Origin of the sequence: Methylobacterium sp. Leaf94, from assembly GCF_001426045.1 — a bacterium.
Taxonomy (GTDB): Bacteria; Pseudomonadota; Alphaproteobacteria; order Rhizobiales; family Beijerinckiaceae; genus Methylobacterium.
Genome location: NZ_LMRM01000034.1, coordinates 169848 through 224591, shown reverse-complemented (window position 1 = coordinate 224591; position 54744 = coordinate 169848). Strand labels below are relative to the sequence as shown.

General features: G+C 72.8%; 56 protein-coding genes (2 of these 56 running past the window's edge). 32 read left to right on the top strand and 24 right to left on the bottom strand.

Annotated features, from left to right (window positions below; translation table 11 throughout):
• Both ASG63_RS16550 and ASG63_RS16545 read left to right on the top strand, forming a co-directional pair.
• Positions 1 to 393 carry the 3' portion of a sulfate/molybdate ABC transporter ATP-binding protein gene (locus ASG63_RS16550; protein ID WP_056218641.1) on the top strand. It extends 654 nt beyond the left edge of the window, so the window shows 393 of its 1047 coding nt (coding positions 655-1047); the start codon falls outside the window, past its left edge; it ends in the stop codon at positions 391 to 393.
• 88 nt (positions 394 to 481) lie between these two features.
• Positions 482 to 1042: a DUF4337 domain-containing protein gene (locus ASG63_RS16545; RefSeq protein WP_056218638.1), complete on the top strand. Its 561-nt coding sequence runs from the start codon at positions 482 to 484 to the stop codon at positions 1040 to 1042.
• Positions 1043 to 1107: 65 nt separating this feature from the next.
• Here the strand turns inward: ASG63_RS16545 and ASG63_RS16540 are convergent, their stop codons facing one another.
• Both ASG63_RS16540 and ASG63_RS16535 read right to left on the bottom strand, forming a co-directional pair.
• Positions 1108 to 3444 (bottom strand): Tex family protein, encoded by a 2337-nt coding sequence (locus ASG63_RS16540; protein ID WP_056218634.1) that lies wholly within the window; start codon positions 3442 to 3444, stop codon positions 1108 to 1110.
• A gap of 92 nt (positions 3445 to 3536) precedes the next feature.
• Positions 3537 to 5168, bottom strand: coding sequence for a glucan biosynthesis protein (locus tag ASG63_RS16535; RefSeq protein WP_443189803.1), 1632 nt, complete (start codon positions 5166 to 5168; stop codon positions 3537 to 3539).
• A gap of 69 nt (positions 5169 to 5237) precedes the next feature.
• On the opposite strand from ASG63_RS16535, the gene mdoH reads away from it, so the two are divergent.
• Entirely contained in the window at positions 5238 to 7148 is a 1911-nt protein-coding gene (gene mdoH / locus ASG63_RS16530; RefSeq protein ID WP_082559350.1) for a glucans biosynthesis glucosyltransferase MdoH, read from the top strand.
• Positions 7149 to 7193: 45 nt separating this feature from the next.
• On the opposite strand, the gene ASG63_RS16525 is transcribed toward mdoH, so the two are convergent.
• Entirely contained in the window at positions 7194 to 7616 is a 423-nt protein-coding gene (locus ASG63_RS16525; RefSeq protein ID WP_056218631.1) for a hypothetical protein, read from the bottom strand.
• A gap of 70 nt (positions 7617 to 7686) precedes the next feature.
• A complete protein-coding gene (locus tag ASG63_RS16520) occupies positions 7687 to 8868 on the bottom strand; it encodes a trans-sulfuration enzyme family protein (protein WP_056218628.1) in 1182 nt (393 codons plus the stop codon).
• Positions 8869 to 8996: 128 nt separating this feature from the next.
• Between ASG63_RS16520 and ASG63_RS16515 the strand changes: the two genes are divergently transcribed.
• Complete coding sequence (locus ASG63_RS16515) at positions 8997 to 9530, top strand: TspO/MBR family protein (protein ID WP_056218624.1); 534 nt, start codon at positions 8997 to 8999, stop codon at positions 9528 to 9530.
• An 11-nt stretch (positions 9531 to 9541) separates the two neighbouring features.
• On the opposite strand, the gene hemA is transcribed toward ASG63_RS16515, so the two are convergent.
• The gene (gene hemA, locus ASG63_RS16510; protein WP_056218621.1) at positions 9542 to 10888 is read right to left on the bottom strand and encodes a 5-aminolevulinate synthase; all 1347 of its coding nucleotides are present in this window, start codon (positions 10886 to 10888) and stop codon (positions 9542 to 9544) included.
• A gap of 512 nt (positions 10889 to 11400) precedes the next feature.
• On the opposite strand from hemA, the gene ASG63_RS16505 reads away from it, so the two are divergent.
• Complete coding sequence (locus ASG63_RS16505) at positions 11401 to 11604, top strand: hypothetical protein (protein WP_056218618.1); 204 nt, start codon at positions 11401 to 11403, stop codon at positions 11602 to 11604.
• A gap of 159 nt (positions 11605 to 11763) precedes the next feature.
• Positions 11764 to 13053 carry a UDP-N-acetylglucosamine 1-carboxyvinyltransferase gene (murA, locus tag ASG63_RS16500; protein WP_056218613.1) on the top strand — a complete coding sequence of 430 codons (1290 nt, stop codon included), beginning with the start codon at positions 11764 to 11766 and terminating at the stop codon, positions 13051 to 13053.
• 43 nt (positions 13054 to 13096) lie between these two features.
• On the opposite strand, the gene ASG63_RS16495 is transcribed toward murA, so the two are convergent.
• The gene (locus ASG63_RS16495; RefSeq protein WP_056219465.1) at positions 13097 to 13429 is read right to left on the bottom strand and encodes a hypothetical protein; all 333 of its coding nucleotides are present in this window, start codon (positions 13427 to 13429) and stop codon (positions 13097 to 13099) included.
• Between the two features lie 102 nt (positions 13430 to 13531).
• On the bottom strand, positions 13532 to 14605 hold the full coding sequence (locus tag ASG63_RS16490; protein ID WP_056219462.1) for a glycosyltransferase: 1074 nt from the start codon (positions 14603 to 14605) through the stop codon (positions 13532 to 13534).
• A gap of 312 nt (positions 14606 to 14917) precedes the next feature.
• On the opposite strand from ASG63_RS16490, the gene ASG63_RS16485 reads away from it, so the two are divergent.
• From ASG63_RS16485 to ASG63_RS16470, 4 genes are read left to right on the top strand one after another with little or no spacing between them, the layout of a single operon-like run.
• Positions 14918 to 15397 carry a DUF2948 family protein gene (locus tag ASG63_RS16485; RefSeq protein WP_056218609.1) on the top strand — a complete coding sequence of 160 codons (480 nt, stop codon included), beginning with the start codon at positions 14918 to 14920 and terminating at the stop codon, positions 15395 to 15397.
• The gene (gene hisD, locus ASG63_RS16480) at positions 15397 to 16692 is read left to right on the top strand and encodes a histidinol dehydrogenase (protein WP_056218606.1); all 1296 of its coding nucleotides are present in this window, start codon (positions 15397 to 15399) and stop codon (positions 16690 to 16692) included. Before ASG63_RS16485 ends, hisD begins: the two co-directional genes overlap by 1 nt.
• Before the next feature lie 7 nt (positions 16693 to 16699).
• A complete protein-coding gene (locus ASG63_RS16475; RefSeq protein WP_082559349.1) occupies positions 16700 to 17272 on the top strand; it encodes a UPF0262 family protein in 573 nt (190 codons plus the stop codon).
• A gap of 42 nt (positions 17273 to 17314) precedes the next feature.
• The gene (locus ASG63_RS16470) at positions 17315 to 17776 is read left to right on the top strand and encodes an arsenate-mycothiol transferase ArsC (RefSeq protein ID WP_056218603.1); all 462 of its coding nucleotides are present in this window, start codon (positions 17315 to 17317) and stop codon (positions 17774 to 17776) included.
• Here the strand turns inward: ASG63_RS16470 and ASG63_RS16465 are convergent.
• A complete protein-coding gene (locus ASG63_RS16465; RefSeq protein WP_056219453.1) occupies positions 17754 to 18614 on the bottom strand; it encodes a C40 family peptidase in 861 nt (286 codons plus the stop codon). The two genes, ASG63_RS16470 and ASG63_RS16465, sit on opposite strands and share 23 nt — an antisense overlap.
• 295 nt (positions 18615 to 18909) lie before the next feature.
• Here ASG63_RS16465 and ASG63_RS16460 point away from each other — a divergent pair, with 295 nt between their 5' ends.
• Complete coding sequence (locus ASG63_RS16460) at positions 18910 to 19266, top strand: hypothetical protein (RefSeq protein ID WP_244472681.1); 357 nt, start codon at positions 18910 to 18912, stop codon at positions 19264 to 19266.
• Positions 19267 to 19327: 61 nt separating this feature from the next.
• Here ASG63_RS16460 and ASG63_RS16455 read toward each other — a convergent pair whose 3' ends face one another.
• The 5 genes from ASG63_RS16455 to ASG63_RS26565 all read right to left on the bottom strand — a co-directional run bounded on the left by ASG63_RS16455 (position 19328) and on the right by ASG63_RS26565 (position 24740).
• A complete protein-coding gene (locus ASG63_RS16455; protein ID WP_056218598.1) occupies positions 19328 to 20011 on the bottom strand; it encodes an SDR family oxidoreductase in 684 nt (227 codons plus the stop codon).
• 156 nt (positions 20012 to 20167) lie between these two features.
• Complete coding sequence (locus ASG63_RS16450) at positions 20168 to 20884, bottom strand: MgtC/SapB family protein (RefSeq protein WP_056218592.1); 717 nt, start codon at positions 20882 to 20884, stop codon at positions 20168 to 20170.
• Between the two features lie 51 nt (positions 20885 to 20935).
• The gene (locus ASG63_RS16445; RefSeq protein ID WP_056218588.1) at positions 20936 to 21637 is read right to left on the bottom strand and encodes an orotate phosphoribosyltransferase; all 702 of its coding nucleotides are present in this window, start codon (positions 21635 to 21637) and stop codon (positions 20936 to 20938) included.
• A gap of 157 nt (positions 21638 to 21794) precedes the next feature.
• On the bottom strand, positions 21795 to 23486 hold the full coding sequence (locus tag ASG63_RS16440; RefSeq protein ID WP_056218584.1) for a methyl-accepting chemotaxis protein: 1692 nt from the start codon (positions 23484 to 23486) through the stop codon (positions 21795 to 21797).
• Between the two features lie 354 nt (positions 23487 to 23840).
• Positions 23841 to 24740 (bottom strand): alpha/beta fold hydrolase, encoded by a 900-nt coding sequence (locus ASG63_RS26565; protein ID WP_056218580.1) that lies wholly within the window; start codon positions 24738 to 24740, stop codon positions 23841 to 23843.
• Between the two features lie 141 nt (positions 24741 to 24881).
• Between ASG63_RS26565 and ASG63_RS26560 the strand changes: the two genes are divergently transcribed.
• The 11 genes from ASG63_RS26560 (at position 24882) to panC (ending at position 34596) form a co-directional block, all read left to right on the top strand.
• Positions 24882 to 25109: a hypothetical protein gene (locus ASG63_RS26560; RefSeq protein WP_200917621.1), complete on the top strand. Its 228-nt coding sequence runs from the start codon at positions 24882 to 24884 to the stop codon at positions 25107 to 25109.
• Positions 25110 to 25481: 372 nt separating this feature from the next.
• Positions 25482 to 26492, top strand: a complete 1011-nt coding sequence (locus tag ASG63_RS16425) for an AAA family ATPase (RefSeq protein ID WP_056218574.1) — start codon at positions 25482 to 25484, stop codon at positions 26490 to 26492.
• Positions 26493 to 26563: 71 nt separating this feature from the next.
• Complete coding sequence (locus ASG63_RS16420) at positions 26564 to 27457, top strand: DUF58 domain-containing protein (protein ID WP_244472719.1); 894 nt, start codon at positions 26564 to 26566, stop codon at positions 27455 to 27457.
• Positions 27458 to 27499: 42 nt separating this feature from the next.
• Complete coding sequence (locus tag ASG63_RS16415) at positions 27500 to 27958, top strand: DUF4381 family protein (protein ID WP_056218569.1); 459 nt, start codon at positions 27500 to 27502, stop codon at positions 27956 to 27958.
• A 3-nt stretch (positions 27959 to 27961) separates the two neighbouring features.
• The gene (locus ASG63_RS16410) at positions 27962 to 28987 is read left to right on the top strand and encodes a VWA domain-containing protein (RefSeq protein WP_056218567.1); all 1026 of its coding nucleotides are present in this window, start codon (positions 27962 to 27964) and stop codon (positions 28985 to 28987) included.
• On the top strand, positions 28984 to 29913 hold the full coding sequence (locus tag ASG63_RS16405) for a vWA domain-containing protein (protein WP_056218564.1): 930 nt from the start codon (positions 28984 to 28986) through the stop codon (positions 29911 to 29913). The genes ASG63_RS16410 and ASG63_RS16405 overlap by 4 nt, the downstream gene beginning before the upstream one ends.
• Positions 29913 to 30821, top strand: a complete 909-nt coding sequence (locus ASG63_RS16400) for a tetratricopeptide repeat protein (RefSeq protein WP_056218562.1) — start codon at positions 29913 to 29915, stop codon at positions 30819 to 30821. The genes ASG63_RS16405 and ASG63_RS16400 overlap by 1 nt, the downstream gene beginning before the upstream one ends.
• An 83-nt stretch (positions 30822 to 30904) precedes the next feature.
• Positions 30905 to 32269, top strand: a complete 1365-nt coding sequence (locus tag ASG63_RS16395; protein WP_056218558.1) for a BatD family protein — start codon at positions 30905 to 30907, stop codon at positions 32267 to 32269.
• Entirely contained in the window at positions 32266 to 33192 is a 927-nt protein-coding gene (gene bla / locus ASG63_RS16390) for a class A beta-lactamase (protein ID WP_056218555.1), read from the top strand. The genes ASG63_RS16395 and bla overlap by 4 nt, the downstream gene beginning before the upstream one ends.
• A 50-nt stretch (positions 33193 to 33242) precedes the next feature.
• Complete coding sequence (locus ASG63_RS16385) at positions 33243 to 33638, top strand: hypothetical protein (protein WP_056218553.1); 396 nt, start codon at positions 33243 to 33245, stop codon at positions 33636 to 33638.
• A 100-nt stretch (positions 33639 to 33738) separates the two neighbouring features.
• Complete coding sequence (gene panC, locus ASG63_RS16380; protein ID WP_056218550.1) at positions 33739 to 34596, top strand: pantoate--beta-alanine ligase; 858 nt, start codon at positions 33739 to 33741, stop codon at positions 34594 to 34596.
• A gap of 12 nt (positions 34597 to 34608) precedes the next feature.
• Here panC and ASG63_RS16375 read toward each other — a convergent pair whose 3' ends face one another.
• The 8 genes from ASG63_RS16375 to ASG63_RS16340 all read right to left on the bottom strand — a co-directional run bounded on the left by ASG63_RS16375 (position 34609) and on the right by ASG63_RS16340 (position 41593).
• A complete protein-coding gene (locus ASG63_RS16375; protein WP_443189805.1) occupies positions 34609 to 35934 on the bottom strand; it encodes an extracellular catalytic domain type 1 short-chain-length polyhydroxyalkanoate depolymerase in 1326 nt (441 codons plus the stop codon).
• 89 nt (positions 35935 to 36023) lie between these two features.
• Positions 36024 to 36449: a hypothetical protein gene (locus tag ASG63_RS16370; protein ID WP_056218545.1), complete on the bottom strand. Its 426-nt coding sequence runs from the start codon at positions 36447 to 36449 to the stop codon at positions 36024 to 36026.
• Between the two features lie 144 nt (positions 36450 to 36593).
• Positions 36594 to 37319 carry a DNA polymerase III subunit epsilon gene (dnaQ, locus tag ASG63_RS16365; RefSeq protein WP_056218542.1) on the bottom strand — a complete coding sequence of 242 codons (726 nt, stop codon included), beginning with the start codon at positions 37317 to 37319 and terminating at the stop codon, positions 36594 to 36596.
• A gap of 72 nt (positions 37320 to 37391) precedes the next feature.
• Positions 37392 to 38006, bottom strand: coding sequence for a dephospho-CoA kinase (gene coaE / locus ASG63_RS16360; protein WP_056218539.1), 615 nt, complete (start codon positions 38004 to 38006; stop codon positions 37392 to 37394).
• Complete coding sequence (locus tag ASG63_RS16355; RefSeq protein WP_056218536.1) at positions 38003 to 38842, bottom strand: shikimate dehydrogenase; 840 nt, start codon at positions 38840 to 38842, stop codon at positions 38003 to 38005. The genes coaE and ASG63_RS16355 overlap by 4 nt, the downstream gene beginning before the upstream one ends.
• The gene (locus ASG63_RS16350; protein ID WP_082559347.1) at positions 38839 to 39849 is read right to left on the bottom strand and encodes a cation diffusion facilitator family transporter; all 1011 of its coding nucleotides are present in this window, start codon (positions 39847 to 39849) and stop codon (positions 38839 to 38841) included. The genes ASG63_RS16355 and ASG63_RS16350 overlap by 4 nt, the downstream gene beginning before the upstream one ends.
• A 126-nt stretch (positions 39850 to 39975) precedes the next feature.
• Positions 39976 to 40422, bottom strand: a complete 447-nt coding sequence (gene hemJ / locus ASG63_RS16345; protein ID WP_056218533.1) for a protoporphyrinogen oxidase HemJ — start codon at positions 40420 to 40422, stop codon at positions 39976 to 39978.
• Positions 40423 to 40429: 7 nt separating this feature from the next.
• Positions 40430 to 41593, bottom strand: a complete 1164-nt coding sequence (locus tag ASG63_RS16340) for a uroporphyrinogen decarboxylase (protein WP_056218530.1) — start codon at positions 41591 to 41593, stop codon at positions 40430 to 40432.
• A 568-nt stretch (positions 41594 to 42161) separates the two neighbouring features.
• On the opposite strand from ASG63_RS16340, the gene ASG63_RS16335 reads away from it, so the two are divergent.
• The 3 genes from ASG63_RS16335 to ASG63_RS16325 are packed head-to-tail and all read left to right on the top strand — an operon-like array spanning position 42162 to position 44010.
• Positions 42162 to 42992 carry a pyruvate, water dikinase regulatory protein gene (locus ASG63_RS16335; RefSeq protein WP_056218528.1) on the top strand — a complete coding sequence of 277 codons (831 nt, stop codon included), beginning with the start codon at positions 42162 to 42164 and terminating at the stop codon, positions 42990 to 42992.
• Complete coding sequence (locus ASG63_RS16330; RefSeq protein ID WP_056218527.1) at positions 42989 to 43627, top strand: Maf family protein; 639 nt, start codon at positions 42989 to 42991, stop codon at positions 43625 to 43627. Before ASG63_RS16335 ends, ASG63_RS16330 begins: the two co-directional genes overlap by 4 nt.
• Positions 43628 to 43659: 32 nt before the next feature.
• Positions 43660 to 44010: a lysozyme inhibitor LprI family protein gene (locus ASG63_RS16325; protein WP_056218525.1), complete on the top strand. Its 351-nt coding sequence runs from the start codon at positions 43660 to 43662 to the stop codon at positions 44008 to 44010.
• A gap of 22 nt (positions 44011 to 44032) precedes the next feature.
• Here ASG63_RS16325 and ASG63_RS16320 read toward each other — a convergent pair whose 3' ends face one another.
• The 3 genes from ASG63_RS16320 to ASG63_RS16310 all read right to left on the bottom strand — a co-directional run bounded on the left by ASG63_RS16320 (position 44033) and on the right by ASG63_RS16310 (position 47341).
• Positions 44033 to 44737, bottom strand: coding sequence for a uracil-DNA glycosylase (locus tag ASG63_RS16320; protein ID WP_056218521.1), 705 nt, complete (start codon positions 44735 to 44737; stop codon positions 44033 to 44035).
• Complete coding sequence (locus tag ASG63_RS16315; protein WP_056218519.1) at positions 44737 to 46275, bottom strand: bifunctional metallophosphatase/5'-nucleotidase; 1539 nt, start codon at positions 46273 to 46275, stop codon at positions 44737 to 44739. Before ASG63_RS16315 ends, ASG63_RS16320 begins: the two co-directional genes overlap by 1 nt.
• 109 nt (positions 46276 to 46384) lie before the next feature.
• A complete protein-coding gene (locus tag ASG63_RS16310) occupies positions 46385 to 47341 on the bottom strand; it encodes a class I SAM-dependent methyltransferase (protein WP_056218514.1) in 957 nt (318 codons plus the stop codon).
• Between the two features lie 125 nt (positions 47342 to 47466).
• Between ASG63_RS16310 and hemH the strand changes: the two genes are divergently transcribed.
• The 7 genes from hemH to ggt form a co-directional block, all read left to right on the top strand.
• Positions 47467 to 48603, top strand: a complete 1137-nt coding sequence (hemH, locus tag ASG63_RS16305) for a ferrochelatase (protein WP_244472679.1) — start codon at positions 47467 to 47469, stop codon at positions 48601 to 48603.
• A gap of 89 nt (positions 48604 to 48692) precedes the next feature.
• Positions 48693 to 49883, top strand: coding sequence for an ATP phosphoribosyltransferase regulatory subunit (locus tag ASG63_RS16300; protein WP_056218512.1), 1191 nt, complete (start codon positions 48693 to 48695; stop codon positions 49881 to 49883).
• Positions 49876 to 50856, top strand: coding sequence for an ATP phosphoribosyltransferase (gene hisG, locus ASG63_RS16295; RefSeq protein ID WP_056218509.1), 981 nt, complete (start codon positions 49876 to 49878; stop codon positions 50854 to 50856). Before ASG63_RS16300 ends, hisG begins: the two co-directional genes overlap by 8 nt.
• A gap of 97 nt (positions 50857 to 50953) precedes the next feature.
• A complete protein-coding gene (locus tag ASG63_RS16290) occupies positions 50954 to 51400 on the top strand; it encodes a hypothetical protein (RefSeq protein WP_056218505.1) in 447 nt (148 codons plus the stop codon).
• A 147-nt stretch (positions 51401 to 51547) separates the two neighbouring features.
• A complete protein-coding gene (gene rlmN, locus ASG63_RS16285; RefSeq protein ID WP_056218502.1) occupies positions 51548 to 52837 on the top strand; it encodes a 23S rRNA (adenine(2503)-C(2))-methyltransferase RlmN in 1290 nt (429 codons plus the stop codon).
• 3 nt (positions 52838 to 52840) lie between these two features.
• Positions 52841 to 53353, top strand: coding sequence for a hypothetical protein (locus ASG63_RS16280; RefSeq protein WP_056218499.1), 513 nt, complete (start codon positions 52841 to 52843; stop codon positions 53351 to 53353).
• Between the two features lies 1 nt (position 53354).
• A protein-coding gene (ggt, locus tag ASG63_RS16275; protein ID WP_056218494.1) for a gamma-glutamyltransferase crosses the window boundary here: on the top strand, positions 53355 to 54744 show its 5' portion. It continues 383 nt past the right edge of the window; the window shows 1390 of its 1773 coding nt (coding positions 1-1390); it begins with the start codon at positions 53355 to 53357; its stop codon lies off the right edge, out of view.

Genomic DNA, 54744 nt, shown 5'->3' with positions numbered 1-54744 from the left:
CTGGAGCAGGTCGGCACTCCGGACGAGGTCCAGGAGGCGCCGGTCTCCGCCACCGTGCTGAAGTTCCTCGGCGACACCATCGAGGTCGAGGCGATCGCGCAGGGCGGCGAGGTCCGCGTCGACGGCCGCCTGACGCCGGTGCGGGCCCCCGATGGCCTCGTCGGTCCGGTCAAGCTCTATGCCCGGCCCTGGCAGCTCCAGTTCGCCGAGGGCGATCAGGCCCATCTCCAGGGCGTCGTGCGCTCGTCCTACCGGACGCAGGGGCGTCAGCGCATCGAGGTCGACCGGCCCGAGGGCAAGACCGTGGTGGTGGAGGCCGCCGACACCAACCGCTTCGCCGCCGGCAGCCCCGTGGGCCTGCGGATCATCGGCGGCCACGTGTTTCCGAACTAGCGTGGGTTTCCGGACTGACGGGAAAGCGTCTTGCGCTCGCCGACGCGATCGGGTGTGACTGCCGCCGTCCAAATCAGGAGGAGGCAGCATGTCGGGTGGTCACGGGGCGGGCAGCGGTTCGAACAAGCGCGTCGCGCTGCTGATCTCGGTGCTGGCGCTGTTCCTGGCGCTGGCCGAGACCCTGGCCAAGGGCGCGCAGACCGACGCCCTCGGGGCCAATGTCGAGGCCTCCAACCAGTGGGCCTACTTCCAGGCCCGCACCATCCGGGGCACGGTCCTCAAGACCGCCGACGAGACCCTGGCGCTGCTGCCGCCGGAGGTGGCGAATGCCGAGGCCGTGAAGGCCAAGCGCGCCGAGTGGGCCAAGACCATGGCACGCTGGGACAGCGAGCCCGCCACCGGCGAGGGGCGCAAGGAACTGGCCGAGAAGGCGCGGCACTCGCAGGAGGTGCGCGACCTCGCCCTGCACCGCTACCACCATTACGAGATCGCCTCGGCCGCCTTCCAGATCGGCATCGTGCTCGCCTCGGCGGAGGTCATCACCGGCATCTTCGCCCTGGTGGTCGGCGGCGGACTCCTGGGCGTCGCCGGCCTGGCCTTGCTGGGCTTCGGCCTCTACGCGCCGCACGCGCTGCCGTTCTTCCACTGAACGTGTCCCCGTGAGCCCGTCCCCGGCGGCGCGCCATCGGCACCCGCCGGGCGAGGACGGGGCGCTCAGCGCTTCGGCATTCCCTTGGCGAGGGCCGCGCGCCGCAGAGCCTCGGCCAGGGCGCCGCCGGCCTCGGGCGCCGGCGCCGGATTGGCCCGCAGTGCCGGTCTCGCGGCCGGAGCCGGAGCGGGCGGCGCCTCGCGGCGGGCGGCGGGACGCGGCGCGCCGGCCTCGTCCGAGCGCATCGTGAGGGCGATGCGCTTGCGGTTGGGATCGACCTCGAGCACCCGGACCTGCACGACGTCGCCGGGCTTCACCACCTCGCGGGGGTCCTTCACGAACCGGTCGGCCAGCATCGAGATATGCACCAGGCCGTCCTGGTGAACCCCGACATCCACGAAGGCGCCGAAGGCCGCCACGTTGGTGACGACACCCTCCAGGCGCATGCCGGGCTTCAGGTCGGCGATCTTCTCGACCCCCTCCTGGAAGGTCGCGGTCCGGAAGGCCGGGCGCGGGTCGCGGCCCGGCTTCTCCAGTTCCGACAGGATGTCGGTGACGGTGGGCAGGCCGAAGGTCGCGTCGGTGAAGACCTTCGGGTCCAGGCTGCGCAGGGCGCCCGTGTTGCCGATCAACGCCTGGATCGGCTGGCCGGTGGCGGTAAGGATCCGGCGCACCACCGGGTAGGCCTCCGGGTGCACGCCCGAAGCGTCGAGGGGATCGGTCCCACCGCGGATGCGCAGGAAGCCGGCGGCGAGTTCGTAGGCCTTGGGCCCGAGCCCCGCCACCTTCTTCAGGCCGGCGCGGCTGCGGAACGGGCCGTGGGCGTCCCGGTGGCCGATGATGTTGGAGGCCACCCGCGCGGTGAGGCCCGAGACCCGGGCCAGCAGCGGCGCCGAGGCGGTGTTCACGTCGACCCCGACGCCGTTCACGCAATCCTCCACCACCGCGTCGAGGGAGCGCGCCAGCTTCTCCTCGGCCAGATCGTGCTGGTACTGGCCGACGCCGATCGCCTTCGGTTCGATCTTGACGAGCTCGGCCAGGGGGTCCTGCAGGCGCCGGGCGATGGAGACCGCGCCGCGGATCGAGACGTCGAGCTCGGGCAGCTCCGCGCTGGCATAGGCCGAGGCCGAGTAGACCGAGGCGCCGGCCTCCGAGACCATCACCTTGGTCAGTTTCAGCTCGGGCTGCTTGGCGATGAGTTCGGCGGCGAGCTTGTCGGTCTCCCGCGAGGCGGTCCCGTTGCCGATGGCGACGAGCTCCACCTTGTGCGTCCGGCAGAGCTTGGCAAGAGCGATCAGGGCGCCGTTCCAGTCGCGGCGCGGCTCGTGCGGGTAGATCGTGTCGGTGGCCACCACCTTGCCGGTGGCGTCGACCACCGCGACCTTCACGCCGGTGCGGAAGCCCGGGTCGAGCCCGAGGGTCGGGCGCGCCCCGGCCGGGGCCGCGAGCAGGAGGTCGCGCAGGTTGCCGGCGAAGACCGTGACCGCGCCGGCCTCCGCCACGGCCCAGAGCCGGGCGCGCAGGTCCGTGTCCGTGGCGGGCTTCAGGCGGGTGCGCCAGGTCCGCCGCACCGTCTCCATCAGGAAGGCGTCGCCGGGTCGGCCCTGGTCGCGGATGCCGAAGGTCTTGGCGATGCGCAGTTCCTGCGAACCGGGCTGGCCCTTGGCAGGCTCCTCGCCCACCGCGTCGGCGATGGCGAGGTCGAGCACCTCTTCCTTCTCGCCGCGGAACAGGGCGAGGATGCGGTGCGAGGGCAGCTTCGCGAGGGCTTCCGAGAAGTCGAAGTAATCCGAGAACTTCTCGCCGGACGCCGCCTTGCCGGGCTTCACCGTGGCGACCATCCGGCCCCGCTGCCAGCGGGTCTCGCGGAGCGAACCGACCAGCTCCGGGTCCTCGCCGAAGCGCTCGATCAGGATGGCGCGCGCACCCTCCAGGGCGGCCTCGACGTCGGCGACGCCCTTGCCCGCGTCCACGTAGGCCCGGGCAGCCGCCTCGGGAGACTGGTCGGGCCGGGCCAGCAGAGCCTCGGCGAGGGGGGCGAGCCCGGCTTCGCGGGCGATCTGCGCCTTCGTCCGCCGCTTCAGCTTGAAGGGCAGGTAGAGGTCCTCCAGCCGGGCCTTGGTGTCGGCCGCGAGGATCCGCGCCTTCAGCCCGGCCTCGAGCTTGCCCTGGGCCTCGATCGCCTCCAGCACCGCCGCCCGGCGGGCCTCCAGATCGCGCAGGTAGGCGAGGCGCTCCTCCAGGGTGCGCAGCTGCGCGTCGTCGAGAGTGCCGGTGACCTCCTTGCGGTAGCGCGCGATGAACGGCACCGTCGCACCGCCGTCGAGCAGGTCGACCGCGGCCTTCACCTGCCATTCCGCGACGCCGAGTTCGGCGGCGAGACTCGTGTTGATGGCGGCCATGAGGCGTCTCCGGGTGGGGCCGGGTGTCTACAGGGCCGGCCGCCGGGAGGTCAAACCCACCGCCGGCATGGCCAGATCGTATGGGCGGATCGTCAGGCGACCGCGTCCCAGGTCTCCGTTACGGCCCGGCCGTCCCGGACGAGGCGGGCGCGCAGGATCACGTCGCCCGCCGGCAGCGGCGTCGGCGGCCGCCACTCGACGTAGAGCCGCCAGCCGCCGGTCTGGGGCACGAACTCCACCACCGGGTCGACCATCGTGCCGGCGCTGGCGGACGCGTCGGCGGCCAGGTCCGCCCCGCGGTCGGCCGGCAGGCCCGGCCCCGCGAAATCGATGACGTAGAGGCGACGATCCGGGCTGGGCGGCGTGGTCGGGCGCAGGCGCTCGGCCGAACCCACCCGTGTGGAGACGACCCGACCGAGGGTGCCGGGCACGACCGTCGCCGGCTCCGCCCCGACCGTCGTGAGGGTGTAGGACACGGCTCGCTCGGTCCCGGCCGGCAGGGGCGCACCGGGCACGAAGGCCGCCACGATGTTGTCCATGTACTCCTCGCGCGACGGGATCTCGAAGAGCCGGACCGCGCCGGCCCCGAACCCCGCTTCCGGCGTGATCCAGAGTCCGGGCCGCGCCTCGTGCCGGGCCTGCACGTCGAGATAGGCGGGAAAGTCGCGGACGCGCTGGAGCAGGCCGAAGCCCTCCAGCGGGTCGACGCCGAAGGCCGAGATCTGCGGCTGCGCCCGGCCGTTGACCAGGGGCCGCCACAGCCGTTCGCCCCGGGTCACCACCGCCAGCCCGTCGGAATCATGCACCTGCGGACGGAAGTCGTCGAAGGGCGCGGCGCTCCGCGCGCCGGGCCCGTTCGCCCCGTGCAGGAACATGCTGGTGAGGGGGGCGAGCCCGAGATGCTCCAGGGCGGTGCGGGGATACAGGGACGCCTCGACATGCATCACCGAGGGGTCGCCCGGCGCCACGCGGAAGCGGTAGGCCCCGGCGAGGCTCGGGGAATCGAGCAGGGCCCAGATCTCGATGGTGCGGGCGTCGGCCTCCGGCTCGCAGATCCAGAAGGCGGTGAAGTCCGGGAATTCCTCCGCGCCCGGTCCCCCGGTGCGCAGGGCGGCGCCGCGGGCCGAGAGCCCGTACTCCTGGCCGAACCCGCGCAGCCGGAAGTAGGAGGCGCCGAGGAAGACGAGGAATTCCTCCTGGTCCGCCGGCCGGTCGACCTGGAAGGCATGATGCAGCCGGAAGCCCGCAAAGCCGAGGTCGGAGGGAAAGCTCTGCCCCTTCAGGTCCGGTCCGAGGTCGAACAGGTCGGGGGCGTAGGGGATCTGCTGGGCCGGACCGTTGCGCGGCTGCCGGTACAGGACGACGCGCTTGCGCTGCAGGAAGCCCCGATGGAACAGCTGGGCCGAGAAGCGGCGGCCCAGCGGCAGGCTCGCCTCCGGCCGGAAGGTGATGGCGCGGTAGCCATCGTAGGACAGGGCGGCGAGGGGCGGCGGCAGATCGTCCGGCTGAGCCTGGTAGGGGTGCGCCGCGAGCGCCCGCGCCTTCGCCTTCACGACCTCGAATGATAGGGGATCGGGAGCCGCCGCGCGCGTTCGGCCCGCATTCAGATCGTGTGCAGTAGGCAGGACCATCCCGACGGCCACGCTGAGCGTGGTCCGAAGGGTCTGCCGCCGCGAGAAGGACTCGGTCTGTCCGCGTCCCTCGAGACCCTCGCCATCGCGCATCTGTTCCCTTTCGCCGGCCCGCCCGGTCGAGGGATCACGGTGTCCCCTCCTTCGAGTTTCCCGCGCCCCATGTCCCACAGGTTGTCGCACGACGCCCCGGCGGCTGAAATCCCGGGTCCGCTGGAATTCTCACCCGAGGCGCGCGGTTCCTTCTCCGCCGCGGTCCTGGCCCGCCGGCTGCTGCTGGCTCTCCCGCCCCTCGCCCTGGGCGCTCTCGTCGCCGCCCTGGCGCTCGGCGCCTATGGAACGCCGTCCGGCCTCCTCGGCGGGGCGGTGCTCGGGCTGTTCGCCCTCGTGATGACCTGGCAGGCCTTCGTGGCCTGGCAATACGTCTACGGCCTCGTCGCCACGGCTTTCGGCGACCGGGCGAAATCCGCCCTGGAGCGACGCTCCCTCACCGTGCCGGCGGAGGCCTCGGGCCTGAGCCGGACGGCGGCCGTGGTGGCGATCCACGCGGAGGACGCCGTGGCGGTGTTCGCGGCGCTGCGCGTCATGGCGCGCTCGCTGCAGCGGGCCGGGGGCGACGGCGGCGACATCGACATCTTCGTTCTCTCCGACACGCGGGACGGGGCCATCGCGGCGATCGAGGAGCATGAATTCGCGCGGATCGAGGCCTGGACCCGCCAGCACGGCCCCGGCCTGCCGCGCATCCGCTACCGGCGCCGCCGGGACAATGCCGGCCGCAAGGCGGGCAACATCGCGGAGTTCTGCAAGACCTACGGGCCCGAATACGACTTCATGATCGTGCTCGACGCCGACAGCCTGATGACCGGCAGCGCCATGCGCCGCCTCGCCCGGCTGATGGAGGAGAACCCCCGGGTCGGGCTGATCCAGACCGTGTCCTACGCCACCGGGCGCGACACCCTGTTCGCCCGCATCCAGCAATTCGCCGTGCGGCTCTACGCGCCGCTGGCGATCCGCTGCCTGGAGACCTGGCAGGGGCCGGACGGCAGCTATTGGGGCCACAACGCCATCGTGCGCGTCGCGGCCTTCGCCAACAATGCCGCGTTGCCCGTGCTGCCCGGCAAGGCCCCCTTGGGCGGCGAGATCCTGTGCCACGACATCGTCGAGGGCGCGCTCCTGCGCCGGGCCGGCTGGGAGGTTCGCCTGCTGCCGGAGATGGGCGGCACCTGGGAAGAGATGCCGACGAACCTCGTCGACCTCCTCGGGCGCGAACGCCGCTGGTGCCAGGGCAACATGCAGCACCTGCGCGTCACCGCCATGCCGGGCCTGCGCCCCGCCAGCCGCTGGCACCTCGCCGTCGGCATCCTGTCCTACGTGGCCTGCCCGCTCTGGGTGCTGTTCCTCGCCCTCGGCACGCTCCAGGCGGCACGGACCGGCGATCTCGGCCTGCTCGGCTACGGCCTGACCGGCACGGGCGCCGCCGCCCACGCCCTCGCCACCCTGGTGGTCACGATCCTGGCCGTGCCGAAGCTCCTCAGCCTCGGCCACGTGCTGGCTTCGGCCGAACGCCGCGCGGCCTTCGGCGGCACCGCCGCGCTCCTGAAGAGCGCCGTCCTCGAACAGGCGATCTGGGTCCTGCTCTGGCCGGTGATGACGCTATTCGCGGCGGGCGCCGTCGCCACCACCTTCGTGGGGCGCGTCGTGCGCTGGGACACGCAGGTGCGCGACGACCGCCGCGTGCCGTGGGCCGAGGCCTGCCGGCTCCAGGTCGACACCCTCGTGGCGGGCGCCCTGCTGGCGGGCGGCCTCGCCTTCGCCGGCGATCCCTGGCTCGCCCTCTGGATGGCTCCGGTGGCGCTCGGCCTGCTGTCGAGCCCGGCCCAGAGCGTGCTGACGAGCAGCGCCCGCCTCGGCCGGATCTCGCAGACCCGGCGCCTGTTCCTGACCGTGGACGACACCGCCCGCGCGCCGGAGCTCACCGCCCTGGCGCAGAGCCGCGGCGGGGCAGCCGAGGCCGGCCGTGGTCGGGCCGAGCCGACCTGGCTCGCCGACGAGGTGCCGGCCTCCTCGAGCTGAACCGGGACGACGTCCGCCCCGCGAGTCGTCCGGCCCGGACCCGCGTCACTGCTTCTCGAGCACCTTGATCGGGTCGGTGCGCTGGGCCGGACTCGGCTCCTTGGTGGCGCTGCCGGTGCCCTTGCCGGCGCGGGAATCGTCGGCCTGCCTCGGCAGGCCGGTGCCGCTCGCCAGTTCGAGGCAGGTCACCATCTCGACGTAGGACGGGAAGCCGCCGGCCTCGAACTGCTTCTCGCACTGGCGCTTGGCGGCGGGGGTGAACTCGTTCCAGCGGCGCTTGACCTCGTCGTGCGAGGCACGCTCGGAGCGCAGGCAACCTTCCTGGCTGGCATTGTCGCTGACGCTCGCCGAGGCCGCCGACTGGCAGGTCTTCTCGATGTTCAGCTCGGGCGGCCCGCTGTCGGCACGGGCGGGCACGCCGAAGAGGAGGAGCGCGAGGGCTCCGGTGAGCAGGGCAGGCTTCGGCATGGTCGGGCGGTCTCTCGCGATGATCCTGCCCACCAACGCGCGAGGCCCCTTCCCCGCACCACGCGAAAATTCACGCGTCCCGCAGGGCGGCGTCGAGGTCGGCGAACAGGTCGTCCACCGCCTCGATCCCCGTGGACAGCCGCAGGAGATCCGGCGGGCACGGGGAATCCGGCCCCTCCACCGAGGCCCGGTGCTCGATCAGGCTCTCGACGCCGCCGAGCGACGTCGCCCGCTTCCACAGCCGAACCCGCGCCGCCGCGGCAATCGCCGCCGCCTCGCCGTCCCGCACCCGGATCGACAGCATGAAGCCGAAGCCGCCCTGCATCTGCCGGGCCGCCACCGCATGGCCGGGATCGTCCGGCAGGCCGGGATAGAGGACGCGCGAGACGTTCGGATGCGCCTGGAGGCGGCGGGCGAGTTCGGCCGCGCTGGCGGCCTGCGCCGCCGCCCGCAGCGGAAGGGTGCGCAGCGAGCGCATCAGCAGGTAGGCCTCGAACGGGCCGAGGATGGCCCCGCCGCCCGAGCGGATCGCCGCGAGGCGCTCCCAGAACGCGTCCGCCCGGGCCCCGGCGAGCACCCCCGCCACCACGTCGGAATGGCCGTTCAGGATCTTGGTGGCCGAGTGCATCACGATGTCGGCGCCGAGCGTCAGCGGCCGGGTGTGGATCGGGGAGGCGGCGGTGGAATCGACGGCGAGACGGGCGCCCGCCGCGTGCGCGAGGCGGGCGGCCTCGGCGATGTCGGTGACCGTCCAGAGCGGGTTGCCGGGGGTCTCGATCCAGACGAGCGTCGTGGTGCCGGGCCGGATCGCCCGTTCCAGGGCGGGCAGGTCGTCCATGTCGACGAAATCGACCGCGATCCGCCGGCGCGGCATCTCGGCGTTGAGCCAGCGCTTCAGGCCCCAGTACATCACCCGGGGCGCCACCACGTGGTCGCCGGGCTCCAGGGCCGTGAAGACGGCGGTGGCCGCCGCCATGCCGGAGCCGAAGAGCAGGGCGCCGGCCGCCGCGTCCTCCAGCATCGCCAGCACGGCCTCCGCCTCCCGCACGGTGGCGTTGTCGGGGCGCGCGTAGGAGAAGCCCGAGCTGTAGCCGTTGTCGGGATCGCGCAGGAAGGTGGTCGCCACGTGCAGGGGTGCCACCACGGCCCGCGTCATCGGGTCGACATGGCCCAGGGCCTGGGCGGCGAGACTGCGCTTCGCGAACGCGGGCGCAGCATCCGAAGGCGGCTTCGGTGCGTTCGGTTCCGACATGGGGCGTGTTCGTCCGTCAGGGTTCTGTTGACCGGCCCGCGCCGACCGGTGCACGGACCCGCAGGCGCGGCGTCCTCTCCCTCTAAAGGTGAGAGAAATCTCGCCCAAGGCAAGGAATCCCGTTCGTCATGTCCCGTGCGCCCGCCTCGTCGCCGATCCACATTCCCACCGCGCCCGCCCTGGCCCTGCCCGGGCGGCTGGCGGCGGCGATCCTGCCGGTGGTGCTGACGGCCGTGCTCGGCTCGTCCGCCACCGGCCCGAACATCGACGGATGGTATGCCGGGCTGACGAAACCGGCCTTCAACCCGCCGAACTGGGCGTTCCCCGTGGCCTGGACGATCCTCTACGGGATGATCGCGCTCTCGGCCTTCCGGCTCCTCGGGGTGAAGCCGCGCACGGGTCCGAGCCAGGGGGCGTGGAGGCTGGCACTGGTCGCCTTCGCGGTGCAGCTCGCCCTCAACGCCGCCTGGACCCCGACCTTCTTCGCCGCGCACGCCCTCGGGGCGGCCCTGGTGGTCTCGGCCGCGATGTGGGTGATGATCCTCTGGACGATCCGCCTGTCCTGGCGCTTCGACCGGGCGGCGGCGGGCTTGCTGGTGCCCTACGCCGCCTGGGTCGGCTTCGCGACCGTGCTCACCGGCGCGATCTGGCGCCTGAACTGAAGCGAGGCCGGCTACTCGGCCGCCTCGACGAACACCGTCCCGGCGCGCGGGAGATCGAGGGTGTCCCAGGTCTCGGCGAGCGCGGCCGTCAGCTTGGCGATGCGGACATCGTCGTGGAAGGGCGATGGCGTGATCCGCAGGCGCTCGGTGCCGCGCGGGACGGTGGGGTAGTTGATCGGCTGGATGTAGATGCCGTGATGCTCCAGCAGGTGGTCGGCCGCCGCCTTGCACAGCTCGGCGTCGCCCACCATCACGGGCACGATGTGGGTGTCGGTGTGCAGCACCGGCAGGCCGGCGGCCTCCAGGGCGGCCTTGGTGCGGGCGGCCTGGCGCTGGTGCGCCTCGCGCTCGGCGTTCGAGCGCTTGAGGTAGCGCACCGAAGCGATGGCGGCGGCGGCGATGGCCGGCGGCAGGGCGGTGGTGAAGATGAAGCCCGGGGCGTGGCTGCGGACCGCGTCGCACAGGACCGCGGACCCCGTGATGTAGCCGCCGACGCAGCCGAAGCCCTTGGCCAGCGTACCCTCGATCACGTCGACCCGGTGCATCACCCCGTCGCGCTCGGAGATGCCGCCGCCGCGCGGCCCGTAGAGGCCGACCGCGTGGACCTCGTCGAGGTAGGTCAGGGCGCCGTACCGGTCGGCGAGATCGCAGATCGCGCCGATGTCGGAGACGTCGCCGTCCATGGAATAGACGCTCTCGAAGGCGATCAGCTTCGGGCGGTCGCCCGCCGCGATCAGAAGCTCCTCGAGATGGGCCAGGTCGTTGTGGCGGAACACCCGCTTCTCGCAACCGGAATGGCGTACGCCCTCGATCATCGAGTTGTGGTTGAAGGCGTCCGATAGGATCAGGCAGTTCGGGATCAGCTTGGCGATCGTCGAGATGCCGGCTTGGTTCGAGACGTAGCCCGAGGTGAAGACGAGGCCGGCCTCCTTGCCGTGCAGGTCGGCGAGCTCCCGCTCCAGGTCGACCAGCGGCGAATTGTTGCCGGCGATGTTGCGGGTGCCGCCGGCGCCGACGCCGCAGCGGGCCGCCGTGCGGGTCATGGCGCCGACCACGTCCGGATGCTGGCCCATGCCGAGGTAGTCGTTCGAGCACCAGACGGTGATCTCGGAGGTGCCGCCGTCGGGCTTGCGCCAATGCGCGGTCGGGAAGCGGCCGGCGATGCGCTCGATATCGGCGAACACCCGGTAGCGACGTTCGCCGTGCAGGCGATCCAGGGCCGTGCGGAAATGCGCCTCGTAGTCGGTCCGGCCCTGACCGATGGATCCCACAGACTTGGCCTCGCAGCCCGCTCCCTGGCCCGTTCCCTGCTTGGTGTCGCTGATCTTGATCGTCGCGGGCATGCGGTTCACGGGCATCCGTCCTTCACGCTTGGGCTGAGGGGCCGGCGGTGGGATCGCGGCCTCTGGCGGGATCGTTTCCACGCGGACCCTCGTGCGGGGGGCCCTTGATGCAATCGGTCTCGTTGACGAGCGTGGCGCCGACTCCGTGAAGGAGTTGCTGACGATGCTCGTCCTGACGCGGGTTTCCCCGACGTTCGGGTTTCCCCGACGCGATGGCGACGATACAGGTGAACTTGGAATTGGTTCAAGTCGACATCCGCATTCCTGCTTTGCATCCATCGACCAGGGCCTGCAAAGCCGACACGGTGACGTGGCGACGATGGGTCGCGCGGGCCGTGCCGGCTCCGACCCTTCGTCAGATGAATCCGACGAGACCTTAGAACCCGACAAGATCTCGAACCCGACAAGATTTCGAACCCGATAAGACCCTGGAACCCGATTGAGACCATGGAACGCGCCGGGACCATGCGAGCCCTGAAACCGGATCGCCGCCGCAACCGATCCCAGCCTGACCCGATTTCCGCGCCATGACGGACGACGAGACCGGACCCCACGGGAAGGGGTCTCCCGAAACCTCCGCCAAGGCGCCGCCCAAGAGCGCCGCCGAGCAGCGGGCCGAGCGCCTGAAGGCTGCCCTGCGCGACAACCTGCGCCGTCGCAAGGCACAGGTGCGCGGGCGTTCGCTCGGCTCCGGACCCGACGAAACACCCGGATCCGGCGGCGAAGCCTAATCGGGCGCCCCGAACCTCCTTTTCGACAAAACTTGGCTATAACGGTGCTGTTTCCACGGGGGCGGCTCGCGTCCCGCCAGGTTTCACGTTCGATTTCTCCGGCCCGCGGCGCGGCCTGCGCCCCCGGCGGGCAAGATTTTAGGCAAGGTTGTAGAGACGATGGACCGCATCAACATCATCGGCGGCCGCCCGCTGCACGGCGTGATCCCGATTTCGGGCGCCAAGAACGCCGCGCTGCCCCTGATGATCGCCAGCCTGATGACCGGCGAGACCCTGGAACTCGGCAACGTGCCGCGGCTCGCCGACATCAACGCGCTGCTGCGCATCCTCGGCAATCACGGCGTCGACCACATGGTGGTGGGCAAGCGCCCGGGCCAGACCACCGAGACCGGCCAGACCATCCGCCTCACCGCCTCCAACGTCATCGACACCACGGCGCCCTACGAACTGGTCTCGACCATGCGGGCGAGCTTCTGGGTGATCGCGCCGCTGCTCGCCCGCTTCGGCGAGGCCCGGGTCTCGATGCCCGGCGGCTGCGCCATCGGGACGCGCCCGGTCGACCTGCTGCTGATGGCGCTGGAGCGCCTCGGCGCCACCGTCGAGGTCGATGGCGGCTACGTCGTCGCGAAGGCCAAGAACGGCCTGCGCGGGGGCGAGATCCACTTCCCCAAGGTGACGGTGGGGGGCACCCACGTGGCGCTGATGGGGGCGGCCCTGGCCAACGGCTCGACCCTGATCGAGAACGCCGCCCGCGAGCCCGAGGTCGTCGATCTCGCCGCCTGCCTCACCAAGATGGGCGCCCGCATCGAGGGGGCCGGTACGCCGCGCATCACCGTCGAGGGCGTCTCGCGCCTGCACGGCGCCCGCCACGACGTGCTGCCCGACCGCATCGAGACCGGCACCTACGCCATGGCGGTGGCCATGACCGGCGGCGACGTGACCCTGGAGAACACCCGCGCGGACCTGCTGCACGCGGCCCTCGACGTGCTGGCGACCACGGGCGCCGAGATCACCACGGGCACCGATACCATCCGCATCCGCCGCAACGGCGGGGGCATCGCCGCGGTCGACATCACCACCGACCCGTTCCCCGGCTTCCCCACCGACCTGCAGGCGCAGTTCATGGCGCTGATGACGCTGGCCAAGGGCCAGTCCAACATCCGCGAGACGATCTTCGAGAACCGCTTCATGCACGTGCAGGAGTTGGCCCGCCTCGGCGCCCGGATCCGGCTCGAGGGCGACCTCGCCATCGTCGAGGGCGTCGAGCGCCTGAAGGGCGCGCCCGTGATGGCCACGGACCTCCGCGCCTCCGTCTCCCTCGTCATCGCGGGCCTGGCGGCCGAGGGCGAGACCAGCATCAACCGGGTCTACCACCTCGACCGCGGCTTCGAGGCCCTGGAGGCCAAGCTTGCCCGCTGCGGCGCCGAGATCACCCGCGTCCGCAGTTGACGGGACCCGCCCGCCGCCCGCTCCGGGCGGCGGGCGGGTCGGATCAGCCGCCGATCTCGCCGTGCTTGCGACCGAAACCGGGAATGTCGCAGCCGCAGCGCGAGCCGTAGGGCTGCGGGCGGGTGATGCAGTTGCCACGCTGGGTCAGGCAGAGGCGTCCGAATCCGCCGCCGTAGCCATGGGGGCGCCGGTCGTACCGGTCCTCGTCGTAGCGCCGGCGCTCGTAGCGATCCTCGTCGTAGCGGCGCTCGAAGCGATGGGGACGATCGTCGTCGCCGTAATACTGCGCCCGCGCTTCGAAAGCACCGAGGCCGGTGCCGAGCGTCGCCGCGGTGGCGAGGGCGAGAATCGCGGTCCTGATGGTCTTTGACGTCATGGCCTTGTGTGTCATGGCTGCATCCCTTCGGAAGTGGCGCTCGATCTAGCGACCCCGGGCTGAACGCTCCCTGAGGGCATGCGCCGATCGGGGAGGCGCATCTCAGCCCAGGAACCGGGTGACCAGGCGCACCGCCGGGAGCACCGCCCGGGCCAGCCGGATCTGGCCGGGCAGCTGCCGAGGCCCGAGCGGCCGGTGGACGAGGCGCGGACTGGCGCGCTCGGCCTCGGCCACCGCGTGGCCCGCCAGGGGATGGGCCGCGACGCGGACGGCATCCGCCTCGGTGATCCGCAGGGCCCGGGCCCAGCCACGCTCGGTGCCGAGCCGGCCCGCCGCGTGCAGGCGGCGCAGGCGCCGCCGCCAGGCGTAGCGGAAGAGCGCCCGCGGCACCGGTTCGAGGCGGGCGTCGCACAGGCTGTCGGGCTTCTCGCAGCGCGCCCGGATGGTGTCGGCGACGCCGCCCGGGGCCCGGCCCACGAGGCGCCCCGAGACCGTGACCAGGATGGCCGGGTCGTGCCGGACATGCAGCCCCTGCGCGAGCAGCAGCGCCACGAACGCGCCGTCTTCGCCGAGCGCGATCGCCGGCATGCCCCCCACCGCCCGGTAGGCCGCGAGGCTGACGCTCAGGGTGGCGCCGATGGTGGTGCGGTGGCAGGGCCAGGGATCGTGCGGATCGGGGTCGATGCGCGCCTCCGCCTCGGTGAGGAGGTCGCTGTAGAGGTCCTCCCGCTCGCCGCGCCAGTGCAGGGAGGGCGGCAGCAGGGCGCGCTCGTCCGAATCGAGCGCGATGCGGCCGGCCACCGCGTCGGCGCCCCGGTCGAGGGCGGCCCGGTTGCGTGCGACCCAGTCCGACGGAACCCGGCTGTCGGCGTCGGTCGAGAGGATCATGCCGTCCCCGCCGAGCCAGTCGGCCGCCCGGTTCATCGCCTCGCGCCGGGCCCAGCCCGCATGGGCGCCGGCATACGTGACGTGGGTGACCCGGACCGGCACCGACATCCGCGGCGCGAGATCGGCCACGATCGCCTCGGTGGCGTCGGTGCAGTTGTTGAGAAACAGCACGACGCCGAGACTCCCCGGCGGGATCCCCGTCTGGGCGTCGATCGCGCGCAGGCAGGCCGCGATGCGCTCGGCCTCGTTGCGCACCGGGATGGCGACGACCGCGCCGGGCGCGGCCAGGGCGGGACCGGTGGATCTGGCCGAGGTCTCGGCTTGGCCCGGGGTCTCGGCTTGGCCCGGGGACTCGGCTTGGCCCGGGGAGCCGGCGGCTTCGGTGAGAGGGGGAAGAGACACGGTGCGAACTCCGTTCGCCGGTGCCGACACGGAGCCGGCGCAGCGACGCGTCCCTAGCAGGTCCGGCAAGCGGGACAATGGCGGAGTTCGCCCCCGCCTGTTGCCGTGGGCGGGTCCCCTCGCTACCTACGGCTCCCATACCGCGAACGGCCGAGCCCGCACCGGGCCGGCCCGCCGACAAGAGCGCGACATCCGATCATGGAGCTTCTCAGGCTCGCCGCCCTCGACGCCGAAGATCTGGGCGTCATCTCCGCCCACCTGCAGGACGCGATCCTGAAGGGGAGCGACCTCGCCTATCTGGGCGCGCAGCATCGGTTCGTCCTGGTGGCGCGCCGCTTCGACTGGTCGGCGGAGGACGGTGCGCCACCGCGCCGGCGCCTGACGGGCATCCATTTCGAACGGGTGCTGAAGGTGCGCACGCGCGGCATCACGCCCGGCGCGGATGCCGAGACGCCCCTCGAACTCCTCGCCGTCACCTTCGCGCCGACCGAGGCGCCGTCCGGCATCGCCACCCTGGTCTTCGCCGGCGGCGCGGCGATCCAGCTCGAACTCGAATGCATCGAGGTCCAGTTGAAGGATCTCGGCCCGGTCTGGGAGGTCGAGGGGCGCCCCGACCACGAGGCCGTGGTCGCCGGGCGCGCCGCCATCGCGGGCGACGCCCGAGAAGGAAACACCTGATGGTCCGCCTCGATTCCCGCGACGAAGACTTCGCCGAAGCCTTCGCGCGCCTGCTCAGCGTCAAGCGTGAGATCTCCGAGGATGTCGACGAGACCGTGCGCGGCATCATCGCGGGCGTGGTCGCGGGCGGCGACGCGGCGCTGGTCGACTACACCCGCCGCTTCGACCGGCTCGGCGAGGATTTCACCGTCGCGTCGCTGCGCGTCACCCCGGCCGAGATCGAGGCCGCCGTCGCGGCCTGCCCGCCCGACGCCCTGGAGGCCCTGCGCTTCGCCGCCGCCCGGATCGAGGCGTTCCACGCCGCCCAGGTGCCCGCCGACCACAGCGCCACCGACAGCCTGGGGGTCACCGCCGGCTGGCGCTGGACGGCGCTGGAATCGGTCGGCCTCTACGTACCCGGCGGCACCGCGAGCTATCCCTCCTCGGTGCTCATGAACGCCATTCCGGCCCGCGTCGCCGGGGTGCCGCGCGTCGTCATGGTGGTGCCGATGCCGGAGGGCACGATGAACCCGCTGGTGCTCGCCGCCGCGCAGCTCGCCGGCGTCGACGAGGTCTACCGGGTGGGCGGCGCCCAGGCGGTGGCGGCGCTGGCCTACGGCACCGAGACGATCGCACCGGTGGCCAAGATCGTCGGGCCCGGCAACGCCTGGGTGGCCGCGGCCAAGCGCCGGGTGTTCGGGCAGGTCGGCATCGACATGATCGCCGGCCCCTCCGAGGTGCTGATCCTGGCCGACGCCCATGCCAATCCCGACTGGGTGGCGGCGGACCTCCTGGCCCAGGCCGAGCACGACACGGCGGCCCAATCCATCCTGATCACGGATTCCGAAGCGCTGGCCGGCGACGTGGCCGAGGCGGTGGAACGGGCGCTCGGCACCCTGCCGCGGGCCGACATCGCCCGGGCGAGCTGGCGCGACTACGGCGCCATCGTGGTGGTGCGGGACTTCGACGAGGCGGTGCCGCTGGTGGATCGCCTCGCCCCCGAGCACCTGGAGATCGAGACGCGGGACGCCGAGGGGCTCGCCGCCAAGGTCCGCAACGCCGGCGCGATCTTCCTCGGCTCGCACACGCCGGAGGCCATCGGCGACTATGTCGGCGGCCCCAACCACGTCCTGCCCACCGCCCGCTCGGCGCGGTTCTCCTCCGGGCTCGGCGTGCTCGATTTCATGAAGCGCACCACGATCCTGCGCTGCGACCCGGCGGCCCTCCGGGCGCTGGGCCCCGCGGCCATCGCCCTCGGACGGTCGGAGGGCCTGGAGGGCCACGCCCGCTCGGTGGCGATCCGCCTGAACCTGTGAGGGCCTGATGTCCGGCGCGGCCAATTCGAGCGAAGCGAAATCCCGGGACGCCGAGGTGGCGGACGCCAAGGCGGCGGACGTGAAGGCGGCGGACGTGAAGGCGGGGGAGGCGAAGTCGCCGCATCGCCTCGCGGTGGTGACCCTCGACGAGGAGTCGATCGGGCGGGGCAACCCGGACCAGGAGCACGAGCGCGCCATCGCGATCTTCGACATCCTGGAGGACAACAGCTTCACGGTCCCCGGCCGCGAGGGGCCCTACGCCCTCACGCTCGGGCTCGTGGAAAGCAAGCTCGCCCTCGTCATCAAGCGCGCGGACGGCGACCCGGTGATGACCCACCTCCTGTCGCTGACCCCGTTCCGCCGGGTGATCCGCGACTACGAGATGATCTGCGAGAGCTACTACAACGCCATCCGCACCGCCTCGCCGACCCAGATCGAGGCGATCGACATGGGCCGGCGCGGCCTGCACAACGAGGCGTCCGACCTGCTGCGCCAGCGCCTCGAGGGCAAGGTCGACCTCGACCACGACACCGCGCGCCGCCTCTTCACTCTGGTCTTCGCCTTGCACTGGAAGGCCTGAGCCGCGACCCCACTCGAAGCGCGAGGCTGAGAAGAAGACCGGATGGCGGACGCGACCGGCCCGAAGAAGACGCGCGTGCAGTCGGCCCTGTTCATGTGCAACTTCAACGCCGTGCGCTCGCTCGCGGCGGAGGCCATCGCGCGCCACTACTTCGGCAAGTCGATCTACGTGCAGTCGGCCGGCGTCCGCTCCGGCGAGCCCGCCGACCCGTTCATGGTGGCGGCCCTCGACGAGATCGGCATCGACGCGACGCGCCACAAGCCGCGCACCCTGGCCCAGCTCGAGGAGTGGGAGGGCCTGAACTTCGACCTCATCGTCACCCTGGCGCCCGAAGCCCACCACGCCGCCCTGGAGCTGACCCGCACCAACGCGGTCGAGGTCGAGTACTGGCCGACCCCCGACCCGACCCACATCCAGGACGGCACCCGCGAGCAGCGCCTCGACGCCTACCGCGACGTCCGCGACGGTCTGGTCTACCGGATCAAGATGCGGCTGAAGGCGTAAGACGCCGGAGCGACGTCACCGGCCCGAAACTCTTCTCCCGGATGCGGGCGACGGCCTCGGCGAGGGGCTCCACCGCCACCGCCATGTGGTGGCCGTTGGCGTGGATGAGTCGGGCGGCGTCGAGCATCAGCCCGACATGGCCGCGCCAGAACACGAGATCGCCGCGCCGCAGACCCTCGAAGTCCGGGGGCAGGGCCTCGCCGAGCCCGCGCTCCTGCTGGTCGGCGTCCCGCGGCGCCAGGATCCCGGCCTGCGCGAGGCAGAGCTGGACGAGGCCCGAACAGTCGAGGCCGAGACTGGTGCGCCCACCCCAGAGATAGGGCGTGCCGACGAGGCGTTCGGCGGTGGCGGCGTAATCGGGTTCGACGGCGTCGAGGGGCGCGCAGTGGCCGGCAAAGACGTAGCCACTCGCGATCCGGAGATAGTCGCCCCGGGTCTCCGTCGGTCGGAGGCGGGCGCCCAGGGTCAGCCAGCCGCTGGCGGGCTGCTTCAGGTCGGGGCCCGGATAGAGGAAGCTGCGCAGGGCGGTGATGCGGTGCGTCGGCGCCTGCGCGGGCCCGAGGGCCGCTTCGGGGAGGTAGCCCACATAGCCGTCATGGGCGAACTGGACGAAGACGAAGCCCTCCTCGGCGCCGTAGGCGGTCACCGCGTCCCCCATCACCGCCTCGGTCTCGAGACCGGCATCGAAGCGGGGCATCCGGCGCAAGGGGGCCGAGGGTACGACCACCGCGCGGGTCTCGCCCACGACGTAGCGTTCGGCCGCCACATGGCCGCGCAGGCGCACATCGGCGATCTCGGGCCGGGCCGGAACGAGACGCGCGTCGGTGAGATCGAACAGAGAATCCGCCATAGCCCCCACTCTCATGGCCCCGACTATCGACGCTCGCCGACCGCATCGCAACAGCCCGGACGCGTCCCGAGGGCACGCGGCATTTCGACGCCTGGCCCTGCCCATTCGGCCGGCAGGGCGCTTCTCGTCCAGGCAGGTCCCTTCAAAGGCTCGCCGAAGGCGCTGATCGAAAATCCATCACGCCCCCGCGATGCATCGGACGCGCGGCTCGCCCCGCATGTGTGCACTGCACAAACGGCCGGATCGCGCGTATGGTCCGGTGATGCCCCAAGCGAGTCGCGCCGTGAAGAAGCCCTCGAAGTCCTTCCAGGATCTCCCGCCGATCCGCGTGCGGCGCGAGCCGCCGACCATCCCGGAGGCCGTCGCCGCGGCCCAGGACCTCGCCGACGACATCGAGCAGCAGGTGGAGATCGCCGCCGGCCTCATCGGCCTGCCGCCGGAGGCGGTGCGCGAGCACGTGGTCGCCGCCGCCAAGGTCCGGTCCGAGGCCAAGCCCGATCGGATCTCCGAGCGGATGCCGGAGCGCATCTTCACCGCCGCCAGCCCGAGCCGGGCACCGCGCACCGTCATCGTCGAGCGCCGGACCCGGCCGCCGGTGGTGGTCGAGCGGCGCGGGCGACCGCCGATCGGGCGCCCCTGACCGGAGGGCCGGCTTTCCGCCGGCCCCCGGGTCTTTCGCCGCTCGACCAGTCCAGGGGACCCTACCAGTCCAAAGTCTTGCCGGTGTAGTCGAGATAGGCCGTACCGCTCTGTCCGAGCCGGGCCGCGATCACGTCGGCCATGCCGGTGACGCTGGTGGCGACGTCGATGTCGGCATCGGCCCCGCCCATCTCGGTGCGGACCCAGCCCGGATGCAGCAGCAGCACGCCGAAGCCGGCCTCCCGGTGGCGGATCTCGAAGCTGCGCACCAGGGTGTTGAGGGCGGCCTTGCTCGCCCGGTAGTTCTCCCAGCCGCCGGATTCGTTGAGGCCGACGCTGCCGAGGATCGAGCTCATGAAGGCGACGAGGCCCTTCGGCGCCAGCCGGTCGAGGAAGGCCTCGGCGAAACGCACCGGGCTGATCGCATTGGTCAGGTAGACCTGGGCGGCGACGTCGCGTGGCACCAGGTGCAGCGGCTCGTGGGCCTGAGTCGCCACGCCCGCCACCACGAAGATCAGGTCGAAGCTCTGGCCCGCCAGGCGGTCGTGCAGGGTGGACACCGCGCGATCGTCGTCGATGTCGGCCGTCTCGACCGTGAGGGCCTCGGAGGCCAGCGCGGCGAGGCCTGGGGAGGCCGAGCGCTGCGTCGCGGTCACCCGCCACCCGCGTTGGAGGAAGGTCTCGACGAGGCCGAGCCCGAGGCCGCGCGAGGCCCCGACGATGAGCGCGTTCTTCTGGGATGCCATGGTGATCCGTGTCCTTGGTTCGCGGAAGGGGTTCGCGGAAGGGCCGGGCGCCCGGGGGCAGCGCCGCCCTCCCCTGTCCGGGGAGGTTGGACGAAGGCGTCGGTCCGGCAATCCGGGCCGCGGGCGCCGAGGTGCGCGGGCGCACCCGCGCGGGCCTCAATCCGCCGTCTGCACCGACCAGGTCGCGTGCTCGATCCCGGGCATCCGCGCGAGGCCCGCCACCACGGCGTCGAGCTCGGCGCCGGCCACCGCCGTCGCCACCAGGGTCGCCACCACCTCGACGGTGTCCTCGCCCCGCTCCACCACCTCGATCCCGCCGACGGGGTACTGCGCCGCCTCCAGGCGCTCGACCAGGAGGTCGCGGGCCGGGCCGGCGCCGTCCGCCTGCACCGTCACCTGCACCTCGTAGGTCGCCTCGGTCTGGCTCTCGTCGATGGGCGCGCGGTTGATGGCGTTGACGAGGGGCCGCAGCAGGGTGTTGCCGGCGAGCACCGCGGCGGTGACGAAGGCCGCCTCCAGGGGAAAGTCGGCGCCCGCGAAAGCGCCCACGGCGGCCGAGCACCAGAGGGTCGCGGCGGTGTTGAGGCCGCGGACGTTCATGCCCTCCTTCATGATCACGCCGGCGCCGAGGAAGCCGACGCCCGAGATCACGTAGGCCACCGTGCGGGTGCCGCCGGGCGCCCCTTCGAGGCGCATGCCGAGGTCGACGAAGGCGGCCGCCCCCACCGCCACCAGGACGTTGGTCCGCAGGCCGGCCGTGCGCTGTCGGTACTGGCGCTCGGCCCCGATCAGGGTGCCGAGCCCGAAGGCGACGAGGAGGCTGATCGCCGAATTGACGGCTTCGGGCATCGGCCCGGACAGGAAGGGGATCATCGTCCTGCCCTGACGCGGTCCCGTGACGGGACCATGACGGCGCGACCGGGATCAGGCCTGCGGGTAGTCGGAGATGCCGCCATGCGCCGCCGACCACTTGGCGGGCTCGTGCAGGAAGCTCTCCACCTCGGCGAGGATCTTCGGGTCGAAGTGGCCGCTCTCCTTGGCCACCGCCAGCACGTCCCACCAGGTGGTGAGGTAGTGCAGCTGGACGCCGAGGTCGGCCATGAGTTCGCGGCTGTTGGGGAAGATGTCGTAGAAGAACATCACGAAGCAGTGGTCGACCTGGGCGCCGGCATCGCGCAGGGCCTTGCAGAACAGCGCCTTGCTGCGCCCGTCGGTGGCGAGATCCTCCACCAGCAGGGTCCGGGCGCCCTCCACCACCTCGCCCTCGATCTGGGCGTTGCGGCCGAAGCCCTTGGGCTTCTTGCGCACGTACTGCATCGGCAGCATCAGCCGGTCGGAGATCCAGGCCGCGAAGGGGATGCCGGCCGTCTCGCCGCCGGCCACGTGGGTGATCGACTCGTAGCCGATGTCGCGCACGATGGTGGCGGCGGCGAAGTCGTTCAGGGTGGAGCGCAGGCGCGGATACGAGATGATCTTGCGGCAGTCGATGTAGACCGGGCTCGCCCAGCCCGAGGTGAAGGTGAAGGGCGTCTCCTGGTAGAAGTGCACCGCCTTGATCTCGAGGAGCATCTTGGCCGCCTCGCGGGCGATCACGGCGCGGTCGATCGGCAGGAAGGAGGTCGTCATGCGCGGGTTCGCTCTCGTGCGGGCGGCGGCCGCGGCCCCGTCCCGCCTCCGGGAGGGGCCGCGCATCCGTCTGAAGGGTTGCGTTCTCCTTCCCGCCAACCGCCAGGGGCGTCAACCCTGGAGATCGCCTGGAGATGGGCGCGCCCTCGCAGGCCCCTCAGGCCGCCTTCACGTCGGCGAGGAATCCGCCGACCGCGCGGGTCAGAGTCTCGGAGTGCCGGGCGAGCTCCTGGGCGGCGCTGAGCACCTGCGAGGCGGCCGCCCCCGTCTGGCCGGCGCCATCGCGCACGCCGGCGATGTTGGTGGTCACCTCCTCGGTGCCGCGCGCCGCCTCCTGCACGTTGCGGGTGATCTCCTGGGTCGCGGCCCCCTGCTCCTCCATGGCGGCGGCGATCGAGGCGGCGGTGCTCGACATCTCGCCGATGATCCGGCCGATGGTCTCGATGTCGGTGATGGCCTCCTGGGTCGCGGTGCGGATCTCGGTGATGCGCTCGCCGATCTCGCCCGTGGCCTTGGCGGTCTGCCCGGCCAGTTCCTTCACCTCGGAGGCGACGACGGCGAAGCCGCGGCCGGCCTCGCCGGCCCGCGCCGCCTCGATGGTGGCGTTGAGCGCCAGGAGATTGGTCTGCGCGGCGATGCTGGAGATCACCTCGACGAAGGCGCCGATGCGCTCGGTGGTGCCGGCGAGGCGGCGCACGGTGGCGTCGGTGCGCTGGGCGTTCTCCACCGCCTGGTCGGCGATGCGGGCCGACAGGCTGACCTGGCTCACGATCTCCTGCACCGAGGCCGACATCTCCTCGCTGGCCGCGGCCACCGTCTGGACGTTGGCGGAGGTCTCCTCGGCCGCCCCCGCGACGATCACGGTCTGCTGGTTGGTCTGGGCGGCGACGCTGCTCATCGACTGGGCCGTGGCCTCCATCTCGGTGGCGGCGCCCGCCAGCCCCTGGGTCAGGATCGAGACGTTGCCCTCGAAGGCCTGGGTCAGGGCATCGAGACGCTGGGCCCGGCGCATCTTGGCGGCGTCCTCGGCCGCCTGCGCCTCGGCGAGGCGCCGGGCCTCTAGGGCGTTGTCCTTGAAGACCTGGAGCGCGCGGGCCAGGAGACCGACCTCGTCCCGCCGCTCGGTGCCCGAGACCGTCACGGCGAGGTCGCCGGCCGCGAGCCGGCCCATCGCCGCCGTCATGGCGGCGAGCGGGCGGGTGACGCCGTAGAGGGTGATCAGCGCGAGCAGGCCGACCGCGACGCCGAGGCCCAGGGTGGCGGTGACGATGAGGGTGCGCGTGGCGCTCTCGGCCGTTTCGGCCGCCGCCTGCTTGGCGATCTCGAGGTCGCGCAGGTTCGCGGCGACGCGGGCCGCCACGCTCCGGGCGATCGTGAGCCGGGCCGGGCGGACCTCCTGCTTCGAGATCTGGGCGGCCGCCGCGTTCTCGTTGCGCAGGCCGAGGGCGATGGAGCGGTCGGCGGTGGCGAAGAACGCCTCCAGCTCGCTGCGGACGCCCTGCAGGATGCCGCGGCGCTCCGGCGTGTCGGCCAGGGCGAGCAGGCGGTCGCTGGCCTCGAGGGCGGCTTTCCGGCTCGCCTGGTAATGGGCGAGGTCCTGCTGCATCAGCGCGGCGTCGGTCTCGATGATGGTGTTCTTCTCGGCGATCACCGCCTCGTCCACGGCCAGGGCCAGTTGCTGGGCCAGGGAGAGCCGGGCGGCGCGGACATCGACGATCTGGGTCGTGTTCCGCCCGAGGGTGTCGAGGTTGGCCCGCGCCAGGACCACCAGTCCGACGGCCACGAGGATGAGGATCAGGCTCGGGACGGCGAGCTTTCCCAGAAGCTTGAGGTTGTTGAACGTGCGCATGAGGCCCCTGCGACCGGCGCCGGCGCAGGACCTTGATCGGTCTCTCAGGGACGCGGCGTCGTGCTCACGTTTCTGTGATACGGCGCTGAAACAATGATTAACGTATGCGAATTTTTCTGCAACTGATGGAAGTTTAGCGGCAACCTGGTTGTATTCCGAAGTTTTCCGATCCGGGCGATGATCCCTTATCCATCTCGCTCTGAGGCCTGCCGGAGCGTCGCGGCGAACCAAATGCTCGAAACCCTGCCCTCGGTCTTCGACAGCGACGGAAATACCGTCCGAACGCGCGCGAGGATCACACGCGTGAAGCTCCGGTGCGGGCGGATCTGACGCTCTGCCGGCCGCCTCGCCCACTCACCCCAGAAAGGATTGCAGGGCCGCCAGGGTCGCGGCGGGGTTCTCTTCGGCCAGGAAATGGCCGGACGTGACCTCGGCGGCGACGGCGCCCGGCGCGAAGGTGCGCTGCCAGGCGGCGAGCGGCGTCTCGGGCTCACGGTCGAGATAGCTGTCGCCGGTGAGGATCAGGGTCGGGCAGGCCAGCCGACGCCCGGCGGCGAGGTCCGCGAGATCGGCGTCCCGGTCGCGGGTGGCCCCCGCCCGGTAATCCTCGCAGAAGGCGTGGATGCGCTCGGGCACGCCCCAGGCCTGCCGGTAGAGATGCAGGGCGGCGGGGGCGAAGGCCTTGAGGGACTTGTCCCCGCTCCAGTCGCGCAGCAGCCCCTCGAAATAGGCGTCCGGGTCGCGACCGATGGCCTGCTCCGGCCCCGGGGCGGCCTCCGCCAGGAAGTGCCAGTGCGAGGGCTTGCGCGGGTTGGCCTCGATCCGCTCCCACTGGACCAGGGTCGGCAGGATGTCGAGGAGGGCCAGCCGGGCGATCCGCCCGGGCTCGTCGAGGGCGAGGCGGTAGCCGATGCGCGCACCCCGGTCGTGACCGACCAGGGCGAAGTGGACGTGGCCCAGGGATTCCATCACCGCCGCCACCTCGGCCGCGAGGGTCCGCTTGGCGTAGGCCTCGTGGCGCGGGTCGCCCTCCGGCGCGGCGGACCAGCCGTAGCCCTTGAGGTCGAGGCAGATCACCCGATGGCGCTCGGCGAGGGCCGGCGCGATCCGGTGCCAGCAGGCGTGGCTCTGCGGGAAGCCGTGGAGGAGCAGCACCGGCCTCCCGTCCTCCGGCCCGCCGATGCGGGCGAAGAAGCGGCCGGCCGGGATGTCGATCCAAGGGGCGGCGAAGCGGGGGAAGAGATCGGTGGTCACGGGCGGCGCCTCCGGCAGGGGCCGGGGGAACGCACGGGGCCGGGCGCCGGTTCGCAGTCGCGGACAGCGTCGCTTCGGCTGGAAGCGGGCGATTTTCCGACTAGATCCGCCCCATCCGCTCTCCTCAGCAGGATTTTCCCGATGCACACGTGTGTGACCGCCCTCGCCCTGGCCGCCGGCCTCGCCCTGGCCAGCCTCGTTCCCGCCCAGGCCGCCGGGTGCTGCGGAGGCGGCGCCGGCATGATGTGCGGCCAAGGCAAGATGGACATGCGGGCGGGCGCCATGAAGCCGTCCCGGACCAAGAAGGCCGCCTGCTGCTGCGCGGGCATGGCCGGACACGGCGCGGCCCCGATGTCGAAGAAGCTCTGAGCCGGACCGGACCACGTCTCCCGCCGAGGCCGTGGTCGAAGACGAGGCGGCACGCGAAAACGAGGCCGCGCCCGCAGAGTTGTGTCCGGACCGGGTGACCCGGCCCGTGCCCTGCGGCCTCGCGGATGCCGGGGCGGGATTGACGCCCGCCCCGCGCAGCGGGCACACCCGAAGGAGGCGGATCGCGCAAGAATCCGACCCAAAAAAGATCACCGAGGAGACGCGCATGGACCGGCCCACCGTTCCTGCTCCGCAGAGTCCTGTTCCGCAGAGTCCTGCCTTGCAGAGGCTTGCCCTGCAGAGACTTGCCCTGCAGAGACTTGCCCCATCGACGATCCGGGCGCTCCGGCCGGCCGGCGCGAGCCCCTCCGCATGAGCGGCGCGGCCCTCGCCGAACGGCCGGCGACCGGCGCTCCGCCCGTGGACGCCGCCCTGCGCGGCCGCATCCTCGCGCTCCGCGAGGGCCTCCTGCACGGGCTCATCGGCGCCGACGCGATGGTCGAGCGCCTCCTCATCGGCCTCCTCACCGGCGGCCATCTCCTCATCGAGGGCGCCCCCGGCCTCGCCAAGACCCGCGCGGTCAAGCGCCTGTCGGACGGGCTCGACGGCAGCTTCGCCCGCATCCAGTGCACCCCCGACCTGATGCCCGCCGACCTGACCGGCACCACCGTGTGGCGCCAGGATGCCGGCGACTTCGAGTTCCTGCCCGGCCCCCTGTTCCACTCCCTCGTCCTCGTCGACGAGGTGAACCGCGCGCCGCCGAAGGTGCAGTCGGCCCTGCTCGAGGCCATGGCCGAGGGTCAGATCACGGTCTCGGGCCACACCCATGCGCTGCCCGACCCGTTCATGGTGGTGGCGACCCAGAACCCGATCGAGCACGCGGGCACCTTCCCGCTGCCCGAGGCGCAGCTCGACCGCTTCCTCCTCCACGTCCTGGTGGAGATGCCGGACGAGGCCGCCGAGCGCCGCATCCTCGACCTCGTCGAGGGCGAATTGAACCACCACGCCGAGGCGATGCCGGTGCGGCTCTCCGTGGCGGAGATCCGGGCCGCCCGGGAAGCCGCCCTCAACGTCTACGTCTCCCCGGCCCTCAAGGACTACCTCGTGCGGCTGGTCGCCGGCACCCGCACCGACGCGGCGGCCCCCGACCTGCGCGCCGCCATCGAGCATCCGGCCTCCCCGCGCGGCACCCTGGCGCTGATGCTCGCCGGCAAGGCGCGGGCCTATCTTCACGGCCGCGACCACGTCATCCCGGAGGACGTGGCGGACCTCGCCGCCGACGCCCTCGCCCACCGCATCGGCCTGACCTGGCGCGCCGCCGCCGAGGGTCAGACGGCCCGGGGCATCATCCGCGGCCTCGTCCAGCGGGTGCGGGCCCTCTGAGCGCGACCATGACCGTGCCGAGCCCGGCCCAAGCCGCAGCAGCCGCAGCCCTGCCGGCCACCGACCCGCTGATGGCGCCGGGCATCCACCTCTCGGGCGAGGCGCTGATGGGCCTGCGCCACCTCGCCCGGCGCGGCTCCGGGCCGGCCACCCGGACGCTGGCGGGCCTGCCCGGCGGGATCGTGACCCGTCGGCGCGGGCGCGGCTCCGAGCCGGACGACGTGCGCCTCTGGTCCGAGGGTGATGACCGCCGGCACATCGACCGCAACGCCACCGCCCGCACCGGCATCCTGCACGTGCGCACCCATCACGACGAGCGCGACCGCGCCGTGGTGCTCCTCGTCGACGTCCGGCCCTCCATGCTCTTCGGCACCCGCCGCGCCCTGCGCTCGGTGGCGGCGGCCGAGGCCCTGGTCCTGCTCGGCTGGCGCATCGTCGGCGACGGCGGCCGCATCGGCCTCGTGGCGGCGGGGGCCGGCGAGCCCGTGGTGGTGCGCCCGGCCGGCGGCGAGCGGGCGATGACCGCCCTCACCGGCGCCCTGGCCCTGGCCCATGCCCGGGCCCTGGCCGACGGATCCGCCGCGGATCCGCCCCTCGCGCCGGCCCTGACCCTGGCCCAGAGCCTGCTGCCCTCGGGCGGTCACCTCGTCATCGGCAGCGCCCTCGACGCGCCGGGCCCGGATTTCGATCCCCTGCTGACGATCATGGCCGAGCGCCTGTCGATCCGCCTCGTCCTCGTGAGCGACGCTTTCGAGCGGGCCCGGCCGCCGGGCTTCTACCCCTTCGCCACGCCGGACGGCCGGCGCGGCACCGTGCAGGCGAGCCGGACCGACCGGGCCTCCCCGGGCACCGATGCCCGCCTCGTCGCCTACGCCCAGCGCGGCATCGAGGGCCTGCGCCTCGACGTCGAGGCCGGCCCGGAGGCCTACGCGCCGCTGATGGAGCGCCTCGATGCGATGCTGTAGGGCGCCAAGCTCTCGGGTACCAAGCCGACAGGGAGGGGCCCGGTGACGCCCGACGCTCCGCCCGGCCTCGACCAGCTGCGCGGCCTGCACCTGCCCGCCGAGACCGGCGGGGCGCAGGGGGCGGTGATGCTCGCCATCGCCCTGGGCTTCACGGCGGCCCTCGTCCTCGGCCTGCTGCGCCTGTTGCGGGCGCGCCGGCGCGGTTCGGTCCGGCGCGCGGCCCTGGCCGACCTCGCCGCCGCCAACGCCCTGCCGCCGGAGCGCCGCCGGGTGGCGCAGGCGCAGCTCCTGCGCCGCCTCGCCCGCACCCTCCAGGGCGACGCCGCGGCCGACGCGCAGGGCGACGCCTGGGCCGCCGCCCTCGACCGGCTCTTCGCTACGACCTTCTTCAGCGCCGGCGCGGGCCGGATCTTCGCCGAGGGGCTCTACCGGCGCGGCGCGTCCGAGCCCGGCCCGGTGGATGCCGAGCTGGCGCGGCTCTTCGCCCGGATCGGGGCCTGAGCCATGCTGACGGAGTTTTGGCCGCACTGGCTCACCGCCCTCGCCTCGGCCTTCGACCTCGCGAGCCCCTATGCCCTGCTGCTCCTGCCCCTGCCGCTCCTGGCGGCCCGGCTGATGCCGCCCGAGCGGGTCGGGGCGAGCGGCGCCCTGCGGGTCCCCCCCTCCCTGGTGGCCGAGGCCGCCCGGGGCGACAGCGTGGCGGCCCGCGGCCGCGGCCGCACCCTCCTGGTCTGGACCCTGTGGGCGGCCCTGGTGGTCGCCCTCGCCGGACCGCGCCTCGTCCTGCCGGCCACCGCCCTGCCGGCCTCGGGCCGCGAGATCATGCTGGTGATGGACCTCTCGGGTTCGATGGAGCGGCGCGACTTCGCCCTGGACGGGCAGACCGTGACCCGGCTCGCCGCGGTCAAGCGCGTCGGCACCGACTTCATCCGCCGCCGGGCCGGCGACCGCATCGGTCTCGTCATCTTCGCCAACGAATCCTACGTCGCCGCGAGCCCGAGCTTCGACACCGCCACCGTCGCCCGCGCCCTCGACGAGGCGACCATCGGCCTCGTCGGGCGCTCCACCGGCATCGGCGACGGCCTGGGCCTCGCCCTCAAGCGCCTGACCCCGGCGGGACCGGAGGCCGAGGGCGCGCCGGTGGCCACCGCCAAGGTGGTGATCCTGATGACGGACGGCGCCAACAATGCCGGCCAGACCACGCCCCGGGACGTGGCCGGCCTCGCCAAGGAGCTCGGCGTCCGGGTCCACACCATCGCGCTGGGCCCCCGCGACCTCTCCAACGCCGACGGCGAGCAGGACGTCGTCGACACCGAGACCCTGCGCGAGATCGCGGATCTCACCGGCGGCCGGATGTTCCGCGTGAAGACCACCGACGACCTCATCGCCATGGCGGACGCCATCGACGCGATCGAGGGCGGGCGCGCCAAGGCGCCGCCGGTGCCCCTGCGCAAGGACCTCTGGCCCTGGCCCGCCGCCCTCGCCTTCCTGGCGGCGGCCGCCCTCCTCGCGTCGCGGCGGATCGCATGAGTCTCCTCGACACCCTGGCGGTCCTGCGGCCCTGGTGGCTGGTGGCGATTCCCGTCGTGGCCGCCCTGGCGCTGCGCGCCGCCTGGCGCTCGGCGCCCCTCGGCGACTGGACCCGGGCCGTCGATCCCGGCCTGATGGCGCTGCTCGCCCGGCGCGGGGCGGTGCGCGGCGGACGCCGGCAGGCGAACCTCGCCGCGGCGCTCGCGGCCGGGCTCGTCGCCCTGGCCCTCACCGGCCCGGCGGTGGAGCGCCCGGACGCCGCCACCTTCCGCAACCTCGACGCGACCGTGGTGGTATGCGACCTGTCGCGCTCCATCGCGGAGGGCGGCCACCTCAAGGACGTGCGCCAGGTGGCGCAGGCGGTGGCCGAGGCCGCCGGCACCCGCAGCGTCGCCGTGGTGGTCTATGCGGGCGACGCCTATCTCGCCGCCCCGCCCACCACCGACCGGGACGCCCTGTCCTCCACCCTGTTCGCCCTGGACGGCGACACCGTGCCGGACCGGGGCACCCATCCCGAGCGCGGCCTCGCCCTGGCCCGCCGCACCCTCGCGGAGGCCGGCGTGATCGCGGGCGACGTCGTCCTCGTCACCGACGGCGACGGCATCGGCGACGCGGCCCTGCGCGAGGCCGCCGCGATCCGTGCCAAGGGCTGGCACCTGCACGGGCTCTTCGTGCCCGCCGGGCCCGGCCTGCCGGCGGGCTCGCCCAAGCCCGACCGGGGCGCCCTCGAGCGCCTGACCGACGCGGGGGCGGGCCGCTTTGCCCTCCTCGACAGCCCCGCCCCGGTGCTCGACGCGGTGGGCGCCAGCACCGCCCAGCACCTCGCCGCCGGGGGCTACACCGTGCTGGCCTTCGCCGATCTCGGGCGCTGGCTCGTGCTGCTGGCCCTGCTGCCCGCCCTCGTCCTGTTCCGCAGGAGCGCCTGATGGCCCTCGGTGTCCTGTCCGACCGCCTGCCCGCCCTCCCCCGCGACTGGACCCGCTGGGCACGCCTCGCTGCCCTGGGGCTCGCGGGCGCCGGCATCCTGGCCCTGACGGCGACGGCGCAGCCCCGCACCAGCCTTGGCCGCGCCCTGCTGGGGGCCGGCCTGCCCGGGGCCGCCGCCTGGGTGCTCGACGACCCGGCCTGGCGCGGCCCGGCCCTCTACCAGGCCGGGCGCTACACGGAAGCCGCCGCCCTCTTCCGCAACGGCGGCCGGCGCAACGCCTACAACCTCGGCAACGCGCTCGCGAAATCCGGCGACCTGCAGGGGGCGCTGGACGCCTACGACGCCGCGCTCCAGTACAACCCCCGCGATGCCGATGCGCAGGCCAACCGCTCGCTGATCGCCCGCCTCGTGGACGAGGGCGCCGGCGATCCCGGCAAGGGCGGCGGCGTGGCCAACGCCACCGCCACGGTGGGGGCGCGCTACAACAAGACCGCGAACCAGGACCCCAACGACGACACCCAGGCGACCTCCAGCGGCGAGGGCCTGGCCGGCAACAAGGAGGGGGGCACCACCTCGTCGACGCCGGGCAACAGCAAGGTCGCCCGGCGCGGCAAGGCCGAGCAGGTCTCGGTGGATTCCGGCAAGGGCGAGGCCCGCGGCTCGGCCAGCGACGCGGCGGGGCGCGGCCGCACCGGGGCGGGCTCGGCCATGGTCGCGGCCGCCCCCGAGCGGGAGGTGCGCCGGGTGACGAAGAGCTTCGAGGCCCACGAGATCCGACCCGACCGCCTCTGGCTGCAGACCCTGCCGGACGATCCCGGACGCTATCTCAAGCTGCGCCTGAAGGCGGAACAGGCAGCCCGCGTCGAGGCCGGCACAGCGGTGCCGGGGGGAAGCAACCCATGGTGAGTGTAAGGCAGCACCCCCTCTCCCCCCTGCGGGAAAGGGTAGCCTGGATCAGCGGGTCGGGAGAGGGGGCAACCTCTCCGGAGATGGCGCGCGCCTCTCCCGGTCGCTTCGCGATCACCCTCCCCCGCGGAGGCGGGAGGAGTTTTGCGGCGCGCCTGATCCTGATCCTCACGTGCCTCGCCCCCTTCCCCACCCGGGCCGAGATCGGTCCCGGCGACCTCACCCTCACGGTGACGCCGGAGCGCAACGGCAACGCCGATCCGTTCTCCCGCGAGATGGTGCTGCTGCGCATCCACGGGGTCTACCGCCAGCCGATCCTGCTGGAGGAGGTGATCCAGCCGTCGCTGGCCAATTTCAGCTGGACGCAGCTCGGCCGCGACGCCTGGTCGAAGACCCGCCTGCCCGACGGGCAGGTGGCCATCGCCTTCGACCGGGTGGTGGCGATCTTCCCGCACCATCCGGGCGACTTCACCATCGATCCGTTCCTGCATCGCCTCACCGTCAACGACGGCGGCAAGCGGGTCGTCGTCGACGTGCCCTCGGCTCCGGTGACCCTGCCCGTCGCCACCTGGACGAAGCCGGTGGGCGGGCCCGACGCCAAGGAGCCCTGGTGGCTCCCGGCCAAGGACGTGACGATCACGGATTCCTGGAGCCCCGATCCCGAGACGGTGAAGCTCGGCGAGACCACCCGGCGCATCGTCACCCTGGAGGCGCAGGGCATGGTCGCCGAGGGACTGCCGCCCCGCCCGGTGATGCGCACGCGCGGCATCCTCACCTTCGCCGGGCCGGTGACCCGCGAGACGATCATCACCCCCACCGGCCCGGTGGCGCGGGCGACCTACCAGTGGGACGTGCGCCCCGCGATCGAGGAGATCATCCCCCTCGACGCGATCGTCATCCCGTGGTTCGACACCGTCTCGCGCACCCTGCGCGAGGCCGAGATTCCCGCCCGCCAGATCGGCGGCGGCCTGCCCGACAGGGACGACGAGGCGAAACCCGTCCTGCCGGCCTCTCCCCTCTTGGTGGCGACGGCCGCCCTCGGCGCCTTCGGCCTCGGCCTCGCCCTGCTCGGCTTCGGCAGCGGCGGGCGTTCGGGACGCCGGCGCCTCGACGCGCGGACGCGCCGGGCGCTCGGCCGCGCCGCCTCGGCCCGGGACGCGCGGGCCTTCCGCGCGCATCTCCACCCCTTCCTCACGGAGCAGCCCGACCTCGCGCGGGCCTGGCGGGCCCGGCCGGAGGTCGCCGCAGGCCTCGATGCCCTGGATTCCCACCTCTACGGCCCCGGCACCGTCGCAGCCCCCGACCTGCCCAGCCTCGCCCGGGCCCTGAGCCGGCCGATCGCTGCGGGAGCGCAGCCGACGGCGGCCCCCTCGCGCCTCGCGCCCCTCGACGGCCGGGCCCTGACCTCGCCAAGACCCATCCGAGACCCATCGACCGGAACCGCATGAGCCTGACGCGACGGATCCTCCTCGGGGCGGGGGCCCTCCTGCCCCTGCTGAGCACGGCCCAGGGCCAGGGCCAGGGCAAGGGCCACGAGACCGATCCAGGCCCCCAGGACCGGTTCGCCGAGGCCGGTGCGGCGTTGGCGCGGATCGCCGGCGACCTCGGCGGCCGGGCCGGGATCGCGGTCCTCGACACGGGCGGCGACCCCGCCCTGCTGCACGACGCCGAGGGCGCCTTCCCGCTCTGCAGCACCTTCAAGCTGCTCCTCGCCGCCGCGATCCTGGCCCGGGTCGAGGCGGGGCGCGAACGGCTCGACCGGCGCCTCGCCTACGGAGAGGCCGACCTCGACACCTACGCCCCCGTCACCACGCGCGCCCTGAGGGCGGGCGGACCGGAGGCCGGGGCGATGTCCGTGGAGGCTCTGTGCGCCGCCGCCCTGGTCTGGAGCGACAACACCGCCGCCAACCTCCTGCTCGCCGCCATCGGCGGTCCCGCGGCCCTGACCGCCTATGGCCGGGACCTCGGCGACCCGGTGACCCGCCTCGACCGGACCGAACCCGACCTGAACGCGGCCGTGCCCGGCGATCCCCGCGACACCACCCGGCCCGCCGCGATGGCAGCGACCGTCGGGAAGATCCTGCTCGGGCCGTCGCTGACGGAGGCCAGTCGCGCCCGGCTCGAGGGCTGGATGACGGCCTCCCGCACCGGAACGAAGCGCCTGCGGGCGGGGCTTCCGGCCGATTGGGGCGTCGGCGACAAGACCGGCAGCGGGGCCTACGGCACCGCCAATGTGGTGGCGCTCCTGCGCCCGCCGGCCCGGGCGCCCCTGGTGGCGGCCATCTACCTCACGGGGTCGGACACCACGAGCGAGGCCCGCGACGCGGCCCATGCGGCGATTGGCCGGGTCATCGCCGCGACCTATGGTTAACACTCGGTTCACGCCTGCCTGACACGGTCGTCCCGCGAGGAGTGGACCCGATGCGGCGTGGCGGTGTGGCGATCAGACGGGGCGGGGCGGGGCTCGTGCTCCTGGCCGGATTGACGGCAGCCCCCGCCGGCTCAGCAGATCTCGGCGGCCTCGCCTTCCCGACCCCCGGGCGCGCGGTGGAGGGCTACGGGGCGGAGCCCGAGGGCCTGCCGCGCTACTTCCCGCGGGCGGAGGAGGAGGGTGGCGTGGCTCACCTCGCACCGGTGCCGCGCCGCCGGCTGGCCGGCTGCATCCCGCGGCGGGTACCCATCCCCACCGATGCCCTCGGTGACCCGAGCTATGTCGGCTCGGCCTACGGCCTCGGCAAGCCGAGCTATTACGGCTTCACCCCGCCCCTCGGGGTCGACGATCCCTACGGCCGGCCCCTGCGGCCCTATTGTCCCTGAGGCGTCTGGCGTCCCGGCGGCGGGGCGATTAGGTCTCGCGCCGGGATGCGATCCGCGTCCGCGAGACCCTGCCGAAGACCTTGCCGAGGACGAGCCGCCGATGTCCGATCCCGTCTCCCTGCTCCGGTTCACGTCCGTCGCCCCCCTGCGCACCACGGTCGCCGCCTGGCGCCGGGCCGACGAGCGGGTGGTGCTGGTGCCGACGATGGGCGCGCTCCATGCCGGCCACCTCGCCCTGATGGCGCGGGCGCGCAGCCTCGGTCGGCGCGTCGTGGCGAGCATCTTCGTCAATCCGACCCAGTTCGGCCCGAACGAGGATTTTTCGCGCTATCCCCGCGACACCGAGGCCGACCTCGCCCTGCTGGCGGAGGCGGGGGTCGATGCCGCCTACCTGCCGGAGGTCTCCGGGATGTACCCCGAGCACTTCTCGACCCGGATCGAGGTGGGCGGCCTCACCGAGGGCCTGTGCGGCGCCTATCGGCCGGGTCACTTCTCGGGCGTCGCCACGGTGGTGACCAAGCTGCTCAACCAGGTCCAGCCCGACTGCGCGCTGTTCGGCGAGAAGGACTACCAGCAGCTCCTAGTGATCCGCCGCGCCGTGTGCGACCTGGACCTGCCCGTGGAGATCCAGGGCGTCCCCACCCTGCGGGAGGCGGACGGCCTCGCTCTGTCGTCGCGCAACCGCTACCTCGCCCCCGAGGAGCGGGCGCGCGCACCGCGCCTCCACGCCGTCCTGTCCGAGATCGCCGCAGGCCTCGCGGCCGGCGGAAGCGCCGGCCCCCTGGTCGAGGGAGGCCGGGCCGCGCTAGCGGCGGCGGGCTTCGAGCCCGTGCAGTATCTCGAGGTCCGCGATGCCGAGACGCTGGCGCCGGTGGAGCACGCCACGCGGCCGGCCCGGGTGCTGGCGGCGGCCTATCTCGGCCGCACGCGCCTCATCGACAACGTCGCGGTGGGTTGACCCGCCGGACGTTCAGGCCCGTCCCGCCGCGAGGGGATTGGCCCGGAAGAAATCGAGCATCGCCCGCGTCGCGTCGGGCCCGCGCGGATCGGTGTAGCTGCCGGCCGGGCTTCCGCCGGACCAGGCGTGGCCGAGGCCGCGCACGATCCAGCCCTCCACCGCGACCCGGCCGTCCGCATCGGCGTAGCGGGTGCGGGTGTAGGGCAGGCCGCCCGGGCTCACCGCCTCCGCCGCCTCGGGCGTCAGCCCGTCGATGCCGGCCTGGGCCAGCGCCTGCTCGCCGTTGCGGGGGTTCACGGTGCCGTCGCTCTCCCCGTGGAACACGATGGTGGGCACCCGCACCGTGGAGACCGCGCCGTCGGCAGCGGCCACGGGGCCGAGGCGCATCACCGTGAGGGCGGTCGAGACGTCGCGGGCACAGCCCGCCGCGAGGCCGGAATGGATGCCCACCGCCGCGTAGAGGTCGGGATAGGCCCGGGCGATGTTCACCGCCGCCGCACCGCCCGCCGACAGGCCGGCGATGTAGACCCGGGTCGGATCGACTCGATGCTCGGCGATGAGCGCGCGGGTCAGCCCGGCGATGATCCCCGCCTCGCCGGAATCCCGGCCCTGGTCGCCGGGCTGGAACCAGTTCCAGCAGCGCTGGCCGTTGGCGCGCCCGCTCTGGGCCGGGTAGGCCACGAGGAAGCCCTCCGCCTCCGCGCGGGCGTTCATGCCGGTGCCGGCGGCGAAATCGTCCGGCGACTGGGTACAGCCGTGCAGCATCACCACCAGGGGCAGGTCGGCATGGGCGTCGCTGGGAACGAACAGCTTGTAGTCCCGTGCCCCGGCCGCGTTGGAAAAGCTGTGCTCCGTGAAGCTGCCGCCCTCGGTGAGGGGCGCACGAGCTTGGTTCAAGCCCGACGGGCCGAGACCGCCGGCCAGGCCCGAGACGAGAGTGCCGAGATTGCCGACGAGGCTGGAGGGGGTCGCCCCGCCGGGACCGGCCTTGCCGAGGCCCCCGAGCACCGGGGCGATGCCCCGCGTCACCGTTTCCACGACCTTGCGCAGCTTCTCGGGGAGGATCGCGGCGAGGCGCGCCTCCTCGGCGGCGGCCGAACCCGACGGGGACTCGGTCTGGAACGCGGGTTTGGATTCCGGCTTGGCCGCCGGGCCGGTCTCGACGCGCTCGGCCACGAGATCGATGGTGTGGGGCTGGGGCGCCGGAGCGCCGTGGTCGGCCGCGGAACGGGGGGGCGTGCCGGCGAAGCCGCGCTGCAGCAGGTCCGTCGCGTCCTGCAGGCGTCCGGCTGCCGTGAGGCGCGTCGCCTCCATCATGTCGGCGAGGCGGTCCTGCATCCGGTTCGAAGGGTCGGTCATGGGGTTCGCTTTCCGGCTCGACGACGGGTCGAACCATGCGAGGTCGGGAACGCGGTTTTTGGAGATTGTCAGAGGAGGCGGTCGGCGAGGGCCGCCTTCACGGCCGGAGTCGCCTGCAGGCTTCCCATGACCTCGATCGACGCGATGACCTCGCGGGCCAGTTCCGGGGTGACGTCGGGCGCGATGCTGGCGAGCCCGAGGACGCGGATGTCGAGGCGGATGCCGCTGGCGCGCGCGGCCTCGAGTTCGGCCCGGTCGTAGCGGCGCAAGCCGAGTTCGACGCCCTTGCGGGCCACCGATTGCCGGGTCACGTCGCCGTGGCGCGCGATCTGGTTGCGCACGGCCGTACGGATGAAGTCGCTCCGGTTGGCGTAGACGCTCTCGGACACGAGAAGATCGATGTGGCCGAGATCGACGTAGCCGAGATTGATCGTGATCTTCTCGGTGTCGCCGACCCGAATCGGCGCCCTGGGCTTATCCTCGAGATCGAGCATCGGACCTTCCCGTTACCATCCAGTGGGATGGTATATGGGAGGCTTTTGTTGCGATGCAATAAGGAGCCTCGTGCGTCGCAGCATCGTGACGGCGACGGGACGGAACGAACAACCTGCGCCGGTCCAGACCGGTTCGACCGGCCTTCAGGCGGTCTCCTCCTCGCCGAGATAATCGCGCCAGACCGCACCGCCGCCCCCGAGGGTCGCGATGAAGGCCGCGTGCCGGGTGCGCTCGGCCTCGCTGAGCCGATGGCGCAGCGGGCGCGGCCCCACCGGGACGACCTCGCCGCCATCGCCGAGGATCACCACCTCCTCGGCCTCCGTCATGGCGAGCCCGAGGCTGGTCTGCTTGCCGCCGAGGAGCTCGACATAGACCTCCGCCAGGATCTGTGCGTCGAGGAGCGCGCCGTGCTTGGTCCGCCGCGTGGTGTCGATGCCGTAGCGCGAACACAGGGCATCGAGGTTGTTGGCCGCCCCCGTATGCTTGCGGCGGGCGAGCTGCAGGGTGTCGACGACGTCGGCGAGGTCGATGGGCGGGGGCGCCGCCGCGCCGAGGCGGGCGTATTCCATGTTGAGGAAGCCGACGTCGAAGGGCGCGTTGTGGATCACCAGGGGCGAGTCGCCGCAGAAGTCGCGGAATTCGTCGACGATGTCGGCGAAGAGCGGCTTGTCGGCGAGCATGGCGTCCGAGATGCCGTGCACCGCGAAGGCGCCCTGGGAAACCGGCCGGGTCGGATTCACCAGTTTGTGGAAGACCTTGCCCGTCTGCACGTGGTTGATCAATTCGACGCAGCCGATCTCGATCAGGCGATCGCCGTTCTTGGCATCCGTGCCGGTGGTCTCGGTGTCGAGGACGATCTCACGCAGCATCGAAGGGTCCTGATCGAAGGGTCCCGGAGGCAGGGGCCGCAAGCTCCGACCTTGCGCCCTCCAGGGCCGGCGTCAAGGCGCCGCCGGCACCGATCCCGCGGTCAGTTGCCGGATGATCGACGCCACCTCGGCCTCGGCGTGGTCGAAACCCAGGCTGGTATCGAGGACGAAATCGGCGCGGGCCTGCTTCTCGGCGGCGGGCCACTGCTTGGCGCGGATCGCCTCGAAGGTCGCCGCATCCATCCCGGGCCGGGCGAGCACCCGGGCGCGCTGCACGTCGGGCGGGGCGGTGACCACCAGGACCCGGTCGCAGCGGGCCTCGCCGCCGGTCTCGAACAGGAGCGGGATGTCGAGGAGCACCAGGGGCGCTTCGGCGTGGCGGGCGAGGAAGTCCCGGGCCGCGGCCTGGGCCAGGGGATGGACCAGGGCCTCGAGGGCGGCGAGGCGCTCGGGCGCGCCGATCACCGCCTCCCGCAGGCGCGCCCGGTCGACGGCGCCGTCCGCGTCCAGGGTTCCGGGGAAGGCCGCGCCGATGGCGGCCGCCGCTGCACCGCCGGCGCCGTAGAGGGCATGCACCGCCGCATCCGCGTCGTGGACCGGCACGCCGTGGCGCGCGAACATCGCCGCGGTGGCCGACTTGCCCATGCCGATCGAGCCGGTGAGTCCGAGGATGACCGGCCGGCTCATGCGGGCGCCAGGTCCGCGACGATCCGGGCGCGCAGGGCCGGCGTCACGCCCGGGGTCGTGCGGAACCAACGGGCGAAGCCCGGCACCGCCTGGTGCAGCAGCATGCCGAGGCCATCGACCGCGGGTAGCCCCCGTGCCCGGGCCGCCGCGAGGAGGGGCGTCTCCAGGGGGGCGTAGACGATGTCGGCCACCGCCGCGTCCTCGGGCAGGGGCAGGAGGTCGAGGGCGAGGGGGGGATGGCCGACCATGCCGAGCGACGTGGTGTTCACGAGGAGCCCGGTGCGGGCCATGGCGTCCGGCAGCTCGTGCCAGGCGACGGCCTCGACCCGAGCGGGGTCGAGGGCCACCAGGGCCTCGGCCCGGGCCGGCGTCCGGTTGGCGACCCAGACCCGCGACAGGCCGCGCTCCAGGAGGCCGACCACGATGGCGCGGGCGGCGCCGCCGGCCCCGAGCACCAGGGCGGTGCCGCCGCCGCGCTCGGTCCAGCCGAGGCCCAGGCTCTGGTCGAGATGGGCGACGAAGCCGGGGGCGTCGGTGTTGTCGCCGCAGAGGCGCTCGGACCCGTCGAAGAACAGGGTGTTCACCGCCCCGATCCTCTCCGCCCGCGGCGTCAGGGATTCGACCAGCCCGAAGGCCGCCTCCTTGTGCGGGATGGTGACGTTGCCGCCGGCGAAGCCGTTCGCGCGCAGTCCGGCCAGGAAGGCCGGAAAGGCCTCCGGCGCCACGTCGATGCGCTCGTAGCGGCCGTCGATGCCGTGCTCGGCGAGCCAGTGTCCGTGGATCAGCGGCGAGCGCGAATGCGCGATGGGATGTCCGACGACGAAGGCACGGATCATACGGTGCAATCTCCGGCGAGCGCGCAGGCGGGGCCGCCCGCCTCCTCGATCTGCAGGGTGGCGTGGCCGATGCCGAAGCGGCTCCGCAGCTCTTCGGCCGTGGCGATGAGGAAGCCGTTGCCCGGATGCCCCTCCGCCATGACGAGGTGCGCCGTCAGGGCGATGTCGGTGGTGCTCATTGGCCAGATGTGGAGGTCGTGCAGATCCGCCACGCCGGCGCGCGCCCGCAGGTAGGTACCCACCGCCGCCGGGTCGATGCCGGGGGGTACCGCCGAGAGCGACATCACCACGCTGTCCCGCAGGAGGCCCCAGGTCGCCCAGACGATGAGGCCGGCGATGACGAGGCTGACCAGCGGGTCGATCCAGGCCGCTCCCGTCAGCACGATGATGAGGCCGGTCACCACCACGCCGGCCGAGACGGCGGCGTCGGCCAGCATGTGCAGGTAGGCGCCGCGGATGTTGATGTCGCTGCCCTTGCCCGAAGCGAAGAGCCAGGCGGTGGCGCCGTTGACGAGGATGCCGAGGCCGGCGACCACCATCACGGTCAGCCCCGCCACCGGCTGCGGCTCGGGGGCGACCAGACGCACGATCGCCTCCCAGGCGATGGCGCCGGTGGCGACGAGCAGGAACACCGCATTGAACAGCGCAGCGAGGATCGAGGAGCCGCGCAGACCGTAGGTGAAGCGCGGCGTCGGGGTGCGCTTCACCAGTACAGAGGCGATCCACGCCACCAGCAGCCCGAGCACATCCGACAGGTTGTGGCCGGCATCGGCCACCAGGGCCATGGACTCGCTGGCGAAACCGTAGATCGCCTCGATGACCACGAAGGCGATGTTCAGGCTGATGCCGATGGCGAAGGCGCGCCCGAAGGTGGCCGGCGCGTGGGAATGCCCGCCGCCCCCGTGGGAATGGCCGTGCCCGGCAGGGGCAGTGCTGGGGATAGGCGCGCGGGCATGCCCGTGATCGGCGTGGTCGTGATCGTGAGGATCGTGCGCGTGCTCAGCCATCGGTCCCGCTTTCAGTCCCGCCTTGGGCCGTACCGGAGCGCCGGGCCGCCCGTGCGCGGCCGGCACCGGCTCCCGGGTTCACCGCATCCCGGCATCCTGTGATCCCGGGATACAGGGCAAAGGCCCTCACCAGATAGCCGGTTTCACCGCCGCCAGGATCACGATCAGGATCATGAGGAGCGTCGGCACCTCGTTGAGGACGCGGTAGAACTTGTGTCCTCGCGTGTTCCGGTCGGCGGCGAAGTCCTTCACCATCCGGGCGAGCCAGCCGTGGATGCCGCTCATGGCGAGCACCAGGACGAACTTCGCCTGGAGCCAGCCGGCGGCGTAGTAGCCGCTCATCCAGGCCAGGATCAGCCCGAAGATCCAGGTGGCGATCATGGCCGGGGTCATGATCGCCTTCAGGAGGCGCCGCTCCATGACCTTGAAGGTCTCGGACTGGGCCGCCGCGTGCGGCCCAGGCACCAGGGCTGCGTGGTAGACGAACAGGCGCGGCAGATAGAGCATCGCCGCCATCCAGGAGATGAGCGCGACGAGGTGCCCGGCCTTGAGCCAGGGGTAGAGGCCGTCCATCGCCGCCTCAGCCGCGCAATCGGGCGAGCATGCGCTCGACATGGGCGATCGGCGTCTGCGGCGTGATGCCGTGGCCGAGGTTGAAGATGTGCGGCAGGCCCTCGGTGGCCGCCAGCACGCCGTCCACCGCCGCGTCGAGGGCGGCCCCGCCCTCGATCAGGGTTTCGGGATGGACGTTGCCCTGCGTCACCGTGGAGGCGGGCACCCGGGCGCGCAGGGCCTTGAGGTCCACCGACCAGTCGACGCCGACCGCGTCGGCGGCGGTCTCGGGCACCACGCGGGCATGACCCTCGAGGCCGGAGCCGCGGGCGAACACGATGATCTTCGCGCCCGGCACCCGGGCGCGGACCCCGGCGATCATCCGGGCGATGGGCTGGAGCGACCAGCGGGTCAGGGCGTCGCGGTCGTTGGATCCGGCCGAGGCGCTCTCGGGCAGCGCGCTCTCGGCGACCTCGTTGACGGACTCCTCGCTGCCGGCCGCGTCGGCACCCCGCGCGTCGGGCAGCGCGCCCGCATGCGACTCGAAGATCTGCACCGCATCCGCGCCGGCCTCGAGCTGGCGCACCAGGTATTCGGTCTGCACCGTGACGAGGCGGTCGATCAGGGCCTCCACCAGGGCGGTGTCCTGCCGGGCCAGCGCCCGGGAGGGGGCGAGGTCGGGGGTGCCGCGCCCACCGATCATGTAACTCGCCACCGTCCAGGGCGCGCCGCAGAAGCCGAGCAGCGTGGTCTCGTGGGGCAGTTGCGCGCGCAGGCGCCGCACCGTCTCGAAGACCGGCTCCAGGTGGGCGAAGATCGCCGGATCGCCGGCCTCGCGCAGGCGCTCGAATTCCGGCCGGCCCGCCATCGGGTCGAGGCGCGGCCCCTCGCCCTCCACGAAGCGCACGTTCTGGCCGAGCGCGTCCGGGATCACCAGGATATCGGAGAACAGGATCGAGGCCTCGAAGCCGAAGCGCCGGATCGGCTGCAGCGTCACCTCGGTGGCGAAGTCGGGATTGTAGCAGAGGTCGAGGAAGGACCCGGCCTTTGCCCGGACCTCCCGGTACTCGGGCAGGTAGCGCCCGGCCTGGCGCATCATCCAGGCGGGGGGACGCGGCAAGGCCTCGCCCGCGAGAACCCGCAGGACCGCCCGGTCCCCACCCGTGCGGTCCCCTGCAACTGCCTGGCTCATCCGATCTCCCGACGTCCCATTCCCCTGTGGCCGGTATGTAGCACCGAAGCGTCGGATGTCTTCCTCCCGAAACCGCCGCGTCTCGAAAACCTCTCGCTCCCGGAAACCTCGTGCTCGTCCGGGTGTCGGAGGGGCGTTCCGGCCGTCATCCCCACATCGGCTCTCTAAAAGGAAAGAGAGATTCTAGGACTCTGTTTTTTCTTTTAGAGGGCTGGATGGCGGGAGCGGAAATTCGTCCACAGGGCGTCCCCGCGACCGCGGCGTTAATCAGCCTTTAACGGATTGGGTTCAATGTCCCGGATAGGTGATGGCCCACAGTGCCTTGCCCCTGCCCGGCGGTCGCCGACCGGGCCTCGGTCCCGGATTCTCCCAAAACCGCTTGGGAATCGCGCCGGTGTGACGGTGTGTTGACGCCGGAGTCGACAAGACGGCCCGGGCGCCCGCTGGACCCTTCGGGCAAGCCAGCTTATCCACCCTTATCGACTCCCCTGACCGAGCCCGGTGGACAAGACCATGACGGGTGATCGTCATGCATCCTGGACCTCAGGCCGGAGGAGACAGCCCTTCGATGAGCCGTAGCTATTTCCACCTGCACCTCGTCTCGGATTCCACCGGCGAGACGCTCATCAACGTGGGCCGCGCGGCCGCCGCCCAGTACGAGGGCGTCTCGGCCATCGAGCACGTCTATCCCCTGGTGCGCTCCGCCGCGCAGCTCGAACGGGTGATCTCCGAGATCGAGGCCGCGCCGGGGCTCGTGCTCTACACCCTGGTGGGCCACGACCTCACCGAGCGGCTGGAGGCGGCCTGCCGCGAGACCGGATCGCCCTGCCTCTCGGTGCTCCAGCCGGTGCACGCCCTGCTGCAATCCTATCTGGGGGCGGATTCGACGGCCCGGCCCGGCGCGCAGCACATGCTCAACGCCGAGTACTTCAAGCGCATCGACGCAATGAACTTCACCCTGGCCCACGACGACGGCGTCCTGCCCCTCGACGTGAACGAGGCCGACGTGATCCTCGTGGGCGTCAGCCGCACCTCGAAGACCCCGACGGCGATCTACCTCGCCAATCGCGGCCTGAAGACCGCGAACTTCCCCCTGGTGCCGGGCATGCCCCTGCCCGAGAGCCTCGAGACGGCGCGAAAGCCGCTCCTCGTCGGGCTGCTGGCCAGCCCGGAGCGCATCGTCCAGATCCGCCAGAACCGGCTCCTCAGCCTGAAGGCCGACGATTCCTCCCTCTACGTCGATCGCGGGGCCGTGGCAGACGAGATCGCCGCCTGCCGCCGCCTCTGCGCCAAGCACCGCTGGCCGACCATCGACGTGACCCGGCGCTCGATCGAGGAGACGGCGGCCGCCATCCTCGACCTGCACCGCGAGCACCGCCTGAAGTTCATCGCCTCGTGAGCGTCCCAAGCCGCCCGCGGCCCGCCTCGCCCTGGCGCGGGGATCGGCCCCTCCTCCTCGCCTCCACCAGCGCGACGCGGCGCGCGCTCCTCGAGAGCGCCGGCCTTGCCGTCGACTCCGAGAGCCCCGGGGTCGACGAGCGCACGGTGGAGGCGGCGTGCGCCGGTCTGCCGCCCGAAGCCCTGGCCCGTCGGCTCGCCGAGGCCAAGGCGGGGGCCGTGGCGGCCCGCCGGCCCGGGCGCGTGGTCGTCGGCGCCGACCAAGTCCTGGCCTGCGACGGCACCCTGTTCCACAAGCCGGCGGACCTCGCCGCCGCCGCCGCGCAGATCGGCGCCCTCGCGGGCCGGACCCACGCGCTGCACGCGGCGGTGGCCCTGGCCGTCGACGGGGCCGTGGTCGAGAGCTTCGTCGAGACCGCGCACCTGACCATGCGGCCCCTCGATGCCGCGGCGATCGCGGCCTATGTCGATCTCGCCGGGCCCGAGCGGGTGTGCTCCAGCGTCGGCGGCTACCAGCTGGAAGGCCTCGGCATCCACCTGTTCGCGGCGGTCGCGGGCGACCAGTCCACCATCCTCGGCCTGCCGCTGCTGCCGCTCCTGGCGCGGCTGCGGGCGCGGGGCTGGCTCAGCATCTGACGTTCTGATCCCGATCGCACGAGGCCTGCTCCATGCTGACGATTCTCCGCCCGCTCTTCGGCGGCCTGCTCCTCGTCCTCGCGGCCGGCTCGGCCGAGGCCGCGAGCTTCCCCTGCGAGAAGGCGGAGGCCGCCGACGAGAAGGCGATCTGCGCCCACCTGCCCCTCAATGACCGCGACGTGGAGATGGCGACCCGCTTTGAGATCCTGCGGGCGATGCTGCCCATGGGCGGCAACGCCAAGCTGCGCGAGGACCAGGAGGCCTGGCTCACCGAGCGCCGCGCCTGCGGCGCCGACGTCGCCTGCCTGACGCAAGCCTACGAGGGCCGGCTGAAGGTCCTGCGGGCCGTGTTCTCGGAATTCGCCAAGCAGGGGCCGCTCTGAGGCCGGCCCCCCCCCCCGGCCCTCAGTCGAGCTGCCAGTCGATCGGGGCGACGCCGTGGCCCGACAGCCAGGCATTGGCGGCGTCGAAGGGGCGCGAGCCGGGAAAATCCCGCGCGCGGTTGAGCGGCGAGGGATGGCCGCATGCGACGATGCCGTGGCGGTCGGCCTCCACCAGGGCGGCGCGGGCGCGGGCCTGGGCGCCCCAGAGCAGGAACACCGCCGGCTCCGGGCGGGCCGAGACCGCCGAGACCGCCTGGTCGGTCAGGGCCGACCAGCCGTAGCGCAGGTGCGCCCCGGCCTTGCCCGCCTCCACCGTGAGGGCGGCGTTGAGGAGGAGCACGCCCTGCCGGGCCCAGGGGGTGAGGTCGCCCGTCCGGGGCTTAGCCGGCGGGACGCCCGGTTCGGCGAGCTCGGCCAGGATCACCTTGAGCGAGGCCGGGAGCCGCCGCGGGCCGACATACGAGAAGGCGAGGCCGTTGGCGTCGCCCGGCGTGGGATAGGGGTCCTGCCCCAGGATGACGACCTTCACGCGGTCGAGGGGCGTGAGCGCGAGGGCGTTAAAGACGGCCTCGGGCGCCGGCAGCACGGTGGCGCCGGCGGCGATGCGGGCGTCGATCCGGGCGGCCACCGCGTCGGCGGCGCCATCCTGGAAGAACGGCAGCGCGAGCCAGGACGAGCCCGACTTTCGGAAGCGGGCGAGGGCGTCGGCGACGGGCGTCTCGGACATCAGCGAACCAGGATGCGGCCCTCTACGGGGGCGGGGAGCGGGGCGTTGGCGCGGATATACGCCATCACGGCATTGGCCACGAGCTGTCCGTCGGTCCGGCCGATCAGGGTCCGGCCCCGGGCGAGGTCACCGTAGCCGTTGCCGCCGTCGTACAGGAAGTTGTTCGACGCGACCGTGTAGGTCGCGTCCGGGTCGACGATGCTGCCCGCCGCGCTCAGCGACACGATCCGCCTGCCCACCGGCGCGGTGGGATCCAGGGTGACGACGAGGCCGGAGACCTGCGGGAAGCGGCCCGCCGGGTGGCCCCAATCGGCCAGCGCCCCTTCGAGGAGGGCGCGCAGATGCGCGCCCGTCAGCGACACCAGCACGATGGTGTTGCCGAAGGGCAGCTCGGTGAGGATGTCCCGGCGGGTCAGGGTCGCGCCGGCGGGATAGAGCCGGTTGCCCCGGATGCCGCCGCCGTTCGTGATCGCGACCTGCGCCCCGGTGGCGGCCCGCAGGGCATCGGCCACGAGGCTGCCGAAGCTCGCTTCGCGGACGCGCACCGCGGCGATGCGGCTGTCGAGGAGGGCGCGGGTCACGCCCACCGGCACGTCGAGTTCCCGCGACAGCGCGCCCTGGAGGCGCTGCACCTCCGCCAGGGTCTCGGGATCGGGGGTGACCTGGGCCGAGTCGTGGATTCGGAAGCTCGGGCGCCAGTCCACGCGCCGGTCCCGCCCGATGCCGGTCACCGTCGCGGTCACGTCGATCGCGGTGACGTAATGGGCGTCGAAGCTTGATTCCGCCATCACGGTCTGGCCGTCGTAGCGCACCACGAGATCGTGGTCGTGGCCCGAGAGCAGGATGTCGACGAGGCGGGCGGCCACGATGGCGTCGTCGGTGGCCCGGGCCGTGTGGCAGACGCCCACCACGAGGTCGACGCCCGCCTCCCGCAGGGCCTGGACCTCGCGGGCCAGGGTCTCGATCTCGGGGGCGAAGCGCAGGTCGCCCGCCTGCGATTTCTCCGGCGTGCTCGCCAGCGCGATCCCCACCACGCCGACCCGGATGCCCCCGAGGGTGACCACCATTCGGTCGCGCACGCCCGCCAGCGGCCGGCCCGCCCCGTCGCGCAGGTTGGCCGCCAGGACGGGGAAGCTCGCCTCGCCCATCCGCTCGGCGAAGGTCGCCGGGCCGAAATCGAACTCGTGGTTGCCGGGCACGAACACGTCGGGCGGCGCGCGGTTGAGGAGCTCGACGATGTGAGCGCCGCGGTCGAAGCCCGACAGCAGCGACGGCGAGAGGGTGTCGCCCGCATGGGCGTAGAGCATCGGCACGCCCCGGGCCCGCTCGGCCTTCACGATGGCGGCGAGGCGCGCGAACCCGCCTCGGCCGTCGACCTCGGCCATCTGATAGAGGTCGTTGACGAGGAGCAGGCTGAAGGTCGGTTCGGGCGTCGCCGCGGGCGCGGCCTCGGCCGGGCTGCCCAGAGCGATGGCGAGACCGGCCCCGAGGCCGAGGGTCTGGCGGCGGTTCGGCGGCGTCCTGGGGGGGTTCGTCACGGCGGCGTCTCGGGTGTCGGGCGGGCGGCCGGATGCCGCCGCCTGACCCCGCGTTCTAGGACGCCGTTCACGAAGGGGCTACGACGGCCGCGATCCGCGCGCGGCCGCCTCAGCGGGAGACGAAGGTGTCGCGCACCGCCTTGGCGTTGCGGCGGACCATCGGCCAGAGCCAGGCGCCGGAGGCCAGGAAGACGGCGGGCGGCATCGGCTTCAGCGCCACGGCCAGGCGTTCGGCGAGGCCGGGATTGGCCAGGGCCACGGGCGGGGCGTCGGTCTTGGCATAGACCACCGCGGTGTTCTCGCGCGGGTAGTCCGGATGCGGCACGAGGCCGGCCCGGCGGGCGGTGAGGTCGAAGGTCTCGCGGACGAAGCCGTGGACATGGGCGAAGTGGAAGCGCTCGTGCGCCGGCTTGCCCGTGGTGGCCATGTCGGGCACGGCGGCGAAGAGCACGCCGTCCGGCTTCAGCCAGCGGGACAGGCGCTCCATCACGTCGGCGGGGTCGCGCAGGTGTTCCAGCACGTGCCGGGTGGTGACGACGTCGAAATACCCCTCGGGGAAGCGCGCATCCTCGTCGGCGTCGTCCAGCACCTCGACGCCGTGATGGGCGCGGGCGTAGTTGGCATAGTCCCGCCCCGGCTCGACGCCGATCGCCTCGCAGCCCTTCGCGCGGGCCTCGGCCAGGAACTCGCCCGACCCGGAACCGAAATCGAGCACGCGGGCGCCCGGCTTCAGCTTGGGCGCCAGGAGGCCGGCGCGGAAGGCGGCCTCGCGAGCGGAGCGCTTGAGGTGGACCCGCGGCGGGCCGCCCGCGAAGGCGAGCTGATAATCGGCCCGGTAGGCGCTGGCGTAGTAGTCCGCGAGCTCGGCCGGCGTCGGCATCGGGTCGGTGCGGATCAGGCCGCACTGGCGGCAGGCGATGGATTTCAGCGTCTTCAGCCGGCGGTCGCTCTCGGCCACCACCACGGACTCCGCGGAGCCGCAGAGATTGCAGGCGGTCGGCCCCCCCGTATAGGGATAACCCGTGAAGGGCATGAAGTGGTTGAGGAAGTACCGGGGAGACGGCATGTCGCGCCTTCATCCATCGTGTGGTCGCTGGAAGGCTCCGTGCTCTAGATAGATATCCCCAACGACACAACCTTTCTGAACCCGCCGCTCTCAAGCGCTCACCTCCAGGGCGATACGGAAACCCGATGAACGAACGCGTCGCACCGCCGCTCCCGCAGGACGGACTGTCGCTCCCGACCCAGACGGGCGGACCCGGAAGCGCTCCCGGACCGGTTCCGGGATCCGCCCCCGGACCCGCACCGGGACAAGCCTCCCTGCCGGCCGAGCATCCGCCGGTGCGCTGGGGCCGGGTCGGCGTCCTCCTGATGAATCTCGGGACGCCGGAGGGCACGAGCTACTGGCCGATGCGCCGCTACCTCAAGGAATTCCTTTCCGACCGCCGGGTGATCGAGGTGCCGCGCCTGATCTGGTGGCCGCTCCTCAATCTCGTCATCCTGACGAAGCGCCCGGGGCCGAAGGGCCGCGACTACGCCAGCGTGTGGAACAACGAGCGCGACGAGGGCCCCCTGAAGACGATCACCCGCGGCCAGGCCGAGCGCCTGCAGGCGGCCATGGGGGATTCGGTCGTGGTCGACTGGGCGATGCGCTACGGCAAGCCGGAGGTCTCCGTGCGGATCCAGGCCCTGCTCGACCAGGGCTGCGACCGCATCCTCCTGGTGCCGCTCTATCCGCAATACGCCGCCGCGACCTCGGCCACGGCCTGCGACCAGGCCTTCAAGGCCCTGATGCAGATGCGCTGGCAGCCGACGGTGCGCGTCTCGCCGCCCTATCACGACGACCCCGTCTACATCGACGCGATGGCGACCTCGATCCGCGAGGGCCTGGCCAAGCTCGACTTCGAGCCCGAGGTGATCCTGACCTCGTTCCACGGGGTGCCGAAGAGCTACCTCCTCAAGGGCGACCCCTATCATTGCCAGTGCGTGAAGACCGGGCGCCTGATCCGCGAGGCGCTGGGATTCTCGACGGAGAAGATGCGCACCACCTTCCAGTCGCGCTTCGGCAACGAGGAATGGCTGCGGCCCTACACCGACGAGACGGTGCAGACCCTCGCCAAGAGCGGCGTCAAGCGCATGGCGATCGTGGCGCCCGGCTTCACCGCCGACTGCCTCGAGACCCTGGAGGAGCTCGACGGCGAGAACCGGCACTACTTCGAGGACAATGGCGGCGAGCAGTTCGCCTACATCCCCTGCCTGAACGACAGCGACCTCGGCATGACGGTGATCGAGACCGTGGTCCGGCGCGAATTGCAGGGCTGGGTCTAGCGTTCCGGGCCGGACGGCAGCGCCGAAAGCCATCGCCAAGTGCAGGCCCGGTTGCTACTAGAGCCCGCGACGAGGCGGCAGGCGAGACGATGACGAGACCGGAGGCAGGCGGGGGCACCGCGGGCGAACGATCGCAGGAGCACCTGCGCCTGCTCGCCCATTTCCAGGAGGCCGGCTACGGCGCCGTGACGCCGCCTGTGCTGCAGCCGGTGGAGCCGTTCCTCGAACTGTCCGGCGAGGACATCCGCCGGCGCATCTTCGTGACCCAGGACGCTGCGGGCAGCGAGCTCTGCCTGCGCCCGGAATTCACGATTCCGGTCTGCCGCCACCACCTTGCGCATGCCCCGAAGTTTTCCGCGCCCAAGGACCCGCAGGGGGCCGACTACAGCTACCTCGGACCCGTCTTCCGGCTCGCCGGCGACGAGCCGGACGAGTTCCTCCAGGCCGGCATCGAGTCGGTCGGGCGCACCGACACGCCGGCCGCCGACGCGGAGGTGATCGGCCTCGCCCTCGAGGGCCTTGCCCTGCTCGGGCGCAGCGACGTCGCCGTCCGCCTCGGCGACATGGGTCTCGTCGACGCCCTGCTGGACGCCCTCAGCGTGCCGCCCACCGCCAAGCGCCGCACCCTGCGGGCGCTGGCCGCCGGCCGTTCCCTCGACGCGGTCACCAACGGCCTGCGCACGGAAGACCCCCATGCGGGTCTCCTCGCCGCGATCCAGGGCCAGGATCCGAAGGGGGTTCGCGCCTTCGTGGAGGACGTGCTGTCGATCGCGGGCATCTCGCGGGTCGGCGGCCGCAGCGCCGGCGAGATCGCCGAGCGCTTCCTCGCCAAGGCCTCCGCGCAGGCGAGTGGGGGTTCCGGACTCAACCCCGAGAACCGCGCGCTCATCGATCGCTATCGCGCCATCGAGGGCGATCCCGACAGCGCCGCCGCCGCGGTGCGGGCCCTGGTGCAGGAGGCCGGCCTCGACCATCCGCCCCTCGACGCGGCCCTCGACCTGTTCGAGGAGCGCACCGGCTTCATGGCCGCCCGCGGCCTGGCCGTGGAGAACTTCCGCTTCTCCGGCGGCTTCGCCCGCAACCTCGACTACTATACCGGCTTCATCTTCGAGGGCACGGCGCCCGATGCGCCGAAGCTGCCCCTGGTGGGCGGCGGCCGCTACGACGGCCTGCTCCAGCACCTCGGGAGCCCCGTGCCCGTGCCTGCCGTCGGTTGCGCCGTCTGGCTCTCGCGGGTCGTCGCGGACGCCCCCACCGCGAAGGACGCGACCGTTGGCTGAACCGGATTCCCTCGTCCTCGCGGTTCCCTCCAAGGGCCGGCTGCAGGAGAACGCCGCCGCCTTCTTCGCCCGGGCCGGCCTCAAGCTCGCCCAGAACACCGGCGCGCGCGACTACCGCGGAAAGCTCGTGGGCGTGCCGGGCGTCGAGGTGCGCTACCTCTCAGCCTCCGAGATCGCGGCCCAGCTCGCCAGCGGGGCGGCCCATCTCGGCATCACCGGCGAGGACCTGATCCGCGAGTCGCTGCCCGACGCCCGCGGCCAGGTCGAGCTGCTGACGCCCCTCGGCTTCGGCCAGGCCACCGTGGTGGTCGCCGTGCCCCAGGCCTGGATCGACGTCCGCGCCATGAGCGACCTCGACGAGGTCGCCGCCGAGATGCGGGTCCGCCACGGCAAGCGCCTGCGCATCGCCACGAAGTACATCAACCTCACCCGCCGCTTCTTCGCCGAGCACGGCGTGGCGGATTACCGCATCGTCGAGAGCCTGGGCGCCACCGAGGGGGCCCCGGCGGCGGGTTCGGCCGAGATCATCGTCGACATCACCACCACGGGGGCGACGCTGGCCGCCAACGCCCTGAAGATCCTGGAGGACGGGATCATCCTGCGCTCGGAGGCGAACCTCGTCGCCTCCCTGAACGCTCCCTGGGGCGAGCCCCAGCGCCGGGCCCTGCGCGCCGTCCTCGGCCGCATCCAGGCGGAGGAGCGCGCCCGCACCACCCGCGAGGTCCGCGCCGCCATGCCCGACGACGGCGACATCGATCTCGCCGGCATCGCCGCCCTGCACGACGCGGCCCTGCCCTACGGCGCGCCCGAGGGCCGCGGCGAGATGGTGCTGCACTGCCCCGTCGATGCCGTGTTCGACCTCGCCGACGCCCTGGTGAAGGCCGGGGCGGGCGCCGTGAACGTGCGCAAGATCGACTATGCCTTCACGCCGGACAATCCGCTGATGGACCGGCTGCTCAGCCGGCTCGGCTGAGACTCGCGGTGGGGCCGGCGTTTGACGCGTCGCGCCCGGGGCCTATCTCAGCGCGCAAGCGGAGCGCGAAGCCTCCGCGCCTGAGGAAACCCCACGCATGTTCGCTCGTCTCCCGCAGGCCGCAGGCCGCGTCGCTTGCCTCGCCACCAGTCTCGCCCTGCCGCTCGCCGCGCAGGCCCAGATCCGCAACGCGCCCGCGCCGCGGGCCCTGGAATTCGCCGCCTACATCTTCGCCGCCGCCAATGTCTGCGGCTACCGCATCGGCACGGAGGAGTTCGACGCCCTCCTCGAGAAGCAGAACGTGCGCGCCGCCGACGTCAGCCCCCGCGGACCGTTCGGCGGGCGGGTGCAGACCATGTTCGCCCTGATGTCGAACCAGATGCAGCTCAACCGCGAGAAGGCCTGCGTTGCCGTGGCGGGGGAGTACGGTCCCGAGGGCAGCATCAGCAAGAACGTCCTCCTGCCCGCTCCGCCCGCCGAAGCGCCCGCCGCCGGCGCCTCCCCGGGCGAGGGCAAGCCCGGCGAGGTCAAGCCGGCACAGTAAGGGCCCGCCGGCCGGGCGGCGCGCGCCGGCCGGCCCTGGGGACCGGTCCGGGACGAGGCCCGAGGCCGGGACACCCGCCCGCATTCGCGTTTTCGAGCCGAATCCCCTATATCGGACCCATCCCAAGTCCGAAGGTTCATCCAGATCATGGCGACGGCGTCGTTCGACACCGCCCGGCGCGACGCGAGCGCCGTTCCCGCAATCGAGAAGCTGCCCGAGTTCGAGCCGCAGGCGGCCCCTCTCGGGCGCGCCTCCCTCGTGGGGCTCACCCGTGAGCAGCTGAAGGCCCGGCTCGGCGCCATCGGCGTCTCCGAGCGCGAGCAGCGCATGCGCTCGGGCCAGATCTGGCACTGGCTCAACGTGCGCGGCGCCAAGGCCTTCGACGAGATGACCAATGTGGGCAAGGGCCTGAAGGTTCAGCTCGCCGAGGCCTACACCCTCGACCGGCCCGAGGTGGTCACCGAGCAGGTGTCCCGCGACGGCACGCGCAAGTGGCTCATGCGCATGGCCCCTACGGGCAAGCACGACCACAACCGCGGCGCCGAGATCGAGTGCGTCTACATCCCGGGGCGCGGGCGCGGCACCCTCTGCGTCTCGAGCCAGGTCGGCTGCACCCTCACCTGCTCGTTCTGCCACACCGGCACGCAGCGCCTCGTGCGCAACCTGACGGCGGCCGAGATTACCGCGCAGCTCGTCGTCGCCCGCGACCACCTCAACGACTGGGCCGGCCAGAATCCGACCGCCCCCGGCGCCGACGAGACCCGGCGCAAGGTCACCAACATCGTCTTCATGGGCATGGGCGAGCCCCTCTACAATCTCGACAACGTCGTCGACGCCGTCGGCGTGATGGCCGACCAGGAGGGCCTCGGCCTCTCCCGCCGGCGCATCACCGTCTCGACCTCCGGCGTGGTGCCGCAGATGCAGCGCCTCGGCGACGAGGCCCACGCCATGCTGGCGATCTCCCTGCACGCGGTGCGCGACGACCTCCGCGACACCCTCGTGCCCCTGAACCGCAAGTACCCGCTCGCCGAGCTGCTGGCCGCCTGCCGGTCCTATCCCGGCCTGAACAACGCCCGCCGCATCACCTTCGAGTACGTGATGCTGAAGGGCGTGAACGACAGCGACGCCGACGCGCGCGAGCTGGTGCGCCTGCTCAAGGGCATCCCGGCCAAGATCAACCTGATCCCGTTCAATCCCTGGCCGGGCAGCGCCTACGAATGCTCGGACTGGGACCGCATCGAACAGTTCTCGGACATCATCTACGAAGCCGGCTACGCCTCACCCGTGCGCACCCCGCGCGGTCGCGACATCCTGGCCGCCTGCGGCCAGCTGAAGAGCGAGACCGAGAAGCTGCGGGCCCGGGCCCGGATGATGCTGGAGGACGGCATCGGCGCCGAGGGCGTCTATGCGGGCGCCGACGACGGCGACGAAGACTGAGGGGTGCGTCTCCTCGGCGACCTGTTCATCGCGAGCCTCGCCCTGGTCCTGGCGATCCCCTGCGGGGCGGCCGTTCTGGCCCTCGGCGCGATGCTCGACCCGGCCACCAGCGAGACCCTGTCCCGCCTCGGCCTCGTCGGGCTGTTCTCCGGTTTGACCGACCTCGCCTCCGGGATTGGTCCCGAGACCCTGCTGTTCGCGCTCGCCGCCATCGCCCGCGCGCTGTTCGTGCTCCTGGTGGTGCCGCCGGTCCTGGTGGCCGTCCTCGGGGCGGTCCTGGGCTGGCGCGCCGCCAGCTGGTACGGCGCCGGGACCGGTCTCCTCACCGCCTCCGTGCCCTGGCTCGCCCGCGGCCTGTCGCGCAGCGGGGCGAGCGCCGAGACCCTGGCGCTGGAGGGGCGCATCACCGCGGTGCTGTTCCTCACCGGCGCGGCGTCGGGCCTCGTCTACTGGTTGATCGCGGGGCGCCATCGCGGCGCGCCCGTCCTCCCGCCCCGCGACAACGGACGCGCCTGACATGCGGCTGACCTCCTCGCGCATCGCCCTCGCCCTGGTTCTGGCCGGCACGGTCCTGTCCGCCACGGGGCCGGGTCTCGCGCAAGGGGGGCCCGGCCCCGCCTCGGCCCTGCCGGAGCCGCCGCCGATCCAGTCCGACGACGCCCGCCTGCTGCCGGTGCTCGGCGCCCACGGCATGGTCGCCTCGCAGGAGGCGCGGGCCACCCGCGTCGGCGTCGCGATCCTGCGCGCCGGCGGCAACGCCATCGACGCCGCCGTGGCGGTCGGCTTCGCCCTGGCCGTGACCCTGCCGCGGGCCGGCAACCTCGGCGGCGGCGGCTTCATGATGATCCACCGGGCTGAGGGCGACGAGACGATCGCCCTCGATTACCGCGAGACCGCCCCGGCCGCCGCCCGCTCCGACATGTTCCTCGACCCCCGGGGCGAGCCCGACCGCGCCGCCTCCACCCGCACCGGCAAGGCGGTGGGCGTGCCCGGCACCGTGCGGGGTCTGGCCGAGGCGCACCGCCTCTACGGCTCGGGCCGCTTCACCCTGGCCGACCTGATCGCCCCGGCCGAGAAACTCGCCCGCGAGGGCATCCCGGTGGAGTCGGGCCTCGCGGACTCGCTGCCCCGCGCCGCCGGCCTGCTCGGCCGCTGGCCGTCTTCGCGAAAAATCTTCTTTGCCGGCGATAGACCCCTGGAGCGCGGTGAACGGCTGGTCCAGACCGATCTCGCCGACACCCTCGCGGCCATCGCGACATCCGGCCCCGACGCCTTCCACACGGGCCCCATCGCGGAGCGCATCGCCGCCACCGTGCGGGCCGCGGGCGGGGTGATGACGGCCGAAGATCTTGCCGCCTATCGCCCGGTGCTCCGCGAGCCCGTGCGCGGCACCTACCGGGGCTACGCCATCGCGTCGATGCCGCCGCCGAGCTCCGGCGGCATCCACCTCGTCGAGATCCTGAACGTGCTGGAGGGCTTCGACCTCGCCCGCATGGGGGCGGGCAGCGCCGATGCCCTCCACACCCTGGCCGAGGCGATGAAGCCGGCCTATGCCGACCGGGCGACCTGGCTCGGCGACCCCGCCCGCACCCAGGTGCCGATGGAGGGCCTGATCGCCAAGCCCTACGCGGCGCGCCTGCGGGCCGGGATCGATCCCGCCCGCGCCCGGCCCGCCGCCGAGGTGAAGGCGGGCGATCCCCTCCCCTTCGAATCTGACCAGACCACCCATTTCTCCGTGGTGGACAGGGCCGGCAACGCGGTCTCGAACACCACCACCCTGAACTTCTCCTACGGGCTCGGCCTCGTGGCGGAGGGCACCGGCGTGCTCCTGAACAACGAGATGGACGATTTCTCCGCCAAGCCCGGCGCCCGCAACGCCTACGGCCTCGTCGGCAGCGTCGCCAACG

Excerpts from the sequence above, each read along its gene's own strand:
- ASG63_RS16545 (WP_056218638.1), top strand. The coding sequence starts at position 482 with ATGTCGGGTGGTCACGGGGCGGGCAGCGGTTCGAACAAGCGCGTCGCG.
- ASG63_RS16540 (WP_056218634.1), bottom strand. The coding sequence starts at position 3,444 with ATGGCCGCCATCAACACGAGTCTCGCCGCCGAACTCGGCGTCGCGGAA.
- ASG63_RS16535 (WP_443189803.1), bottom strand. The coding sequence starts at position 5,168 with ATGCGCGATGGCGAGGGTCTCGAGGGACGCGGACAGACCGAGTCCTTC.
- mdoH (WP_082559350.1), top strand. The coding sequence starts at position 5,238 with ATGTCCCACAGGTTGTCGCACGACGCCCCGGCGGCTGAAATCCCGGGT.
- ASG63_RS16525 (WP_056218631.1), bottom strand. The coding sequence starts at position 7,616 with ATGCCGAAGCCTGCCCTGCTCACCGGAGCCCTCGCGCTCCTCCTCTTC.
- ASG63_RS16520 (WP_056218628.1), bottom strand. The coding sequence starts at position 8,868 with ATGTCGGAACCGAACGCACCGAAGCCGCCTTCGGATGCTGCGCCCGCG.
- ASG63_RS16515 (WP_056218624.1), top strand. The coding sequence starts at position 8,997 with ATGTCCCGTGCGCCCGCCTCGTCGCCGATCCACATTCCCACCGCGCCC.
- hemA (WP_056218621.1), bottom strand. The coding sequence starts at position 10,888 with ATGCCCGTGAACCGCATGCCCGCGACGATCAAGATCAGCGACACCAAG.
- ASG63_RS16505 (WP_056218618.1), top strand. The coding sequence starts at position 11,401 with ATGACGGACGACGAGACCGGACCCCACGGGAAGGGGTCTCCCGAAACC.
- murA (WP_056218613.1), top strand. The coding sequence starts at position 11,764 with ATGGACCGCATCAACATCATCGGCGGCCGCCCGCTGCACGGCGTGATC.
- ASG63_RS16495 (WP_056219465.1), bottom strand. The coding sequence starts at position 13,429 with ATGACGTCAAAGACCATCAGGACCGCGATTCTCGCCCTCGCCACCGCG.
- ASG63_RS16485 (WP_056218609.1), top strand. The coding sequence starts at position 14,918 with ATGGAGCTTCTCAGGCTCGCCGCCCTCGACGCCGAAGATCTGGGCGTC.
- hisD (WP_056218606.1), top strand. The coding sequence starts at position 15,397 with ATGGTCCGCCTCGATTCCCGCGACGAAGACTTCGCCGAAGCCTTCGCG.
- ASG63_RS16475 (WP_082559349.1), top strand. The coding sequence starts at position 16,700 with ATGTCCGGCGCGGCCAATTCGAGCGAAGCGAAATCCCGGGACGCCGAG.
- ASG63_RS16470 (WP_056218603.1), top strand. The coding sequence starts at position 17,315 with ATGGCGGACGCGACCGGCCCGAAGAAGACGCGCGTGCAGTCGGCCCTG.
- ASG63_RS16455 (WP_056218598.1), bottom strand. The coding sequence starts at position 20,011 with ATGGCATCCCAGAAGAACGCGCTCATCGTCGGGGCCTCGCGCGGCCTC.
- ASG63_RS16450 (WP_056218592.1), bottom strand. The coding sequence starts at position 20,884 with ATGATCCCCTTCCTGTCCGGGCCGATGCCCGAAGCCGTCAATTCGGCG.
- ASG63_RS16445 (WP_056218588.1), bottom strand. The coding sequence starts at position 21,637 with ATGACGACCTCCTTCCTGCCGATCGACCGCGCCGTGATCGCCCGCGAG.
- ASG63_RS16440 (WP_056218584.1), bottom strand. The coding sequence starts at position 23,486 with ATGCGCACGTTCAACAACCTCAAGCTTCTGGGAAAGCTCGCCGTCCCG.
- ASG63_RS26560 (WP_200917621.1), top strand. The coding sequence starts at position 24,882 with ATGCACACGTGTGTGACCGCCCTCGCCCTGGCCGCCGGCCTCGCCCTG.
- ASG63_RS16425 (WP_056218574.1), top strand. The coding sequence starts at position 25,482 with ATGAGCGGCGCGGCCCTCGCCGAACGGCCGGCGACCGGCGCTCCGCCC.
- ASG63_RS16420 (WP_244472719.1), top strand. The coding sequence starts at position 26,564 with ATGGCGCCGGGCATCCACCTCTCGGGCGAGGCGCTGATGGGCCTGCGC.
- ASG63_RS16410 (WP_056218567.1), top strand. The coding sequence starts at position 27,962 with ATGCTGACGGAGTTTTGGCCGCACTGGCTCACCGCCCTCGCCTCGGCC.
- ASG63_RS16405 (WP_056218564.1), top strand. The coding sequence starts at position 28,984 with ATGAGTCTCCTCGACACCCTGGCGGTCCTGCGGCCCTGGTGGCTGGTG.
- ASG63_RS16400 (WP_056218562.1), top strand. The coding sequence starts at position 29,913 with ATGGCCCTCGGTGTCCTGTCCGACCGCCTGCCCGCCCTCCCCCGCGAC.
- ASG63_RS16395 (WP_056218558.1), top strand. The coding sequence starts at position 30,905 with ATGGCGCGCGCCTCTCCCGGTCGCTTCGCGATCACCCTCCCCCGCGGA.
- bla (WP_056218555.1), top strand. The coding sequence starts at position 32,266 with ATGAGCCTGACGCGACGGATCCTCCTCGGGGCGGGGGCCCTCCTGCCC.
- ASG63_RS16385 (WP_056218553.1), top strand. The coding sequence starts at position 33,243 with ATGCGGCGTGGCGGTGTGGCGATCAGACGGGGCGGGGCGGGGCTCGTG.
- panC (WP_056218550.1), top strand. The coding sequence starts at position 33,739 with ATGTCCGATCCCGTCTCCCTGCTCCGGTTCACGTCCGTCGCCCCCCTG.
- ASG63_RS16375 (WP_443189805.1), bottom strand. The coding sequence starts at position 35,934 with ATGCAGGACCGCCTCGCCGACATGATGGAGGCGACGCGCCTCACGGCA.
- ASG63_RS16370 (WP_056218545.1), bottom strand. The coding sequence starts at position 36,449 with ATGCTCGATCTCGAGGATAAGCCCAGGGCGCCGATTCGGGTCGGCGAC.
- dnaQ (WP_056218542.1), bottom strand. The coding sequence starts at position 37,319 with ATGCTGCGTGAGATCGTCCTCGACACCGAGACCACCGGCACGGATGCC.
- coaE (WP_056218539.1), bottom strand. The coding sequence starts at position 38,006 with ATGAGCCGGCCGGTCATCCTCGGACTCACCGGCTCGATCGGCATGGGC.
- ASG63_RS16355 (WP_056218536.1), bottom strand. The coding sequence starts at position 38,842 with ATGATCCGTGCCTTCGTCGTCGGACATCCCATCGCGCATTCGCGCTCG.
- ASG63_RS16350 (WP_082559347.1), bottom strand. The coding sequence starts at position 39,849 with ATGGCTGAGCACGCGCACGATCCTCACGATCACGACCACGCCGATCAC.
- hemJ (WP_056218533.1), bottom strand. The coding sequence starts at position 40,422 with ATGGACGGCCTCTACCCCTGGCTCAAGGCCGGGCACCTCGTCGCGCTC.
- ASG63_RS16340 (WP_056218530.1), bottom strand. The coding sequence starts at position 41,593 with ATGAGCCAGGCAGTTGCAGGGGACCGCACGGGTGGGGACCGGGCGGTC.
- ASG63_RS16335 (WP_056218528.1), top strand. The coding sequence starts at position 42,162 with ATGAGCCGTAGCTATTTCCACCTGCACCTCGTCTCGGATTCCACCGGC.
- ASG63_RS16325 (WP_056218525.1), top strand. The coding sequence starts at position 43,660 with ATGCTGACGATTCTCCGCCCGCTCTTCGGCGGCCTGCTCCTCGTCCTC.
- ASG63_RS16320 (WP_056218521.1), bottom strand. The coding sequence starts at position 44,737 with ATGTCCGAGACGCCCGTCGCCGACGCCCTCGCCCGCTTCCGAAAGTCG.
- ASG63_RS16310 (WP_056218514.1), bottom strand. The coding sequence starts at position 47,341 with ATGCCGTCTCCCCGGTACTTCCTCAACCACTTCATGCCCTTCACGGGT.
- hemH (WP_244472679.1), top strand. The coding sequence starts at position 47,467 with ATGAACGAACGCGTCGCACCGCCGCTCCCGCAGGACGGACTGTCGCTC.
- ASG63_RS16300 (WP_056218512.1), top strand. The coding sequence starts at position 48,693 with ATGACGAGACCGGAGGCAGGCGGGGGCACCGCGGGCGAACGATCGCAG.
- ASG63_RS16290 (WP_056218505.1), top strand. The coding sequence starts at position 50,954 with ATGTTCGCTCGTCTCCCGCAGGCCGCAGGCCGCGTCGCTTGCCTCGCC.
- rlmN (WP_056218502.1), top strand. The coding sequence starts at position 51,548 with ATGGCGACGGCGTCGTTCGACACCGCCCGGCGCGACGCGAGCGCCGTT.